This window comes from Vibrio sp. Y10_XG_PY6 (genome assembly GCF_024181795.1).
GTDB classification, from domain to species: domain Bacteria; phylum Pseudomonadota; class Gammaproteobacteria; order Enterobacterales; family Vibrionaceae; genus Vibrio; species Vibrio diabolicus.
Genome location: NZ_JAMZAQ010000002.1, coordinates 1036780 through 1094450 on the forward strand (window position 1 = coordinate 1036780; position 57671 = coordinate 1094450).

Genomic DNA, 57671 nt, shown 5'->3' on the forward strand with positions numbered 1-57671 from the left:
AATCGGCTTGTTTTACGGCTGATAGACGGTGCGCAACGATTAATGTTGTTCTACCACGTAAGAATTCAGTCAATGCTTTGTGCAATGCCGCTTCAGTAGCGGTATCAAGCGCAGACGTGGCTTCATCTAAAATAACAAATTGAGGATCACTCAGCACCATTCTTGCGATGGCAAGGCGTTGTCGTTGACCACCTGACAAACGAATGCCGTTACGGCCGACTTGAGTATCCAAACCGTGATTCAGTTGAGAAATAACATCTTGCAGCTGAGCTACTTCAAGAGCTCGCCAAAGTGACATTTCGTCAAAATTCCCACCGAGTGTTAGATTATGCCTCAAGGTGTCGTTAAATAGTATAGGTTGCTGTAATACCACGGCAATTTTGTCACGAATTACTTCAAAACCAATATCTTCTGTTAATTCATCATTAAAGCGAATGCTACCGGAGTTTTGACGATAAACCCCAATAAGTAGTTGTATTAAGGTCGACTTACCGCCTCCGCTCGCACCAACTAGCGCCACTTTCTTTCCTGCCGGTATATGTAAAGAAAGGTTATCTAGGACTTTGTTTTCATTATTATAAGAGAAGTCTACGTTTTCTACTTTAACATCGACTTCTCTATCTTCTTTGAAAGGATTTACCTTAGGTACTGGTCTTTGTTCTTCTTCTAATACTAATAAGTCGTTGATGCGTTTTAACGCAGCTTTCGCGCTGTACCAAGAAAACTGAATGCCGAGCAGCTCTTGAACAGGAGACAACATAAACCATAGGTAACCAAAAACAGCAAAGATTTGACCAATAGTGAGGTCACTAAACATGACCATCAGCATGGCGACGGCTCTGAATAACTCAAAACCGATTAAGAAGAGTAGGAAAGAGACGCGACCTGCCGCCTCTGATTGCCACGCATACTTGTCTGCATCCACACGAACTTGGTTCGCACTGTCTTTGAGTTGTTGGAGAAATTCTCGCTCTTTATTGGCTGCGCGCAGCTGGTAAATGCCATCTAATGTTTCAACTAAACGGTTTTGGAAAATTTCAAAAGAATGATTTTCCTTCCGTTTCAGATGTTTAACCATACTTCCTAGTTTACGTGAGAAGTAAATGACAATAGGGTTAACTAGCAGAATAAATAGACCAAGTCGCCAGTCGAGCCAAAGCAGAACGATGGCAGTACCAATGACCGTTAAAAAACTGATAACGAATTTTGCTAACGTAGAACCAATAAATTTATCGATGGTTTCAATGTCAGTGATAAGGTGGGCGTTGATGCCTCCGCTGCCTTTGGTTTCGTATTGGCGGATGCTGATACGACCAAGCTTGTCGATCATTTTACTGCGCATCTCAAACGTGATCGTTTTAGAAACAAGTGTAAATTGTCGGCTTTGAAGGATATTTAACCCCTGACTTGCAGCTCGCATCAGGACGACCAAGAAAAGGGTGAAAAATATATAACCCGTCGGAGTGTGCCACGCTTCAGGGAGAATGGCATTCATAGCAGCTAAGCCTTTTGCTGGTTGGTCCAATAAAACCTCATCAACCATCAACGGCATGAGAAGGGGGATTGGAACACTAATCAAGGTTGCAAGCACCGCTATCAAGTTCGCTATGATAAGCTTGGACTTGTGCTTTTTTACTTGTGTTATCAACCAAGAACGGCTAATAGTGTCATTTTTCAGAAGCATTGTAATTGAGAATAAGTCCTATTATAAAGTAGGGCTGCATTTTAGCGCCATACAGTGAGAATGGAAGCTTTTATAGTAAGTAGGAAGTTAATATGAACATAGAACAATACCATAGACTAACCAAACAAGCCGTTGCTCTAATTGAGTCTGAGCCAGACTTTATTGCTAACCTAGCAAACTTGAGCTCACTGCTTTTCATGGAATTGGACGATCTTAACTGGGCTGGCTTTTACCTAGCAAAAGGTGAAGAGCTCGTTCTTGGTCCGTTCCAAGGAAAACCAGCTTGTGTCCGCATTCCTATGGGGCGCGGTGTCTGTGGTACTGCAGCAAAAACTAACACCATACAAAGAGTATACGACGTTCATGAATTTGAGGGACATATAGCGTGCGATGCAGCGAGCAATTCAGAAATTGTGATTCCATTTTCTATTAATGGAAAGGTGGTTGGTGTCCTTGATATTGACAGCCCAAGTATTGGTCGATTCAATGAAACAGACGAAGAAGGTCTCACTCATTTCATGGCTGAAGTAGAAAAGCTGCTTAATTCACACGCGAACGACGCATAAATTAGCCTTCGAGTGTGGTTTTTCCTTGGCATGTCACTATAATACGAGAATATTTTTTCTTAATGCTCGCGGAAATCCGCTCAAATCAGGACCCCTCATGACTGAAAAGTTAAAAAACAGCAAAGAAGTTATTGCATATATTGCTGAATGTTTCCCTAAGTGCTTTACTTTAGAAGGTGAAGCAAAACCTCTGAAAATTGGTATTTTTCAAGATCTTGCGGAACGTCTAAGTGAAGACGAAAAAGTAAGCAAAACACAGCTTCGTGCAGCGTTAAGACAGTACACTTCATCATGGCGTTACCTACATGGTGTAAAACCAGGTGCAGTACGTGTAGACCTAGACGGCAACCCTTGTGGTGAGCTAGAAGAAGAGCACGTTGAACACGCGAAAGCGACACTTGCAGAAAGCAAGGCAAAAGTTCAAGCTCGTCGTAAAGAACAAGCACAAAAAGCTCGTGAAGAGGGTAAGGCGAAAGCAAAACCAGCGGCTAAAAAGCCTCAACAGCCTCGTCGTACTAACAAACCAAAAGTACAAAAAACAACTAAGCCTGTAGAAACGCGCGCTCTAAATGCTGACGAAATCACAGTAGGTAACGCAGTTAACGTGAACATGGGCAAAGGAAACATGGCAGCGACCATTGTTGAGATCAATAAGGATGATGTACGTGTTCAACTTGCTAACGGCCTACAAATGGTTGTGAAAGCGGAGCACTTGCGCGCATAAAGGAGATACTCCTACGCATGAATTGCCGTTCAAAAGTGACACTGATTGCTGCTAGCTTATGGCTAGCAGCATCAGCTCAGGCTCTCGAAGCCAAACTACATAAAGATGACTTGCCGGTTCTCGCTCCTGAAGTTCAGCACGAAACAGCTAGCAAACGAGTCACCTCTCGATTTACCCGCTCTCATTATAAGCATTTCAGCCTCAATGATGATTTCTCCAAAGCGATCTTTGAACGCTATGTAGAATTGCTTGATTATAATAGAAATATTTTTACTCAAGCGGACATCGACTCTTTTAAAGACTGGTCAATTGAGCTTGATGATCAGCTAAAAGCTGGTAACAACCAAATTGCTTTTGATGTTTATAACCTCTCAATGCAAAAGCGTTTCGAGCGCTTTGCTTATGCGTTAACGCTACTCGACGAAGAGATCAAGTTTGATACTGATGACGAGATAGAGTTAGACCGTTCTGAAGCTGCATGGCCAAAAGACGAAGTGGAGCTCAACGAGTTATGGCGTAAGCGCGTGAAATATGACGCGTTAAATCTGAAACTGACTGGCAAAGAATGGCCAGAGATTAAAGAAGTTTTAGAGAAGCGTTATAACAACGCGATGAAGCGGATCACACAGACTAATAACGAAGATGCATTCCAGTTATATATGAATGCCTTCGCCCGACAAGTCGACCCTCATACTAGCTACCTTTCTCCACGTAATGCTGAGCAATTCCAATCGGAAATGAACCTATCTCTGGAAGGCATTGGTGCTGTTTTACAAATGACTGACGATTACACAGTAATTCGTTCACTTGTTGTTGGTGGCCCTGCGTCGAAGAGCAAGCAGCTTGGCGAAGGGGATCGAATCATCGGTGTTGGACAAGACGGCGAAGAGATTGTCGACGTGATCGGTTGGCGTCTGGATGATGTAGTTCAATTAATCAAAGGCCCCAAAGGCACAAAGGTTAATCTACAGATCTTGCCAGAAGGTAACGATGCGAAGAGTTACATTGTCACAATTGTTCGTGACAAAGTTCGCCTAGAAGATCGCGCAGTGAAGTCGGAGATCATCGAAAAAGATGGTAAGAAGATTGGTATTTTAGAAGTGCCAAGTTTCTACGTCGGTTTGTCGAAAGATACCGATAAACTGCTTGCTGAGTTAAAAACCAAAAACGTTGACGGCGTAATCGTTGATCTACGTAACAACGGTGGTGGTGCATTAACGGAAGCGACAGCATTAACAGGGTTATTCATTAAAGAAGGTCCTGTTGTTCAAGTTCGTGACAGCTATGGTCGTATTAAGGTGAACGCCGATACTGACGGAAAAGTGAGCTACGATGGTCCGCTGACGGTGTTGATTAACCGCTACAGTGCTTCGGCGTCTGAAATTTTTGCAGCAGCGATGCAAGATTATAATCGTGCAATTATTTTAGGTGAAAACTCTTTCGGTAAAGGTACGGTTCAACAGCATCGCTCACTGAATCATATCTACGATCTTTTCGATAAAGAGCTAGGCTACGTTCAGTACACGATTCAGAAGTTCTACCGTATTGACGGTGGAAGTACGCAAAATCGTGGTGTTGCTCCCGATATTTCGTACCCAACACCAATTGAAGCTTCTGAAACGGGTGAAAGTGTAGAAGACAATGCACTACCTTGGGATCAGATTGATAAAGCAAAATATCAAACCTTCCCAAGCAACGAAGCATTAGTTGAAAAACTCACCGCTCTTCATAACAAGCGTATTTCTGATGAGATGGAATTCCGTTTCATCAATGAAGACATAGAGAAGTATCGTAAAGAAAAAGACGATAATATGTTGTCTTTGAACGAGAAAGTTCGTAAGGCTGAATCGGATAAAGCGGAAGCCCTTCGATTGCAACGCATCAATGAGCGTCAAGCTGCTTTAGGTAAGGAAGCGTTCAAAACATTGGATGATATACCTAAAGATTATGAAGCGCCTGATGTTTATTTAGATGAGTCTGTCGCGATTATGGTTGATCTACTCAAGCAGAAAAATCAGTCATAATAACTGGCAATTCAAAGTAAAAAGAGTGAGTCTTTCAGGCTCACTCTTTTTTTATGTCTTTTCATCTTTGTTTGTATTGAGTATCAAGTAAGATATTCGCTTATTTTTTCCCAATAATTTACGTGATCTACATCTAAAATTTCGCGAAAGTGAGGACTACTGCCTAAGCTAAAAGAAAACGATAAGGATGCCGATATGAAATGGTTCTTTATTTTACTTAGCTTTTGCTGCTTTAGTGTGTTTAGCGGAGAAAACACCAGAGAAGATGAATTAAGTCACTTTGACACGCCGTTTCTCATCGGAGACTGGTATTTAATGAACCCAAACCCCGAAGAGTCGGCTGAAAATTTTCGTGCGATAAAACTGTCATTGGGTTCCGACTACAGCTTTTCTATTGATATTCAAAAGAAAGATTATTCTGTCGATCATTGGGAAGGATTGTATAACGCCAATGAAGACACCATCGTTCTTGGCTTAAACACAGATGAGCCTCAAATTTATGCCTATCGCAATAATCACAATACGCTTGATCTTAATGGTGTGACTTTTACTAAAGGGTTGTCTAACTCGTTAGCAGGCATATGGTCTAGCTCTTATGTATCCGGAGATGGCCTTGTGGCAAACAACATCAACCATATGGATCTGATACTTCAACCTGACTTCGTGTTTATGTTTCGGGTATCCAACGAAGAAGGGGATGAGTCAATCAAGCAAGGTGTTTTCTACACAGAAGATGAATATTTAGTCTTGCTCTATGAAAATGGCGAGCACGGGACCACCTATAAGCTCAACAAAAATGAATTAACGATTGAAGATTCAAATGGCGATATGTACGCGGTACTTAATCGGGTAACGCCTTGATAGCTTATCTTGCTACGACAAATTACGCGAGCATACGGTAAATTGTCAATGTTGTTTAAATGTTAATCAAAAAACGGAGCTAGAGCACTAAAAGCTCCGTTTTTTGATAGAAAGACTTGTATTCTGATACCACAACCCCTACAAATAGCTTATATAGTGATACCAGAACTGCATTTTTGATCATGCAGTCTGGTATTTTTGTTATTCGACATACAAGGATTTATGCTCATGTCCCAAGCTCCCCAGGCCAAATATCGTAAAGATTATCAAGAGCCATCTCACGCGATTACCGATATCGATCTTACGTTTGATCTTTATGACAATGACACCATCGTTACGGCGATATCAAAGGTTGTTCAAAAAGGCAATACAACAACGCTAGAACTCGATGGCGAGGGGCTTGAGCTGCGCGCTGTAAAAGTAAACGGTGAGGATTGGGCTCATCACGAAGTGAAAGAATCATCGCTTGTACTGACCGATCTTCCATCCGAGTTTGAACTTGAAATCGTCACCAAAATTGATCCTGAAGCGAATACAGCACTCGAAGGTTTGTACAAATCAGGCGGCGCATTTTGTACTCAGTGTGAAGCTGAGGGCTTCCGTCGTATTACTTATTACTTAGATCGTCCTGATGTTCTGGCAAAATACACGACAAAAGTGATCGCAGATAAATCCGCTTATCCATATTTGCTGAGCAATGGTAACCGAATTGCAGAAGGCGATGCAGAGAACGGTCGTCATTGGGTTCAATGGCAGGACCCGCATCCAAAGCCAGCTTACTTGTTTGCTCTTGTCGCAGGGGACTTTGACGTACTGCGTGACAAATACATAACGATGTCAGGTCGCAGTGTTGATTTAGAAATCTTTGTTGATAAAGGTAACTTAGATCGTGCAGGCCATGCGATGACATCGCTGATCAACTCGATGAAGTGGGATGAAGAACGCTTTGGCCTTGAATACGATCTGGATATTTACATGATCGTTGCCGTTGATTTCTTCAATATGGGCGCAATGGAAAACAAAGGCCTAAACATCTTTAACTCAAAGTATGTTTTGGCGAATGACCAAACGGCGACGGATCGTGACTACTTAGGTATCGAAGCTGTAATCGGTCATGAGTACTTCCACAACTGGACTGGCAACCGTGTCACTTGTCGTGACTGGTTCCAACTAAGTCTAAAAGAAGGCTTAACCGTATTCCGTGACCAAGAATTCTCTTCTGACTTAGGCTCTCGTGCAGATAACCGCATCGATAACGTACGTATCATCCGTGGCCCTCAGTTTGCAGAAGATGCAAGCCCAATGTCTCACCCGATTCGTCCTGACAAAGTCATTGAGATGAATAACTTCTACACGCTAACAGTGTATGAAAAGGGCAGCGAAGTTATTCGCATGTACCATACACTCCTTGGCGAAGAGGGCTTCCAAAAAGGGATGAAACTTTACTTTGAACGTCACGATGGTACTGCTGCGACATGCGAAGACTTTGTTTCTGCAATGGAAGATGCCACCGGTGTCGATTTAAAACAATTCCGTCTATGGTACAGCCAGTCTGGTACACCGACGCTGCGCGTAAATAGCGAATACAATGCCAATGCAAAAACTTACGCACTAACGGTAGAGCAATTTACGGAGCCAACGCAAGACCAGGCTGAAAAGCAAGCGTTGCACATTCCGTTTGATATCGAGCTGTACGATTCGAAAGGTCAAATTATCCCATTGCTGATTAACGGTGAATCGGTTCATAACGTATTAGATATTAAACAAGATAAGCAAACGTTCGTATTCGAGAATGTCGAAGAACAACCAGTGCCATCTTTGTTGCGTGAATTTTCGGCACCAGTAAAACTAGAATACGACTACAGTGATGATGAATTAGTCTTCTTGATGAAACACGCGACGAATGACTTCGCTCGTTGGGATGCAAGCCAAATGCTATTGGCTAAGTACATTCGTCAGAACGTGAAAAACGTTCAAGCCGGACAAGAAGTATCGCTTTCTGAAGGCGTGATAGATGCGTTCCGTGGTGTGCTATTGGATGAGACGCTTGAGCCAGCTTTCATTGCTCAAGTTTTCTCTTTGCCTTCAATTAATGAGATTACTGGCTGGTACCAGCAAATTGACATCGATGCCGTAGACAAAGTGCTAAACAGCATTACAGTGTCACTTTCTCAAGAGTTAGAAGATGAGCTAAGTGCAACTTATCATACACTGAAGCAAACAGAGTACACGATCGATCATGCTGCGATTGGCAAGCGTGCATTACGTAACCGTTGTCTGCAATACCTAGCACATACGGAAAAAGGTAATGATTTAGTGAAAGCACAATACGCATCTGCAAATAACATGACAGATACGATTGCAGCGATGAGTGCGGCAAATAGTGCACAGCTTGAGTGTCGTGAAGTTCTAATGGCAGATTATAGCGATAAATGGAAGCACGATGGTTTGGTTATGGACAAGTGGTTTACACTTCAAGGTAGCAATCCTGCAGAGGATGCACTTGAAAAAGTGAAAGCTACTATGAACCACGAAGCATTTAGTTTGAAGAACCCGAACCGTACGCGCAGTTTGATTGGTTCGTTCTTAAGTGCCAACCCTGTGCGTTTTCATGATAAATCCGGTGCAGGTTACCAATTTGCAGGAGAAATCCTTCGCCAACTTAATGATTCGAACCCACAAGTTGCATCTAGAATGATTGATCCTTTGCTTAAGTTCCGTAAATACGATGAAGGTCGCCAAGCTTTGATCAAAGCAGAACTTGAAAAGCTCAAAGCAATGGATAATCTTGCTAAAGACTTATTCGAAAAAGTGACTAAAGCACTAGACGAATAGTAAACAACACAATAGGGTGGTCATTAAGGCCACCTTATTGTTTATGTCACTTAGTTTTTACTTCATGAACTATTACTACTTCAACCTCAACATTTCATATCAAACGTTTTTATCCCATTATTCTGGCGCGGCAAGTGTTGTTCAAGTCGTCACACATAACGGTTTACGTTTGCAGTTACCCGCCGCACGATTCAGACCATTTCTTAGTCAATTAGGCATTAAAGGCCAGTTTAGACTAACAACTGACCAAAATAATAAGTTTCTTAAGTTAGAAACTCTGTGATGTATTGTATTTGCAGAGAGTTAAATAGGAATCTTAGTCACAGAATCGGACATTTCACCTCTTACCACCACGATTAGTTGTTAAACATTTGTAATTATGCTTTTACAATGGGCACATGCATTACCTATGCTTAGTTTCTAAGGTAACAACCTAGCTACTAAGTCCCCCTACAAAACAACAATTCTAATGTGGAGTGTGAATATGACCGCGCGTGAAAATGTAGTGCCGGTTCTGCTTGAAAAAGTTTACCAACTGATTCAAGACAAACTCGAGCTTTCTCACCAAACGCTTGTAACTAAACTTGCTCAACACTTATTCAGTAACATTGCTGATGATGACCTGATTCAGCGAAACGAATCCGATCTTTATGGTGCTGTCGTCAGCCTTTGGCACCATATCAATGAAAAAAAACCAGAAGAGATTTCGGTACGAGTATTTAACCCGACCGTAAGTCGTCAAGGCTGGCAATCCACACACACAATCGTAGAAATTGTTGTTCCAGATAGTCCATTCTTAGTGGACTCAGTCAAAATGGCTTTAGCGCGTTTGGATCTTGTTTGCCACTTAATGTTAAACAACCCAACACAGATACAGCGTGATAAAAAAGGCCAAGTTACCGACGTAAACGGTGAGGGTGGTGTTCTTCAATCACTGTTCCATATCGAGGTAGACCGCCTTACTAGTAAAGAAGAGATGCAAGCGCTTAAAGAAGAGCTGTTAAAAATTCTATCTGACACTCGTTTAGTCGTTGATGACTGGAAGCAAATGGTTGATAAGCTTAAGCTTGTGACTGATGAACTTGAGAAAAATAAAGATCGTGTTTCTATCCAAACGGATCGTATGGACGAAACGATCGCATTTCTTCGTTGGCTAGAAGATCATAACTTTACCTTTATGGGTTACAAAGATTATGACTTAGAAGAAGTCAATGGTGATACCGAGCTTGTTCCTGCTAAAGAAAAAGGACTTGGTCTATTTGCTGATGACAAGCGTGTGCGTAGCGTCAAGCTATCTGAGCTTTCAGATTCAGCGCGGTTAGAAGCGAAAAAGCCATACGCTCTGATCATCACAAAAGGTAACAAAGCATCTCGTATTCACCGTCCAGCTTATACTGATTACATCGGTATTAAGAAGTTTGATGAAAACGGTAAAGTAATAGGTGAGCATCGCTTTACTGGTCTATATACCTCTGCCGTGTATAACCAAGCGGTACAAAGCATCCCTCTGATCCGTGAAAAAGTGGACCGTATCCTTGAAGCGAGCGGATATCGTCACGGATCGTATTCATACAAAGCATTGCACAATATCTTAGAAAACTACCCACGCGATGAACTACTTCAAGCAAATGAAGAAGAGCTGCTTGAGGTGGGTATGGGTGTTGTACAAATGCAAGATCGTGACCTACTGCGTTTATTTGTTCGTAAGGACCCATTTGGTCGTTTCTTTAGCTGCATGGTTTATGTCACTAAAGATCGTTACAACACAGAGTTACGTCGTCAAACTCAACGCATTCTTAAGCAGTACTTTGGTTGCGAGCAAGAGGTTGAATTTACAACGTTCTTCTCAGAAAGCCCACTAGCGAGAACACATTACATTGTTCGTGTAGACAATAACAACATTGACGTAGACGTGAAAAAGATCGAGCAAAACCTAATGGAAGTTTCTACCTCTTGGGATGACAGACTAAAAGAATCCATCATTGCTAACTTTGGTGAAAGCAAAGGCCTTCCTCTTTCAAAAGAATACATGAGTGCGTTCCCTCGCTCATACAAAGAGGACATGATGCCAGGTTCTGCGGTTGCAGATATTGAACGCTTAGAAGCGTTAAGTGATGATAATAAACTTGGCATGTTGTTCTACCGACCTCAAGAAGAGGGGGCGGATTCAAAAGCTGTTCGCTTGAAGTTATACCACCGCGATGAGCCAATCCATCTTTCTGACGTAATGCCAATGCTTGAAAACCTTGGCTTACGAGTGATCGGTGAATCACCGTATGAGATCGAGAAAAATAACGGACAGACATTCTGGATCCTTGATTTCTCTATGCTGCATAAGAGCGAGAAAACGGTTGATCTTCGTGAGGCTCGTGATCGTTTCCAACAAGCATTTGCCGCAATTTGGGCGGGCAACCTTGAAAGTGATGGTTTTAACCGATTGGTACTAGGTGCGTCGCTATCTGGGCGTGAGATTTCCATTCTTCGTGCTTATGCTCGATACATGCGCCAAGTCGGTTTCCCATTCAGTCAACAATACATCGAAGACACGCTAAGCCACTATCCAGACTTAGCAACAGGTCTAGTCAAGCTGTTCACCAAGCGATTCGATCCGAAACACAAAGGCAGTGAAAAAGGCCAAAACGATCTGATTAAAAAGCTAACAGAGCAGTTGGATCGTGTAGAGAGCTTGGATGATGATCGTATTATTCGTCGTTACATCGACATGATTATGGCGACACTTCGTACTAACTACTATCAATTAGACGAAAGCAAGCAACCTAAGCCTTGGTTATCTTTGAAAATGAAACCGAGCGATATTCCAGAGATTCCGCAGCCTGTACCCGCGTTCGAGATCTTTGTGTACGCACCAGATATTGAGGGTGTTCACCTTCGTGGAGGAAAAGTGGCTCGTGGTGGTTTACGTTGGTCAGACCGTCAAGAAGATTTCCGTACAGAGATTCTTGGTCTCGTAAAAGCTCAGCAAGTTAAGAACACCGTTATCGTACCTGTGGGTGCAAAAGGCGGCTTTGTTTGTAAACGCCAGCCATCTCTCACAACCCGTGATGAGATCTTTGCTGAAGGCCAACGTTGTTACAAACGATTTATTCGTGCGCTACTTGATGTATCAGATAACATCATTGAAGGTGAAGTCGTGCCACCACAAAACGTTGTGCGCCATGACGAAGATGACCCATACCTAGTAGTGGCTGCAGATAAAGGCACAGCAACATTCTCAGATCTAGCGAACTCTGTTTCTGCAGAGTACAACTTCTGGTTAGGTGACGCATTTGCTTCAGGTGGTTCAAATGGTTACGACCACAAAGCGATGGGTATCACTGCAAAAGGTGGTTGGGAATCTGTTAAGCGTCACTTCCGTGAAATGGGCATCAACTGCCAGACCACTGACTTTACCGCAATCGGTGTAGGTGATATGGCAGGTGACGTGTTCGGTAACGGTATGCTGTTATCGAAGCACATTCGATTGCAAGCTGCCTTTAACCACATGCACATCTTTATTGATCCAAATCCAGATTCAGCCACCAGCTGGGAAGAGCGCAACCGCTTGTTTAATCTGCCAAGATCAAGCTGGGAAGATTACAATAAAGATTTGATCTCTCAAGGTGGTGGCATCTTCTCTCGTCGATCAAAATCGATCCAGTTAACGCCAGAAATTCAGAAAATGTTAGGGACTAAGAAAGCATCTTTAGCGCCTAATGATCTGATTAAGATGATCTTGAAAATGAAAGTCGATCTGCTTTGGAATGGTGGTATCGGCACTTACGTTAAAGCCTCGACAGAAACTCATACGGATGTTGGTGACCGCGCTAACGACATGCTGCGCATTGACGGCCGTGACTTAAGAGCAAAAGTAGTTGGCGAAGGCGGTAACTTGGGTATGACTCAGCTTGGTCGTATTGAATACGCACTGACTGGCGGCCGAGTGAACACAGACTTCGTTGATAACGTGGGTGGCGTTGACTGTTCGGATAATGAAGTCAACATCAAGATCTTCCTTAATGGACTGGTTTCAAATGGCGATCTTACGGTTAAGCAACGTAACCAAATTCTAGAGTCTATGGAAGACGAAGTGGGTGAAATTGTATTAGATGATGCTTACCGTCAGTCGGAGTCGATCTCCGTGACTGAACAGCAAGGTGTTGGCATTGTTAAGGAACAAATTCGATTCATCCATACCATGGAAAAAGCAGGGTACTTGGATCGTGCTCTCGAATACATCCCTGATGATGAAACGCTAATCGAGCGTGAAAAACAGGGACTAGGTCTGACTCGCCCTGAGCTATCAGTGTTAGTTGCCTACGGTAAAATGGTACTTAAACAGCAACTTGTTACGGATGAAATCGCGAATGATGAATTCCACGCGAAACAGCTTGTTGAATATTTCCCAAGTGCGTTACGACGTAACTATAAAGATCAAATGGTTAATCACCCACTGCGAGCTGAAATTATCGCTACAGCATTGGCTAACCAGATGGTTAATGAAATGGGCTGTAATTTCGTCACTCGTTTGCAAGAAGAAACCGGTGCAAGTGTTGTCGATGTTGCTAACGCATACAGTGCGGCTCGTGAAATTTTCGATCTAGAAGCAATTCTTAAGCAGACTCGTGAACTCGATAATATCGCCACAGCTCAAGCTCAGTACGAAATCATGTTTTATGTTCGTCGAGCACTACGTCGAATTGCACGTTGGTTGCTTCGCAACCGCAGTGGTAAATGCACAGTTGGTGAGCTGATTGCTATCTACAAGCAAGATGTCAATGTTATCACTGAAACCTTAGACACGATGCTGGTTGAGTCTGAAGTAGAAGAACACAATGAACTTGCTCTAGGGTGGATTGAGAAAGGGGTAGAAGAGAAACTTGCACATCAAGTCGCTCGTTTATCCAGCTTACAATCTGCACTGGATATCTCATCAGTGGCGAGTGAAACAGGTAAAACGGTTGAGCAAGCATCGAAGCTCTACTTTAACTTAGGTGACCGTTTGTCGTTACACTGGTTCTTGAAGCAAATTAACAGCCAAGCCGTTGATAATAACTGGCAGGCACTGGCAAGAGCTGCATTCCGAGAAGATCTGGACTGGCAACAACGTCAACTTACGGCTCAGGTATTAAATTGCGGCTGTGCAACGGAAGAGCTAGACGTGATGAAAGCGTTAGAAGATTGGATGGAAACTAACGAGCAATCACTGCACCGTTGGGAAAGCATCTTGAATGAGTTCAAAGTTGGCTCTGTCCACGAATTTGCTAAGTTTTCTGTAGCACTTCGAGAATTAGTACTCTTGAATCTCAACTGTTCGTCGAAAGAGTAGATGAGTTAGTCAAATTGTAAGTAAAAGCCTCGTTATTTAGCGAGGCTTTTTTGTTGCTCATCTTTTCTATTATAGCGCCGAGTGAGTTACAGCGTAACGGCGCGGGGAAGTTAAAATAGGCTGAAATCGATTGCTTTAGGGTGGTTAGTTATAAATTTTATTGTTGAAATCTTACTCTAATTGTTTGTTTTATATTTGAAAATATTAGAAAGATATAGGTTTTTACTTAATACATTCATTTTCATTGAATTACGATGAAAAACAGTAAATAATATTGTCCCGTTTATACGGGGCTTTTTTCTTTCGGAGGCACAATGCTTTACCGTCTAGCCAGAACTGGCTTTTTCCAACTCGATGCCGAGAAGGCACACGATCTTGCAATCAAGAACTTCCAACGCTTTAACGGCACACCACTTGATCTCTTCTACCGCCAACAATTACCAACTCGTCCAGTTGAGTGTATGGGACTAACATTCCGTAACCCAGTAGGTCTTGCGGCTGGCTTAGATAAAAACGGTGAATGCATTGAAGCATTTGATGCCATGGGCTTTGGCTTTGTCGAAGTTGGCACAGTAACACCTCGTCCGCAACCAGGGAATGATAAACCACGCTTATTTCGCTTAGTCGAAGCTGAAGGTATCATCAATCGCATGGGCTTTAACAACCTAGGCGTTGATAATTTGGTCGAGAATGTAAAGCAAGCAAAGTTCAACTGTGTTCTCGGAATTAATATTGGTAAAAACAAAGACACACCAATTGAGAAAGGGGCAGAGGACTACCTGATTTGTATGGAGAAAGTGTATGAGTACGCAGGCTACATTGCGGTTAATATCTCATCACCAAACACTCCGGGTCTTCGTTCACTTCAATATGGTGAAGCGCTTGATGAACTACTTTCTGAATTAAAAGCGAAACAAGCGGAACTTTCAGAGAAATACAACAAATACGTCCCGCTAGCATTAAAAATTGCGCCTGATTTGAGTGACGAAGAAATCTGCCAAATCTGCGATTCTTTATTGAAAAACAATATAGATGGTGTGATCGCGACTAACACAACTCTGGATCGCACGATCGTAGAAGGAATGAAACACGCCAATGAGGCAGGTGGTTTAAGTGGTCGCCCTGTGCAATCACGCTCTACGGAAGTCGTACGTAAGCTTCATGAAGAGCTAGGAGACAAACTTCCAATTATCGGTGTTGGTGGTGTGGATTCCTATGTTGCAGCCAAAGAAAAGCTGATGGCAGGCGCTAAACTTGTTCAAGTCTACACCGGCTTTATTTACCACGGTCCAGGCCTAGTACGTGATATTGTTAAGAATCTTTAACATACACATCAAAAACCACTGAAAAATCAGTAGCTATTACATAAAAAAGAGGACTTTGTTTCCTCTTTTTTTTTATCCGTTCGTTTGTAAAATTTAAAAATCACGAGTAGGTAATTAAGCGTCTTACCTCTTTACCACTGATTTAACTAGTCAAGAGAGAACGGAATAATGCTTAAACCCAGCGACAAATGGAATTGGTATTTTGACGAGCAAAAAGCTTGCTTAATGCTGGATCTGGGGGAGGAAATGATTTTCCAAACCAATTTATCCCGAAAATTGTTGGTTAACTGTGCCTTCTCAAACAATGAATTTACCGTTGATGACGCCAGTGCATTCCAAACGTTTAATGAACGTATTCGATGCCTCGACATCAGTGAATACCGCCAAGCTGAGTTAACACTGTATTGTGTTGCGGCAAAGCGCTTTCATAAACCTGTACAGCCTAAAAGCTGGTTCTTTGACGCACAGTCCTCAGGTTACGAGCCTGAAGAAGGGGACATGGTCTTTCTAACAAACCAATATTCTGATGGCATGTTCATCGTGTTAGAACCAGGCGAGACGTCGAGCTTATGTGCTTATGTTAACCAAGAAGCGTTTGTGCTTGATGGCAATAAGGCGCTTCAGTTTGGGCAGCCGATTAAAGTAATGCATGACCGCATGGCTTGTGCAAATCACCTCTTTGCAATAACCCCTATGGCAATGGTGGGGTAAACCTGTTTAATTTTTTCTTTATTTCGTTCCTTTGTTTGCATTAGTCGACCTCGTTAGGTCGATTTTTTTTGTCCTTTCCTTTGATACTAGATCCCCATCAGCCATGAAACTGTATGTTTTCTATGCATGCAAACATGAAGCTGGTCACTTTTATTTTACTTATTTCAATCTGATGACTCCCTTAACTAGGCAACCTAGCGCTTAAAATGACCCCATTTATTCCCCTATAAGGCAAAAATGTAAGTAACTTACATCAATAACCATGCCATGGTATATACCAAAATCAATGTAAATAAGTATTCACTTCTTTCCAAGGGAACAAAATTTCGTTCGTGAATAAAAAACACTCAAATTGAAGATGTTGAAAGTTTCAGATCATTTTGTTGGTGATGATTTGAACTAACAGGTGGGGAAATTCCTTTAAAAACGAGGCATTGATCGTAAAGTCAGGTATAATTGAAGCCATTTTTTTATCAGCGAAAGAACACTATGAATCAATATCTCGCGGTAACTTCAAATGGCATGGAAAATTTGCTTGTTGAAGAACTGACTAAACTAGGCATTGAAAATGCGAAACCAGTACAGGCAGGCGTAAAATTTAAAGCGACAAACGAACAGGTTTATCGCTGTTGTTTGTGGAGCCGTTTAGCGTCTCGATTTGTACGTGTTTTATCTGAGTTCACGTGTAACAACGACATGGACTTGTATTTATCTACATCTGCTATTAACTGGGTTAACCAATTTCATAGCTCTAAACGTTTTGTTGTGGACTTTAACGGCACAAACCGTGAGATCAGAAATAGCCAATACGGTGCGATGAAAGTCAAAGATGGCATCGTAGATTGCTTTGAAAATAAAGGTTTGCCGCGTCCCAACATCAGTAAAGAACGCCCAGATGTTCGTATTCACGTTCGTTTGCATAAAGATAAAGCGTTGCTTGGGATCGATATGGTAGGCAGTGGTTTGCATCAGCGTGGCTACCGACCAGAATCGGGTCGTGCCCCGTTACGTGAAACGCTTGCTTCTGCGATTATCATGCGTTGTGGCTGGGATGGGCATCAACCATTACTCGATCCAATGTGCGGTTCTGGTACTTTGCTTATTGAAGCTGCGATGATGGCTGCCAACATGGCTCCTGGCGTTAAGCGAAAGCAATGGGGTTTCGAAGTGTTGGAAGACTTTGAACCAGAGACTTGGGCAGAGATTAAATCAGAGGCTAATGTTCAAGCTAGACGAGGTGTCAAGAAAGTTGACGCTAAGTTTTTTGGCTTCGATAACGACCCTAAAGTATTAAAAGTTGCTCAAGAAAACGCGCGCAGAGCAGGCGTTGAAGAATTGATTGAGTTCGCACAAGGTGATGCTGCAACCATTACTCGTCCTACAGGATTCGAACACGGTGTTATCGTTTCAAACCCACCTTACGGTGAACGTCTAGGAACTGAGCCGGGGCTAATTGCGCTCTACACCGCATTTGGTGGACAGCTAAAATCTGAGTTTGGTGGATGTAAAGCCTCTATCTTCTCGAGTTCAGACGAGCTGCTGAGCTGTCTTCGTATGCGTGCTGATAAACAATTTAAATTGAATAATGGTGCGTTACCTTGTCACCAAAAGAACTACAGTATTGCAGAGCGCAGTGCTGATGAGGTGAAGGGTGCTGATACTAATGTTCAAATCGCACCAGACTTTTCAAATCGTTTAAAGAAAAACATTGGCAAGATTGGCAAGTGGGCTCGTAAAGAGAAGCTTGATTGCTACCGAATCTATGACGCTGATCTTCCTGAATACAATGTGGCGATAGACGTATACGGCGATCAAATCGTAATTCAAGAGTATGCTGCGCCAAAAAACATTCCAGAAGAAAAAGCAAAACGTCGCCTAACGGATATCATTCGTGCAACGATTCAGGTGACAGGTGTAGAGGCGAACAAAGTAGTACTTAAAGTTCGTGAAAAGCAGAAGGGTCGCAGCCAATACCAAAAATTAGGTCAGGTATCAGAGACGCTTGAAGTAAACGAGTACGGTGTGAAGCTGATCGTAAACCTTCATGACTATCTAGACACTGGCTTGTTCTTGGATCATAAGATCACTCGTCGTCGCTTAGGTGAAATGGCGCAAGGTAAAGATTTCTTAAACTTGTTTGCATATACTGGGAGTGCGACGGTTCACGCAGCGGTTGGTGGCGCTCGTTCCACAACGACTATTGATATGTCAAATACCTACTTGAACTGGGCGAAAGACAATATGCAGCTTAACGGCTGTGTAGGACGTCAGCATCGCTATGAACAAGCAGACTGTTTGCAATGGCTAGAAAACGCGAAAGGTGAGTACGACTTGATCTTTATTGATCCACCTACGTTCTCTAACTCTAAGCGTATGGAAACATCATTCGACGTACAACGTGACCACATTAAACTGATGAAGAATCTTAAACGTTTACTAAGAAGTGAAGGCACTATCGTATTCTCGAATAACAAGCGCCACTTCAAGATGGATGAAGAGTCGCTGGCCGAACTTGGTTTGAAGGCTCAGAATATTTCTTCTCAAACGTTACCATTAGATTTTGCGCGTAATAAACAGATTCATAACTGTTGGTTAGTAACGCACGCGTAGTATAAACAAAAGGATTAATACGTGCTGATATTGTATAGCACGGAGGGATGCCATCTTTGTGAGATGGCATTTGCTCTAGTAGACCAAATTGGTTTGGCCGAGCAAACAGATATCATTGATATTGCGTTCGATGATGCACTGTTTTCTCGTTACGGCGTCACAATACCCGTATTAAAGTATCAAGATTCTGAGTTGAACTGGCCGTTTGACTTAGAACAACTCACACATTGGTTGGATAATAATGGCATTACTTACCATTCATAACGCACAACTTGCATTTGGTGACCACCCATTACTGGACAAAGCGGAGTTCGCTCTTCAAGAAAACGAACGCGTTTGTTTAGTGGGTCGCAACGGAGCAGGTAAGTCCACGTTAATGAAAGTGCTTGCCGGCGACATTTTGTTGGACGACGGCAAGATTCAAATCACTCAAGACGTCGTTGTTTCTCGACTTGAACAAGATCCACCGCGTAATCAAGAGGGTACGGTTTACGAATACGTATCTGGCGGTTTGGCTGAAATCGGCGAACAACTGAAGATCTATCACGATCTTCTCGATCTTGTTGCTCAAGACCCGAGTGAGAAAAACATCAACCGTTTAGCCAAGGTTCAAGAGCAGCTTGACCATTCTAATGCTTGGCGTTTTGATGACCGTGTTAAGAACGTACTTGGTGCTTTAAAACTAAGTCCAGAAACTAAACTGACCGATTTATCCGGTGGTTGGCAACGTAAAGCCGCTTTAGCTCGCGCGCTGGTTTGTGACCCTGATGTATTACTTCTTGATGAGCCAACAAACCATCTTGATGTAACAACTATCGAATGGTTAGAGAACTTCTTAAAAGACTTCAAAGGCTCGATCATCTTTATTTCTCACGACCGTGCGTTCATCAAATCAATGGCAACACGCATTGTTGATTTAGATCGCGGGCAATTAGCTTCTTTCCCAGGTGATTACGATAACTACCTAGAAGAAAAAGAAGAGATGCTCCGCGTTGAAGAAATGCAGAATGCTGAATTCGACAAAAAGCTTGCTCAAGAGGAAGTTTGGATTCGGCAGGGCATTAAAGCACGCCGAACTCGAAATGAAGGTCGTGTACGCGCATTGAAGAAACTTCGTGAAGAGCGTCGCGATCGCCGGGATGTCCAAGGCAAAGTTAACCTTAATATCGATGATGCTTCACGTTCAGGGAAAATTGTATTTGAAGCAGAAAACATATCTTTTGCTTACGAAGGCAAGACAATCGTCGACAACTTTAGCTTTAACATTATGCGCGGTGACCGTATTGCACTTATCGGACCAAATGGCTGCGGTAAGAGTACGGTACTTAAATTGCTATTAGGGCAATTGGAAGCGCAGTCTGGTCGTTTACACTGCGGAACAAAATTAGAAGTCGCGTACTTTGATCAGTACCGAGAGATTTTGGATCCAGAAAAGACAGTGATCGATAACTTAGCGGATGGGAAACAAGAAGTAATGGTTGGGGGACGTCAGCGTCATGCGCTGAGTTATCTTCAAGACTTCTTATTTGCACCTAAGCGCGCAAGGACTCCGGTTAAGGCACTCTCTGGTGGTGAGAAAAACCGATTACTGCTAGCTCGTATCTTGTTGAAACCAAACAACTTACTTATTCTTGATGAACCAACCAACGATTTGGATATCGAAACGTTGGAACTTTTAGAAGAAATGCTTGCCAACTATCAGGGCACGTTGCTTTTAGTTAGCCACGACCGAGAGTTTGTTGATAATACCGTTACCACAAGCTGGATCTTTGAAGGAAACGGAGTGATTGAAGAGTTTGTTGGTGGTTATCACGATGCAAGACAGCAGCGTGAGCAGGTATTGGCGGTTCGTCAAGCGGTTGAAAAGCCAGCGAAAAAAGAAAAAGTGGTTGAGGAAACTCCCAAAACAACTCAACCTAAGAACAACTCGAAGAAGTTATCGTATAAGCTGCAAAGAGAATTAGAAGCTCTACCAGCTAAACTAGAACAATTAGAGTCGGATATCGAGAGCCTTCAGGAGCAAGTGAACGATCCAGAGTTCTTTGCTAAACCTGTAGAGCAAACTCAGCCGGTATTGGAACAGCTTGCTGCACTAGAGCAGGAGTTGGAAATCGCATTCGAGAGATGGGAAGAACTCGAAGCAATGCAACAGGATAGTTAAGAATTCAATGAATTGTAGTAATAAATTCAAATTGACCGCCATTGCGATGATGGTTGGTACCGCAATGAACGCACAGGCGGCATTGTATCAAGTGGTTGAGGTTTCACCTCAGGATCATGGTTCAAACGGTGACTACCAAACGGCTTACGGCGTTGCAATTCAGCAAGGTGATGCGGGTACAGATCCTTCAACAGGTTCCCCTTTCGCTTTGGGCTGTTTTGATGCAGCAGCAAACTGTACACCAGACCAATTTAAGCTTGCGATGGAAACTCGCACAACACCGATTTCAGCGACACAAGCCGTGGATGGGAACAGCTATCGTGAGGAAATTCCATTTGGATTGGACGCGGGCTTTTATTACATCCAAGAACTCAAAGATTTTGAACGTTACTGTTATAACCAGCTTCGCTATTCTACTTGTGACTCTTGGGCTTCTGTAAACTGGACCCCATGGAACAAAGAGCGTAGTAAAGACTTTACTTCTAATGCGTTAGCATTTGTAGAAGGCGATTCTGCTGCTTATAAAAATGAATATAACAATGTTATCAATCAGCTTACCGAAGATGGTGCAGCTGTCGGTAATCAAAGTAAAGTCAGCAGTGAAAACCAGTCGACACTGGAAACAAGAAATACAGTCGTAGCACCTATTGAACCAAATTTTGTTACAGGTGATAACGACGCAAGCGTTGTGCAAAGCCACGCTTGGAAAACCGATGGCACTTTTACCGTTGGTAGTGTATCTCGAACGGCAAGCAATACCAATGGCGCTCACCACACATCGAAAGCAGCTATTTGGGATCAAAGTGGAACCGTCAGTGAGTTGGCTTGGCCAAGTGGCACATCTAAAGATGGAGAAAGACTGGCTCAAGGAAGCATGCGTGACCTTGTCACAGATGGAACAACGGTTTACGGCGTGGGTTACAACACATACAGTGATGATAACTATCTGAATGCTACTGTTTTTGTCGGAACCCTAGAGGCAGAAGGTAGCGTTGAAAACGCAACTTGGAAAAACAAAGTTGTTGTAGGAGCGAGACAGCGTGAGGGCGATGATACGGTTCATACAAACTCACGATTAACCGATGTTAACTCAAATTTTGTTGCTATTGGTGAAGCAAAACGTTCAGGCGGATACTTAATGCCAACGGGCTCTGCTCCAAATCGTCTCTTTATCGTAAATGATGTTCGTAAGGATTCTATTAACGCTTTTTACCCAAGTACCGGAATTTTCTTCAGCGGTGCGGGCGGTAAGATGGGCGGGATCAACTCTTACAATGAAATTGTCGGACAACTTGATGCGGAAACGACTCGTGAAGACGATGGTAAGCCACGTCGTAAGCGCGGTTTTATCTACCCATATAGCCTAGGTGGCGAGACTAGTGAACGTGCTTCAACACTATTTAATGGAAAAGCTTGGTTCCTAGATAGTTTGACTAATGGCGGTGACTACTCTGAACAAAACAACCAGTTCCGTATCATTGACGCAACCGATATCAACGATGCAGGTGTGATTTCTGGTACCGCGATGAAATGTGCTGGCGGTTACAGTACAACAGCAAACAATGCGACATGTAGTTCTGATGAGCAAATCGTAGCAATAAAATTGGTGCCTATTGCAGGTGCGACTGAGAAGGACATTGTGTCTCGAAGCGTTGACTCAACGACAACAGAGCGTCAAGGTGCAGGCCTTGGTTGGTTAGCTTTGACCATGCTTGGATTGTTTGGGTTCCGTAGAAAATAGTCAAAAATCGTCAGTAATTTTTAAATCAAGCAGAGGCTCACACATTTGAGCCTCTGCTTTTTTTATGCCTTGAGAAATCACTCAACTTGATCGATTCTTATAAGTGGAGTCATAAAAACTCCATCAAAGTTTCACAATAACAGCTGTACGTTAGTAAATGGACCTGTATGAGGAATTAACTATGAAGAGACAAAAGCGTGATCGCCTAGAACGAGCTCAATCTCAAGGCTATAAAGCTGGGTTGAATGGAAGGTCTCAAGAGGCTTGCCCATATCAACAAGTTGATGCTCGGTCGTATTGGTTAGGTGGTTGGCGTGATGCCAGAGATGAAAGACAATCTGGTCTCTACAAATAAACTCTCCACATACAAAAAGAAGGATTCGAAAGGGCTCTACGGAGCCTTTTCTACATTTATAGACTAGGCAAACAAAAAGGCCCCTAAATAGGAGCCTTTATAAATCGATTAAAGTCGTGATTAGAAGTTTGAAGTGTCTTGGAACAAACCAACTTTCAAATCTTTCGCAACGTAGATTTCTTTGCCATCTACGCATACACGACCGTCAGCCAAACCCATTACCAGTTTACGGTTTACGACGCGTTTCATGTGGATTTCGTAGGTTACTTTTTTCGCTGTCGGTAGGATTTGGCCTGTAAACTTCACTTCACCAACACCTAGAGCGCGACCTTTACCTTTACCGCCAACCCAGCCAAGGAAGAAGCCAACAAGTTGCCACATCGCGTCGAGGCCAAGACAGCCAGGCATTACCGGGTCACCAGGGAAGTGGCAATCAAAGAACCACAAATCTGGAGTAATATCCAATTCCGCCAAGATCAAACCTTTACCAAAATCGCCCTCTGTCTCAGACATTTTAGTAATACGATCCATCATTAGCATGTTTGGCGCAGGAAGCTGAGGGTAACCAGGCCCAAACAGTTCCCCTTGGCTAGAAGCAAGTAGATCGTCACGGTTATAAGAATCACGTTTGTTTTGCATTATCAATTACTCCAATTTTTGATAGCTGCATCTTAGTGAACACGTGTACGCTAAACAACTCCGATCAGTACTAGACAAACCAGTTTTTGATGCGCTGCACAATTCCTTCTGGATGCTCATGTCTTTCAAAGTTTTCAATACGTTCCGCTATTTTGCCAATAATGCTCTCGTCTTCGCCTCTAAAAGGTTTATTCATAACAATCGGAATAGCTTCATCTACCGTAGAAACGGACCAAATATGGAATTCACCATTTTTAATGCTTTCTATTACATCTTTATGTAATGCAAGGTGTTTAAGGTTTGATTTCGGCATGACAACGCCTTGATTTCCCGTAAAACCCTGATGTTTACAAACCTGATAAAAACCTTCAATTTTCTCGTTCAAGCCACCGACTGCTTGCACTCGACCAAACTGATCGACGGCTCCTGTAACCGCAACTTGTTGGTTAATTGGAGATTCAGATAACGCACTCACCAAACAACAAAGTTCTGCGAGAGATGCGCTGTCACCGTCAACTTCACTATAAGATTGTTCAAATACAATCGAGGCAGAGTAAGGCAGAGGTTCATCCAGTTTTAGAGCAGAGCTTAAGAAAGCTTGCATAATCATCATGCCTTTCGCATGTAGATTGCCGCCAAGTTCAGCTTTGCGCTCAACATCGGAAACATCGCCATCACCAAAGTGAATTACACACGATATTCTGGCAGGCTCACCATAGCTGACAGGGTGTCCAGCCATATCGATGACGGTTAGGCCATTGATTTGACCAACTTGCTTCCCAGTTGTCTCAATAATGACTTGGCCATCTAAAATATCGTACACGGCACGCTGAGGAAGATAGGACTCGCGGTAATACTTGTCGTCAATCGCTTTATCTAATGACTCGTAATCTAATGTTTGGCCATCACTGAACTGGCTGGCAAGTGTTAGAAGTTGAGAATGCCACATTACACCTAACGGCAAATAATGTTGATCTTCAGTAAATCTCATACCAGCTAGCAATAGTCTTCTAAAGCCACATTCCGTTAAGTGAGGCAGCTGATATTGAGAACATATCCAGTTCACCAAACCAAAGTAATCTGTCAAATTCTGCTCTGACAAATGAATATCTTCTTCAACTTCGGTATACATGGTAAAGCCTGAACAAAAGTCCTCGTCGATATATTCTAGCTCTGCTAACTGACTTCTTTCCCCAGTTACAATCAGTTTTACATCATAAGCTTTAGATGGCGGTACTGAAGTAGGTAAGCGAGTAGGGCTTAGGTTCAGTGGCTCGATAAGGTTTTGTTGAATTGCAGACTTTATATTCGGCCAAAGTCCCGGGTTAGCCAGAATGAGATTAGCAGGTACAATCAAATAACCGTCGTCAGCTTGTGAAATCAAGCCTGGTTGGAAGGCAATATCACCACTTACATCAACACTGTAACGGTCAAATAAACGTTTGGCATCAAGTGATTCCGACAAAACAATCGCAGCGTTAGAATGACTCTGAAGAGCTTTACTGATGAAATCTCTATAGACAGAATTATCGACGCAGTTAATGAGTAGCACGCGTGTCAATCCCGACATTTTGGAAAAGCGAGATATCGTTGCCGACATCCTCGGTTGAAGATCAGTAAAAGACTTCTTTGGTAACGAAGGTGCAGACTTTAAAAGTGCTTCGTACTGCTCAAGTGAAGGTGTTAGGTCTTGCCAATTAAGTTGGTTCATTAAAATTCATCGTAATTCAATCTTGCCGACATTATAACGAAATGGACTATAACACCCTAGCACCAATTTGGTTCGCTCACGGCATTCAACACTCAATGAACAATACTTAGACAAATGAGTGATCAACATCGATACTTCTAAGAGTTTTATTTGCCCAAGTAAATTATCTGGGTTACGCTGTCACTAGGTTATGTTTATGGGTCGGAATAAATGAAATATCAGCAGCTTGAGAATCTAGAGTGTGGGTGGAAATGGAAGTATCTCATCAAGAAATGGAAAGATGGTGAAGCGATTACCCGACATATTGATACAAGTGAAGCAGATGCCGCGGTTGCAGAGCTAAAACGCCTTGAACACGAACCTACGCTTGTATTAGCTTGGATAGAAAACCACATGTCAGAAGAGTTGGACAACAAACTCAAGCAGGCTATCCGAGCGAAAAGGAAGCGTCATTTCAATGCAGAGCAAGTCCATACAAAGAAAAAGTCCATTGACTTAGATTATCGAGTTTGGGAAAAGCTTTCTAGCAGAGCAAACGAGCTCGGTTGTACGTTATCTGACGCAATTGAATATCTACTTTCTGAAGCATCGAGAAGTGAAAAAGCGAGTCAAAAAGTTACCTCAATCAAAGAGGATTTGAGTAAATTGCTATCTAGCTAGGATAGGGAGTGCCAAATGTTATATGTAATCTTAATTGCTGCCATCGTGATCTTTTGGTTGATCGCAGTTGATAGACCAGTTCTAAAAGTAAAGTTTGATAACGGCCATATCAGTAACGTAAAAGGGCATCTACCACCTTCTTTCAAACATAACTTACAAGATATTAGTGAACACAATCCGTTTAGTGGTGAAATGAAGGTATATAGCCAACGAACCGGCATGCGTTTGAGCTTCTCCAAGGACGTTCCCAAAAAAATCCAACAGCGGATTCGCAACGTTTTTCCGCATCAAGGTTTCAAAGCGAGCAAAGGCAAGAAGCGAGCTTAATTACATATCAGTTACTTAATCGTGTTAAATGGGACGCAATATAGCGTCCCATTTTCGTATCTATAGAAAAATTATTTATCATTGATTAATCAATAAGATAAACGGACTTAAACTATGCGATACGTTGTAACTTTAATGATCTTTCTCTTTGTAAGTGCTTCAGCTTTGTCTGACGACTCGGAAACGAATCCATTGGCTAAAAAGATTAAAACTAAGATTCAAAGGAAAGCAGACAATAAATTTGATGACTACCAAGGTTATTGTGATGTCATGATAGAGATGGAACACAAAGGTAAAAAAGCAGTAATAAAAAGAGTAACCAGTAGTGGTGACAAAAAAGTTTGTCGGTATGTGAAATCCAACTTGAGGAAAGGAAAACGCTATCGTTATAAATATCCAGAAAAGTATATTCGGCTTCATATAGCCACAGGTTCGTGATTGCAATGTTGATTAGAAGCATCGGGCAGCAAGAGCGCAAAGCTTTCAGACTTGATGAACTAGATGAAAATGAAGTGGCTCTCGTGTAATTGGTTGGGAATGCAGGCTACAGGTGAACCATAAACCAATCATCTCGCAATAATAATCCGCAGATAAAAGCAGTATGGGAAGGAATAGCAAAAAAGTTTAATGGGCTTGGATTGTCAGGAATATCAATGGCTTGCACTGGATTAGCCTTAGTGATTGCAAGTCCACAGGAATCACTATTGCAGTGCGCATTATATGTGTTATGTTAAATGAGATGTGCTCGTACGCCAAATGTTGCCAATGAGCACTCCTATTCCCCTGTGGATTTGAAATTTAAGGTCTCCATCATAACCATTAAACATAATGGCTATTTACCATAAAATACTTAATATAGATCTTAATAATCTATCGATTGTTAAGATCTATATTAATGCTTTTTCTACTTACAGAAATGGCTGTATGGCTTCAAAGATATCTTGTCTTCGAACTGGTTTGGAAATGAATCCATCCATACCTGCGTCAAGGCATTTATCTCTATCACTTTCTAGCGCATGAGCGGTTAATGCGATGATTGGAGTCTTGAAGCCTTTATCTCGGATAAGCCTTGTTGCAGTAATCCCATCCATTACTGGCATCGAGACATCCATAAGAATCAGGTCGATTAAATCCTCATTTTCCTCTAAGAACGTTAATGCTTCTGCTCCATGACTTGCGATATGAACATTATGACCAAGCTTATTTAAAATGAGCTTTATTACAAACTGATTCGATTCGGTATCTTCTACTACGAGAAGATCCATCGCTTTTGTTGGTTGGTTGTTTTCTATTTTAACTGGACGATTTTGATTGCAACGAGTTAAAACGGGAATCTTAATAGTAAATGTTGAGCCGACATGCTCGTCACTTTTAACGATAATCTTGCCGCGCATCATTTCAACTAAATGCTTGGTTATTGCAAGCCCTAGTCCTGTGCCACCAAAGCGTCTCGTGATGGAACGGTCACCTTGATGAAATGCCGTAAATAGATGTTCTTGCTTGGCTTTAGATATACCAATTCCGGTGTCTGATATTGAAATTACAAGCTCGGTGTCTTGCTCAGATACTGAAACTTTTACTTCTCCTTCATCAGTAAACTTTATTGCATTCCCAATAAGATTAAACAGGATTTGAGATAATCGCGTAGAGTCAATCCAAAACTGTTTGTCGTTAGTTACCATGCAATTGAGTTTAAATTGAAGGCTCTTCTTCTTAGCTATTTGTTTTTGTTGAGAAATAACAAAAGTGACAGTGTCTCTTAAATTAACCCACTGCTCATTGAGTTGAAAGCGACCTGATTCAATTTTTGAGAGGTCAAGGATGTCGCTGATAATCGCGAGAAGCAACTCCGCTGAGCATTCCATTTGGCTCAGGGCATCGATTTGCTCTTCTGATAAGGTGGATTGTTTCAGAATATCGAGCATTCCAAGGACGGAATTTAGAGGGGTTCTAATTTCATGACTCATCATCGCTAAGAATTCTGACTTTGAGCGATTTGCAAGCTCTGCTTCTTCTCTTGCTTTAGCAAGCTGAGTTGTCCGCACTTCAACAATACGTTGTAACTTCTCTTTGGTCTCAATATCGATGACAGCTCTCTCTATTAAAGGCCGAAAGCGTCTTAAGGTTTCCTTATTTTCTATGCTAAAGTGCCCTTTCTTCGCACCAATGAGTAAGATGACCGTTTGTGTTACCTCTGAGCGTATGCCCGTTAGGACGACCGAGTTTACATGGCTTTTTATAAAGCTGTTTAGGTTAATAAATTCAGCAAGCCTATCTGGTTCAAACAGCAGAATACATTCGCCATTCAGCGCCCTCTCAGATGCGTTACCGTGTAACCAAGATATGTTATCAAATACACTATTTGTCGATATCAACGTTTTGAAGGGGTACCTCTCATCATCACGAGTTAGAACGATAAAATCATCAAAGTTGATGTACTTCTTAAGGACATTATTTAATCCCGTAAATATCTCGTGCCGGTTTTTTGCTTCACTCATCGCGGATATCGCTGAAAGAATAGCTTTATTCTCATCGGCGAGCAGTCGTTCTCTTTGCCTAGCCTGTTTTAGTTCGACTAACGCTTCTTGCAGCGCTTCCTGTTGGTATATGTCTAAGTATTTATCTTTCATAAGGTTTATGGAATATCGCTGATGAAATCATCAGGTTTCCATGTCCATTCTCACCACCAATAAATCTACCTTGCTCACCAAAAGTAAAAGGGCAAATAAAAGGTAACTGTTCTAGTTCTTGGTTAATTTGTTCACAAACGCTATTCATGTCTTGCATTAAGTGCAACATAGGACCTGCGCAAAAGATGTTTATCACCCCAATTTTTCGAGATTCTTCTAATTTTTGATTAAAGGCTGCATTTACAACTTTAGCGGCGCGTGCAACGAGGTGTTCTCTGCTTCCTTTCATTAAAGTGAGTTCATCACCCTCTTCTATTCGTGTAAATAGCTCAATTCCTCCATCTCGCGTCTCACGAATTGGATGGGACAATTTGTAATATGGACGCTCATAGAGGTGGCCAGCGACACGCCCTAGTGGATAAGCACTCGAGTTTGTAAATAGCAGGTTGTTTTTACCTACTTGGTTATCTTGATGGTTTGTCCACTTTCTATAAACATTGAGGGCCGGTTCGTCATCAATTTCTAGCAAGCACCTATCGTTAGTTTTGGTTGCAACCCCTTTGATATTGGTTGGAGTGTGCCCAGCACTAAAAGCAATATCAACAGGCTGTGAGGAGTAAAATAATGTCAGACTTAAACCTGCAGTTTGAGATCCTTGGGTGGTAATGACAGACCATTTTCCCGCGATATGATTATCAGCGGCTGAACCACCAATAATTGGGATCAGCGTACCAAACCTTTCATCTATAGATGCAATGATTGATTCCTCTTGCCCTGGAGTTGCATGAAGCAGTATTAAGTTTGGCACTTCTCCTACGCGGTTAGCGTTCTCAAGAGCCATATCTAAGGCTCTAGTTACACTGTCACCTGAATCATAGTTAGAAATACCAGTGCCATAAGCATGAGGGCCTGAGTCATAAATTGCGAGCGCCGCAATCACTGGGCCCGTATGAAACCCCTGGTCTGTCATTACTGCTTGGCATGAACTGGCGCCATGAAAAGGCACACCGGGAAAATGCTCAAGAAACGCTTCTCGAATTAACTCGAAGTCGTACTCTTCCGTGTAGTAGCACATCACGTAAGACAAGTTCTGTTGTGTCAGTTCGGACCTAAGCGTTTCTATCGCTGAGTCTTCATCTTTAATATGAGTAAAAACTGATTGGCAATGCATACGATTTTATAATTGGGTATCACTCTGCTGTTATACCATTCCAACCAATTTTCTCTAGGTAAGAAGGTGAAAATTTCATTAAGAAGTTGCGATTATCTCGTGACAGATCGTATTTATAATTGAACTACAACAATGTTTTCGCCTTTTTTAAAGGTGATTTTTTTTGATTCAGGCATTGTGTCCCATTCTATTTTCTTATGCTCTCGATCGAGATTGATAAATTCGCCAGATTGATTTGGATCAATTTTTAGAGTGCTACTTTTTATCGTTTCGAGCGAAATTCCCGTTGAGTCACGATTAATTGTGATTATTTCACCTTCAATTGTTACATCGCATCGTTCTTTTTGTGAACAGTCAATGCTAGTAACGCTCTCGTGTGTAAAGGTACGCCAGAAAAATGCGCCTATTAACACACTGAGCATGATTAAGATTTGTGCAAGTCGCACCTTTGTTAACTTTTGTGCAGGCATAATTACTAATATCCTTGTTACAAACTTCAAACTTTTTAAATAAAAAATGATTTCCAGGGGGCCAGTAAGGTTACTACCCTGTCATTGAATTGTTAATTCAAGTATAGTGTCACGCTGAAAATGCCACTTTTTATTAAAGTCAGCAATGGAAATAAGGTGATGATAACACTTGAATTCTAGAGTTTACTTGGGTGGTGTTACGACGCAAGTCGTGTTGGAAGTAAAAGTGTAGTTAATTAGAAATTGGAAGCATGCAAATGAGCCAAGTAAAGCAGCTTGAACAAAACTACAACTATACAGTCGTTCGCCAATTTACCCTTGTGACCATTTTATGGGGCATAGTTGGTATGGCTGTTGGTGTTTTGATTGCCGCTCAATTAGTTTGGCCACAGCTAAACTTTGATACGCCGTGGTTGACGTACAGTCGCTTACGTCCACTGCATACTAATGCGGTAATTTTTGCGTTTGGTACCAGTGCTCTGTTCGCAACGTCTTATTATGTTGTACAGCGCACATGTCAAACACGTCTTTTTGGTGGCCCACTCGTTGCCTTCACCTTTTGGGGTTGGCAAGCAATCATCCTGGCAGCAGCCATTACTTTGCCTCTCGGTTTAACATCGGGTAAAGAGTATGCTGAGCTAGAATGGCCTATTGATATCGCAATTGCGCTAGTATGGGTATCATATGCGGTGGTGTTCTTCGGCACACTGGTGAAACGAAACACGTCACACATATATGTGGCAAACTGGTTCTTCGGTGCCTTTATTATCACAGTAGCAGTACTTCACATCGTGAACAGCATGGCTATTCCTGTGTCACTTGGTAAATCTTACTCGATTTACTCAGGCGCAGTGGATGCGATGGTTCAGTGGTGGTATGGACACAATGCGGTAGGTTTCCTACTCACCGCTGGTTTCCTAGGCATGATGTACTACTTCGTTCCTAAACAAGCTGAACGTCCTGTTTATTCTTACCGTCTATCTATCGTTCACTTCTGGGCGCTTATTTCTCTATATATTTGGGCAGGCCCTCACCACCTTCACTATACAGCGCTACCGGACTGGACTCAGTCTCTAGGTATGGTGATGTCGCTGGTTCTATTTGCTCCTTCTTGGGGTGGTATGATCAACGGTATTATGACGTTATCTGGTGCATGGCATAAGCTTCGTTATGACCCTATCCTACGTTTCCTAATCGTTTCTTTGTCATTCTACGGTATGTCTACCTTTGAAGGTCCAATGATGTCGATTAAGACAGTTAACGCACTTTCTCACTACACAGACTGGACCATTGGTCACGTTCACTCTGGTGCGTTAGGTTGGGTTGCGATGGTTTCTATCGGCTCTGTATATCACTTAGTACCTCGCCTATTTGGCCAAGAGCGTATGTACTCTGTTGGTCTCGTGAATGTGCATTTCTGGCTAGCAACAATCGGTACCGTTCTTTACATCGTTGCGATGTGGATCTCTGGTGTAATGCAAGGTCTGATGTGGCGCGCGGTTAACTCTGACGGTACGCTAACTTACAGCTTTGTTGAGTCTGTAGAAGCGTCTTATCCGTTCTACTTTGTACGTTTCTTAGGTGGATTTATCTTCCTATCTGGTATGTTCCTAATGGCATACAACACGTACAAAACGGTAAGTGCACCAAAAGAAAGCCTAAAAGCTATCCCACATCCGGCATAAGGAGATTTAAGAATGAGTAATAATTCTAATAATCGCCACGAAATCTTAGAACGTAATGTCGGTTTGTTGGCTATTTTTATCGTGTTTGCTATCAGCTGGGGTGCTCTTGTAGAGATCACTCCTCTGATTTTCCAAAAGCAAACGACTGAACCTGTAGAGAATCTGCGTGCTTACACTCCTCTGGAGATGGAAGGTCGTGACATCTACATCCGTGAAGGTTGTAACGTTTGTCACAGCCAGATGGTTCGTCCTTTCCGCTCAGAGACTGAACGTTACGGTCACTACTCTGTCGCTGGTGAGAGTGTTTGGGAACACCCATTCCTTTGGGGCTCTAAGCGTACAGGTCCGGATTTAGCTCGTGTTGGTGGTCGTTATTCTGATGAATGGCACCGCGTTCACCTACTAGATCCTCGTGAGCTTGTGCCTGAGTCAAACATGCCAGGTTTCCCGTGGTTAGCTGAAAACGTTTTAGACGGTAAGCTAACTCAGAAGAAACTTGAGCTATTTCGTGATCAGTTCGGTGTTCCATACACTGATGAAGAGATCGCGAATTCGGCTAAAGAAGTAGAAGGTAAAACAGAGATGGATGCAATCATCGCTTACCTTCAGTCTCTTGGTCATGCAATGAAGTAAGGGGATCATATGGATTTCGGTACAATTCATAGTATTTATACCGTTGTACTCTTCGCTAGTTTTATCGGCATCGTATGGTGGGCATTTAGTAAAAAGCGTAAAGCACGCTTTGAAGAAGATGCCAACTTGGTGTTTGCTGACGAAGAACAAACGACCCCAAATAACCAAGGAGTGAAGAAGTAATGACTACATTCTGGAGTCTCTGGATTATCGTGATTACTGTCGGTACGCTGGTAGGCTGTGCGATTCTCCTAACTTGGTGCGCTAAAGATAAAATGGGCGTCGAGGAAGGGGAAGACATGGGCCACGAGTACGATGGTATTCGCGAGCTAAACAACCCTCTACCAAAGTGGTGGACTTATCTGTTTGTAAGTACATTTGTGTTTGCAGCAGTTTATCTAGCCCTATTTCCAGGTCTAGGTAGCTTCAAGGGCTTTTTAAATTGGCAGAGTTCTGCTCAAACAGTGCGTTCACTGGAAGAGTCAAAAGAAGCCATCGCTAAAGCACAAGAGAACAAGCAACTAAACCAATACGCAAAAGAACTGGATGACGCAGATGCATATTTCGGCGAAGCATTCCGTAAACTTGCGCACAATGATAGTGGTTTGCGCCCAATACCTGAAATTGCGCAAGATCCTGAAGCATTGAAAGTTGGCCAACGTTTGTTTTTGCAAAACTGTTCTCAATGTCACGGCTCTGATGCTCGTGGTCAGAAAGGTTTTCCTAACCTAACTGATGATGCATGGCTATACGGCGGTGAACCAGCTGCAATCGTAACAACCATCATGCATGGCCGTATTGGTCAAATGCCAGCATGGAAAGATGCGCTTGGTGAGCAAGGTGTGCAAGAAGTTGTAAGCTACACACTTAGCCTATCTGGTCGTAAAGTGAATGCTCGTGAAGCAGCGGCAGGTAAAGCACGTTTCGTCGTATGTGCAGCTTGTCACGGTACTGATGGTAAGGGTAACCCTGCAGTCGGTGCACCTGATCTTACAGACCAAGATTGGCTATTTGGCGACTCTCGTGCAGCTGTAACCGAAACCGTAATGAACGGCCGCTCAGGTGTAATGCCCGCGTGGAAAGACATTTTGGGTGAAGATAAAGTTCAGCTCGTTGCCTCTTATGTCTGGAGCTTAAGTAACTCAGAGAGTAAGTAACTGAGATATTAAGTAACATAGCAATAACAGCCCCTTTCATAGGGGCTGTCTTTCCTTTAAATTTAACGCCTTACATTTTTTCATTTAGCTGTTGAGAACTTTTTTATGGTAAAGCCTTGGTATAAACAATTTTGGCCGTGGTTCCTAATCATCCTTCCTCTTACTGTCGTAGTTTGGACTGTGATTACTGTGGTCGTTTTCTCGAACAACTCTGTTTCTTTAGTCGCTGAGGATTACTATAAAAAAGGCAAAGGCATTAACATAGACATTAGTAAAATGAATGTCGCTCGTGACCTAGGTCTTAACGCTGAGATTTCCTCTAAAAATAACAATGTTGTGATTGTTTTCGCTAAAGGGAAGCTATCTCATTACCCTGCTCTAACGGCCACTTTCACTCATCGTACTCTTCCTGATCGTGACTTTACAAAGCTCGTTACGGCGGATGCATCTGGTAATTACCGCCTAACGGCAGAAGAATCTATTCAAGGCCCTTGGTTTGTCGAACTACAACCACATGACCAACAATGGATGATCCAAGGTAAAGTTGAATTTCCAGCCTCGTCAACACCGTTAATGAAGTAAGCATATGTGTGAATCCTGTTATCACTGTGGTGAAGATGTACCAGCCAACACGGATTTTAAAGTTGATATACTCGGTGAATCCCGCAAGATGTGTTGTCCTGGCTGCGAGACGGTTGCTCAAACCATCGTAGACAGCGGCTTAGTATCCTACTATCAATATAGAACTGCGCCTGCGGAAAAAGCAGATTTAGTACCAGAGCAACTCCAAGCTTTAATTCATTATGATAATGAAGATGTACAATCAGAATTTGTGCGAAATCGTGAAAATGTCTCTGAAGTAACTCTTTCTTTAGAAGGCGTGTCATGTGCAGCTTGTGCGTGGTTAATCGAAAAGCAAGTCTCTAATACGGCTGGGTTAGTGTCTATCCGCGTGAATACAACCACTAACCGCGCGTTACTGGCCTGGGATAAAACTCAGGTGCGATTAAGTGAACTCCTATCTGTCATTCATAAACTGGGTTATAAAGCCGCACCATTTGAAGCTGATAAGCAAGAGGCCTCTTATCATCGAATGATGAAGCAATACTTATACAGATTAGGTATTGCTGGTTTAGCTACCATGCAAGTTATGATGCTAGCCGTCGCATTGTATCTAGAAGTTTTTGGTGACCTAGAGCCGGAGTTTAAAAATTACTTTCGTTGGGTAAGTTTGATCTTTGCTACGCCAGTCCTACTCTACTCTGCTCTTCCGTTTTACTTAAATGCGTGGCGAAGCATCAAAGGCCGAACCCTCGGTATGGATGTGCCTGTCTCGATTGCACTTATTTTTGCCTATGTGGCCAGCTTAATAGCAACCGTTACAGAACAGGGCGAAGTCTTCTTCGAATCGATTTCAATGTTCACTTTCTTCCTATTAGTTGGACGGTTTTTAGAGATGCGAGCGCGTCGCAAAGCCGCTGCGGCGAGTGGTAACCTATTAAAGTTAATTCCAGCGATCGCCACAACGCTGGATGGCGAGCAAATACCAGTGAAAACTCTTAAAGTTGGAGATCGTATTCGCGTCCTTCCTGGTGAACATATCCCAGCTGACGGCAAAGTTATTTCGGGTCGTATTCATATTGATGAATCCATGCTAACCGGTGAATCCGTACATGTTGTGAAACGAGAAGGCGATGCGGTTTATGCAGGAACACTAAATGGTGATGAGTCGTTTGAGCTAGAGGTCATGTGTTCCAAAGCCGACTCAATGATTTCCAATATCGTGCGTTTACAAGATGAAGCTCAACACTCCAAACCTAAAATCGCAGAAATTGCAGACATTGTTGCTCGTTACTTTGTTGGAGCGATTCTTATTATTTCTGCTGGTACTTGGTTGTACTGGCATCAAACAAAACCAGATGATGCGTTTTGGATCATGCTATCCGTGTTGGTAGCCACCTGTCCATGTGCCCTATCTCTTGCGACTCCAACTGCTCTCACCTGTGCTACCTCTCGTATGGGAAACTTTGGCATTTTGCTTCGTAAAGGTCATGTGTTCGAGACGCTATGTAAGATCAACCACTTAGTTGTAGATAAAACAGGTACTCTAACGAAAGGCGATATTGAGATCTGTGATACAAAAGTGTTGAGTGATCTTCCAAAAGAAGATTGTCTCTCTCTAGCCGCGGCATTAGAAGCTCATGCAAACCATCCTATCGCTCGCTCTTTTGCAAGTTACGCCAATGATGACTTTGTTGTGTATGAAGTGCAAAACGTGATTGGTTCAGGGATTGAGGGGATCTGGAATGGCAAAGTCGTTAAGATAGGCAGTGCGGCTTTTGTTCAAGGCAAGGAAAGCGAAGAAAGCCACGCGGTCTATCTTTCAGTTGATGGCGAGCATGTCGCTAGTTTTTACTACCGCGACCCTATCCGAAAAGAAAGCAAAGCCTTTGTTCAACGTTTTGCCGACGCTGGAATTAAGACAACGCTGCTAACAGGTGACTCTCTCTCAAACGCTCGACCTGTAGCGAATGAAATTGGTATCGATCACGTCGTTGCGTCAGCAAAACCAGAAGACAAACTCGCGTACCTTAAGAGTCTTGATGAAGACAGTATCACAATGATGGTTGGCGATGGCATCAATGACGCACCTACTCTCGCCGGAGCTCATCTTTCTGTTGCAATGGGCGGTGGTACGGATGTCGCTAAAGCATCTGCAGATATGACGTTACTTGGGGATAATCTCGAAAAGCTACTAGAGGCACGTTTGCTTGCACTGCGTACAAGAAAGATTATTCGAGAAAACTTGGCTTGGTCTTTGGGTTACAACCTGTTAATTTTGCCTTTAGCTGTCGCTGGTTTAGTGGCTCCCTACATTGCAGTAGTTGGCATGTCTGCAAGCTCAATTATCGTTGTATCTAACTCTTTGCGCCTGCTCAAAGAGAAATAAGTAGAGAAAGCAAACATGGAAAGTCTTTATATATTGATTCCCATCGCTATCGTTCTCGTTTGTGTTGCTGTTGCCGTTTTTCTTTGGGCAGTAAGAAGTGATCAGTTTGAAGATCTAGAACGACAAGGACATAACATTCTTCTTGATGAAGAAGACAAATCTAATAGTGATAAAAAATAGCAACCTTTATGACTCCTGACTTTATTGGTGCTTTGATGATCGGCCTCGTCGGGGCCGGTCATTGCATGGGAATGTGTGGTGGTATCGCGTCTCTGCTTACCATGGGCTCTTCTACAAGTAAAAGCTCCCCCCTTATTCCACTCTTCTACAACCTAGGGCGATTGAGCAGCTATGCCGTAATCGGTGCATTAGTAGGCGGAGCAATATCAGGTTTATCTGAGCTAAGTGGATTAACGCATTCTCTTGCTTGGTTAAGGCTGATTGCCGCACTGTTCATGATTCTGGTTGCGCTTTATATTGCTAGATGGTGGCAAGGTTTACTGTTAATAGAAAAGTTAGGACAGCACATTTGGCGCTTTATCTCACCTGCTGGTAAGCGTTTGTTGCCATTAAAGCACCCTCTTCATGCTTTACCATTTGGCTTCATTTGGGGCTGGTTACCATGCGGCTTGGTTTATTCTGCGCTAACTTGGTCGGCGGTTTCAGGCAGCGCAATAAACGGTGGTCTTATTATGCTCGCGTTTGGCCTCGGAACACTTCCGGCAATGCTGATTATTGGATATGGTGCCAACCATTTTCAGAAATTACAAAAATCGTTAATATTTAGAAATATTTCAGCATTAATCCTTATTGGGTATGGTTCGTACACTGCTGTAGGAGCCATGGAGTTACTCGGTTTCATATAACGTTAAACTCTATTGAGGTGACATTTTTGCTACCCTTTAGGATTAAGCGATGCTAAAATATTGATGTATATCAAATAGTGAAAGGTTGTTATGATTTCTGAAAAACCTGCAACAAAGCGTATCCAATCAGGCGGTTGCGCCATTCATTGCCAAGATTGTAGCATTAGTCAGCTGTGTATCCCGTTCACTCTGAATGAGGCAGAACTTGATCAGCTTGACCAAATCATCGAACGTAAGAAGCCTATCCAAAAAGGACAAGAGCTTTTTAAGGCTGGTGACGAGCTAAAATCTCTGTACGCTATCCGCTCTGGTACCATCAAGAGCTATACGATCACAGAGCAAGGTGATGAGCAAATCACAGCGTTTCACTTGGCCGGAGACCTAGTTGGTTTCGATGCCATTACAGGTGACTCCCACCCTAGCTTTGCTCAAGCGCTTGAAACGTCGATGGTATGTGAAATCCCATACGAAATTTTAGACGACCTATCAGGTAAAATGCCTAAGCTTCGCCAGCAAATTATGCGTTTAATGAGTAACGAAATTAAAGGTGATCAGGAAATGATTTTGCTTCTTTCTAAAAAGAATGCAGAAGAACGTCTAGCGGCTTTCCTATACAACCTATCAACTCGTTTTTCTCAACGTGGCTTCAGCCCTAGAGAGTTTCGTTTAACGATGACTCGTGGTGATATTGGTAACTATCTTGGTCTTACAGTGGAAACAATCAGTCGCTTGTTGGGTCGTTTCCAGAAATCCGAGATCCTAAGTGTAAAAGGTAAATATATCACTATCTTAGACCACGATGCATTGATGGAACTTGCTGGTGTAACTAAAGAATAATACACCCCAATTATTGATGTAGCTCGAAAATGAGCTACATCATATTTCTCATAAATTCCTTTCGAAAGTCCTCAAAAAATTACCCAAACTAAGCTACAGTAAAAATGTACGGTGAGTACTCCAAAATACTGATTTAATTTATATTCAGTATCTGGTTTTGCAATAGAAGTGGGCTTAGTTATGAGTATATACAGTAAGATCCTTGTTGTAGCTGACATCAATAATGATGAGCAGCCCGCACTTGCAAGAGCTGTTCAATTAGCTCAAAAAAGTGTATCTAGAAGCCGAATCACTTTCTTTTTATCCATTTACGATTTCTCTTATGACATGACGTCAATGCTATCAGTGGATGAAAGAGATGCTATGCGTCGAGGTGTTATCCATCAACGTGAGCAGTGGATGCGTAAAATTGCTCAACCTTATCTAAACGATGGCTTCGACTTTGATGTATGTGTCGTCTGGCACAACCGTCCTTACGAAGCAATTATCGCTGAGGTCTATGCAGGCAGCCATGACCTAGTCATTAAAGGCACACGTAAGCACGACGTGTTAGAATCTGTAATTTTCACTCCGACCGATTGGCACTTGCTACGTAAATGCCCTATCCCAGTACTTCTGATTAAAAATGCAGATTGGCCAGAACAAGCAAGCATTCTTGCCTCGGTGCACGTAGGCTCTGAAAATCCAACTCATATTGATCTCAACGATGCTATGGTCGAGCGACTAAAAGAAGTCACCACTCGACTGGATGCCAAACCATACCTTGTCAATGCGTATCCTGTTACACCGGCGAACATTACCATTGAACTGCCTGAGTTTGATCCAACGACTTATACCGATGCCGTTCGAGGTCATCACTTAACTGCGATGAAAGCATTACGCCAAAAACACGGCCTTGATGAAGAGCAAACGATTGTTGAGCAAGGCTTACCTGAAGATGTCATTCCAGCAGCAGCAGAGCGCTTGAATGCTGCAATGGTTATTTTAGGCACCACAGGGCGAACCGGGCTTTCTGCTGTCTTTATTGGTAATACAGCTGAGCACGTGATCGATAAAATAAATTGCGATGTATTGGCTCTAAAACCAAAAGGCTACATTAGCCCTCTCGATCCAAATACAGCAACCTAATCTCTCTTTAGCATTGCTATATTGAGCGCTTTCAAACAGACGCTAATAAATCCCCCTAATAAAGGGGGATTTTTGTTTGGGGACAGTTAAAGCGTTGAATACAAAAAAGGAGGTCTAATTGACCTCCTTTTTACGAGTTAGATGTTCGTAACATCGATGAACATTGATTCATCAATATTCGTCGAAGAAACGACAGCCTCATTAAATTCATACTCTTCGCGGTTACCTTCACGGTCTAGCGGTAAGTTAACAAAGTCGAACAATTCGCGGTCTGCTAGTTGGCTTGGGCTTACGTTTTGAATTGATTTAAAAATCGCTTCCACACGCCCTGGCGTCTTCTTATCCCATTCAATCAACATTGCTTTTATAGATTGACGCTGAAGGTTCTCTTGAGAACCACAAAGGTTACACGGAATAATTGGGAAATCCTTGTGTTCAGCGTATTTGATCAGATCTTTTTCACGACAGTAAGTCAATGGACGAATGACCACGTTACGACCATCATCAGAGCGCAGCTTTGGTGGCATCGCTTTAAGGCGAGAGCCGTGGAACATATTCAAGAACATTGTTTCGACGATGTCATCCATGTGATGACCTAGCGCAAGCTTAGTTGCACCAATCTTCTCTGCAAATGAATACAACGTACCACGTCGTAGGCGTGAACACAGACCACAAGTGGTTTTGCCTTCTGGCACCTTCTCTTTTACGACTGAATACGTGTCCTTATCTACGATGTAGTAAGGGATATTCAGTGTTTCGAAATACTCAGGCAGAATATGCTCAGGGAAGCCCGGTTGTTTTTGGTCTAAGTTTACCGCAACCACTTCAAATTTGATTGGCGCAGCTTTCTGAAGATTCAACAGGATATCAAGCATCGCGAATGAATCTTTACCACCGCTAATACATGCCATCACAACATCGCCTTCTTCAATCATGTTGTAATCAGTAATGGCATTTCCAACATGTCTTCTCAGGCGTTTCTGAAGCTTGTTGAATTCTAGGGTTTCTTTTCTTGTATCTATTTGGTTCATTGCGGGCTCTCACATCGCCGATAAATCGACTAGGACTTCCTAACATGGGTTTCTTTGGGGCGTGGATTATACGAGCTTTTTACGCAGGATTAAATGCTTGTCTTATTGAGTCTTTAAGAAAAGAGTGTGAAAGATACTTTAGTTACGGTCACAAATGAAAAAAGAGCCGCAATTGCAGCTCTTTCTAAACTCTCAGTGTTCACTTCTTTGCGTTAGGCAGATAAGGTAGCACTCGCATCGTCGGTTCTGGTAGTGTCATTGTGCCACCTTGCCCTATTTCACTTAGTGCGACTTGTATCTTGCCATTGACAATTGGCTTTTCGGTTCCGTTTGAGAAAATCACTTTATCATTCAGTTGATTTGCAAACTCCATCGTCACACCTTGAACTTCAGGTGTAAACCAACCCGCAAACATACCGCCTAAATCTTCCAGCATCGTCTGCATTTGAGGTAGAAGAGGCTTAAGTTGCTCGTAAGAAACGTTACCCTGTAATGGTTCTTTGGTCATCACGACAAGTGAGTAATCGCAGCGAGTATCTTTTGGAGTATCGACAAAAACCAACGGATTCGCTGACTTTAAGTTTTTATCGACTGGCAGAGGCAACTCTTGTGAAGCAGGGATAACAAACTCTTCATAGTGCTCTTCTTTTTCCATCCAAGCTTTTTCTATTGTACAAATTTGCTTAGTTTTTGCGTCCACAAAGAAGACGCCAACTTTCACGTTGTCATGCCCTTCTTTATTGTTGTTTTTGAGTTGGGTGTATAACTTTGAGTACGTGAACATGTACTCTTGAGCTTGGGTTATTGGCGATACAAGAATTAGCGCCGCACTTCCCAATAGACTTAGGCTTAACTTTTTCATTTTATCCGTTATTTTATTGTGTCCAGTAGGCGTTATTATGACGAATCATAGCGCGAAGATCGTGTACATAAGCAATGCCACGTTCAGAATATGCTAGCAATCCATGAGTTAACTCTGACGCCGTTGCGACCGATAACAGGTCTTTGTTCTTTTCGGCTAGAGAAGCTCTGATTTCACGCAGTTCAGCATACGCTGGGTTTCGATTAACATTCATAAAGTAGCCATGAACCGACTGCTGTACAGAATCGAATTTTTCAACTTCATGAGCTTTGCCTGCGCCACGTTGCGCAGGAACAATTCCACAACCCTTTTTATAACACCATTGGCCGAACAAGTTGTTCGCTTGAGTGGCAAAACGAGAAGTGCCCCACGCAGATTCATTTGCTGCTTGAGTTAGAACCAGCGCTTCTGGTAAGACATTCACTCGCACAAGCATTTCACCCAACCACGCGTGATCGACTTTGTTGTCGCTCAAAGGCAAAGAATACAGAGCCGCTAGTCGCTGAGCGTACTCTTCTTGCTCTTGAGTGATTTGTCCCACCTTTAAAGAAGTAAGAAACGCTCGTTCATGACGAATTCGTTGATTCTCAAGTGCTATTTTAGGCCTTAAAAAATCAAAAAACGCCGCTTTTTTCTCTTTGGTGTCTTTTATTGCGTTGAAGTCAGGGATATCACCAATGTGTGGCAAATGAGACAAATCGACATGCTTAATTGTCCCGGACAGCACATCAGGATTCTCAACATATTTAAACTGTTGCTCGTAGTGTAAATACGGTCCAATAGAAATGAAAGTGGCGGCTATACAGGTAGCCGCCACTCGTAAACTTATTGATTTTAAAGAATTAGGCATCAAACACCTGTGAGTTACCATCGTGATCATTGTCGTTTTTCTGTGTTGCAACGATCTTGAGCTTAATTCCAAACATTTCGCGGTAGAGTATGCCTTTCAAATGAAAGAAGAATGGCAACACAAAAATCAAGCCAATACCGTAGAACATCGCAGCGATAATAAACATCAACATCACGCCTAAGTAAAGCCCTGCGACGACAAAAATCTTCTTGTTAATAGCGCGAAGTGATAACAATAGCGCCTGCATTGGTGGCACTCTTTTTTCACAAATCAACAAGATAGAGTGACTAAACGCTAAAGAAAGATACAGGGACAGTAGAGGGAAGATCATACCAACTACGCCTTGCAGCATTAGGCTCATCAGCGTTGCTAGGATCACGGGAATAGTAAACTGCAGCCCTTTGCCTACATGGCGCAACTTAGTCTTTAGGCCCGCGATATGGCTCATCGCCATCAAGCTGATCCCTGCATAAATTGGGGCGCTGATCACCTCATAACTAAAGTTCGCGACATAAATAGAAGACACAATATCGTTAGTGAATGATTCTGGATTCTCAAATGCATCAAGAATAACGGTCAGATCACCCAACTGTAGTTGTAACGCGATATAGAAAATACCTAACTGGACAAAAAGCAATACAATAATAGCGGGAGAAAAGGATAAAAAGTGCTGGATGGTTGCTCGCCAAGCTTCATTGAAAACAGCCCCAGCTTTAAGCTCGTAGTTGCCAGACAAAGCTCGCTCTACACTCCCCCCAAGATTGAAATCTTTCTCAAAATCGTCGTTCATAGTTTATCCAAGATTAACTTGTAAAATTTTCACTGGAATTCCAGTCAATTAATGTGGCCGTTATTATAAAGAAATCTTTCCACATCTAACATCACAACTCACGTACTATCCTTGCAATCTCAACTGTATGGTTGATAATTAACCACTCACAAGATTATGAAATTGAAAACAATTATTGAACAGAGCTTAGTGCTATCAAACTGTGTTTAAATGCCAATTAATCTTATAAAAACAGTATGGTAAGGAATGATGACTTTTGCCTGCAAAATTTTTTCTGTTTCAAGATAAGAAAATGCTTTAATTTCACAATTTTGGTGATTATGATGCGCGCCTCAAAAGTGAATGGCTAGTGTCACATCAGCTGGGATTATCCCAGCTTGAACGTGGGGGAAATACAGACGTTGAACGCAAAACCGCAAGCAGGAAAGCCAGTTATTCGTTTATCTGGTATTAGTAAAAGTTTCGATGGTAAGGAAATCATCGGTAATTTAAATCTGGATGTTAATCATGGCGAGTTTCTGACGATTCTTGGGCCTTCTGGTTGTGGTAAAACGACTGTTTTACGAATGATCGCTGGTTTTGAAGCGGCGGATAACGGTCAAATCATTTTGGATGACCAAGATGTAACACAGGTTCCTGCTGAGCAGAGACACGTCAACACGGTATTTCAAAGCTACGCACTGTTTCCACACATGACCGTTTTTGACAATGTCGCTTTTGGTCTTCGTATGCAAAAAACGCCTGCAGCAGAGATTGAACCAAGAGTAATGGAAGCATTACGTATGGTTCGTCTAGAAAAAATGGCACAGCGTAAACCGCACCAACTTTCTGGTGGCCAGCAACAGCGTATCGCAATTGCTCGTGCAGTTGTTAATAAACCAAAAGTACTTCTGCTCGATGAATCGCTATCGGCGCTGGACTACAAGTTGCGTAAACAAATGCAGATCGAGTTGAAGCAGCTTCAGCGTCAACTTGGTATTACCTTTATCTTTGTAACACACGACCAGGAAGAAGCCCTATCGATGTCAGACCGCATTATCGTGATGCGTGATGGCGTTATCGAACAAGATGGCTCTCCGCGTGAGATTTACGAAGAGCCTAAGAACCTGTTTGTTGCTCGCTTTATTGGTGAGATCAACGTATTCAATGCAACCATGCTAGAGCGCATCGATGACAAACGCATCCGCGCAGAAATTGAAGGTGTTGAATCCGTCGTTTACTACGATAAGGAAGCACAGAAAGGCGACAAACTACAAGTACTACTTCGCCCTGAAGACTTACGTATCGAAGAAATCAAAGAGTCTGAAGAAAAAGGCATTGTTGGTCACGTAACTGAGCGTACTTATAAAGGTATGACGTTAGATTCTGTTATCCAATTGGATTCAGGTATGCGTGTAATGGTAAGCGAATTCTTTAACGAAGATGATCCTGATGTGGACCACTCACTTGGCCAGAAAGTCGCTATCACTTGGGTTGAGAGCTGGGAGGTAGTACTCAATGATAAGCAAGAAGATTAATCTTCAGAACGTGATCATTGCCTTAATCGTAGGCTGGCTAACACTGTTTGTGTTGGTACCAAACGTGATGATTATTGGTACCAGTTTCTTAACGCGTGATGAAGCAAACTTAATCGAAATGACATTCACTTTCGACAACTACTTGCGTCTGCTGGACCCACTGTATGCGAAAGTGCTGATGCACTCGTTCTACATGGCAATTGTGGCAACGTTGTTGTGTTTAGTCATTGGATACCCGTTTGCTTATATCGTAGCGAAAATGCCTGAAAAATGGCGTCCGTTTATGCTGTTTTTGGTGATCGTACCGTTTTGGACGAACTCTTTGATTCGAACTTACGGACTGAAGATTGTTCTCGGTACACAGGGCATTTTGAACAAGTCGCTGATGGCAATGGAAATCATCGACAAGCCGTTGCGTATTATGTATACCGAAACGGCTGTAATGATTGGTCTTGTATACATCCTACTTCCTTTCATGATTCTGCCGCTTTACTCGGCAATCGAGAAGTTGGACAACACTTACATCGAGGCAGCAAAAGACCTCGGTGCGAACAAGCTCCAAACCATTACTAAAGTAATTCTACCTCTGACAATGCCTGGCATTATCGGTGGCTGTTTGTTGGTTCTACTGCCTGCCCTGGGTATGTTCTACATCTCAGATCTTCTAGGCGGTGCGAAGAATCTACTGATTGGTAACGTAATTAAGAGCCAAGTATTGAACGCTCGTGATTGGCCATTTGGTGCTGCGACCAGTATCGCCCTCACCTTCGCAATGGCGGTCATGCTTTACGCTTACTACCGAGCAGGAAAATTATTGAATAAGAAAGTGGAGCTAGACTAATGGGACGCACAGTTAGATTTAGCTTTATGGCGTTGGTTTATGCATTTTTGTATCTGCCAATCGTTGTACTAATCGTAAATTCATTTAACGCCAATAAATTTGGTATGAAATGGGGTGGTTTCACCACGAAATGGTATGAAACCCTAGTCAACAACGACAGCCTAATGCAGGCTGCATGGCACTCATTGAACGTGGCGGTATTTTCTGCAACAGCGGCTACTATTATTGGTAGCTTAACAGCGGTTGCCCTATTCCGTTACTCGTTCAAAGGCAAAGGTGCTGTAAACGGCATGCTGTTTGTCGTAATGATGTCTCCAGATATTGTCATGGCGATTTCATTACTTGCTCTGTTCCTAGTATTAGGCGCACAGCTGGGCTTCTTTACTCTATTGATTGCCCACATCACCTTCTGTTTGCCATTTGTGGTGGTAACCGTATACAGCCGCTTAAATGGCTTCGATGTGAAGATGTTGGAAGCAGCAAAAGATCTTGGCGCAAGTGAATGGGTTATCTTAAAGCAGATCATCCTTCCTCTTGCAAAACCAGCAGTTGCGGCAGGCTGGCTGCTTAGCTTTACCCTGTCTCTGGACGACGTAATTATTAGTTCGTTCGTAACAGGTCCAACGTATGAAATCCTACCATTGAAAATTTACTCGATGGTTAAGGTGGGTATTTCACCGGAAGTGAATGCTCTTGCAACGGTCATGTTGGTGGTTTCTTTAATTCTTGTCGTAATTTCTCAGTTGCTCGCAAGAGAAAAAGTAAAGTAAAATCCACAGCCGTTAACATCACGAAACAGAATGGTTACATGCCATTCTGTTTTTCTATCTACCGTCCAAAATGATTTGGACAACGTTTGGTTTGGAGCTAACGTCAATGAAAAAATGGGCTACTCTATTAGCTGGTAGTGCATGTGCGCTTTCTCTGTTCTCAGGTTCAGCGGCAGCGGACGATAAAGAATTGGTATTTATGAACTGGGGGCCTTACATCAACAGTAATATCCTAGAGCAATTTACCAAAGAAACTGGTATCAAAGTGATCTACTCGACTTACGAGTCGAACGAAACTTTGTACGCAAAGCTAAAAACTCATAATCAAGGTTATGATCTAGTAGTACCTTCAACGTACTTTGTAGCAAAAATGCGCGATGAAGGTATGCTACAAAAGATCGATAAGACTAAGCTGAAAAACTTCGGCAACCTAGATAAGAACTATCTAGACAAGCCTTACGATCCAAATAACGACTACTCTATTCCACACGTTGTTGCGATTACAGGTCTAGCGGTTAACGCAGACATGTACGATCCAAAAGACTTCCAAAGCTGGGCAGAGCTATGGAAGCCTGATCTTGAAGGTCAAGTAATGCTGATGGACGACACTCGTGAAGTCTTCCACATCGCACTTCGTAAACTCGGCTATTCAGGTAACTCAAAAGACCCTAAACAAATCGATGAAGCGTACGCTGAGCTACAAAAGTTGATGCCAAACGTTCTAGTTTTCAACTCTGACAACCCAGGCGCACCTTACATGTCTGGTGAAGTGGGCGTTGGTATGCTTTGGAACGGCAGCGCTGCAGCTGCTCAAAATGAAGGCCTAAACCTTAAACTCGTATTTCCTAAAGAAGGCGGTATCGGTTGGGTTGATAACTTCGCTATCTCTTCCGGTGCGAAGAACGTAGAAGCAGCTCACAAGATGATCGACTTCCTACTACGTCCAGAAATCGCAGAGCAAATCTCTCGTGATACTGGTTACTTAACAGCGGTAGAGGAATCGAACGCTAAGTTTAAAGATGTTGCACCGCTATTTCCTTCTCAAGAAGATCTTGATCGAGTGGAATGGCAAGATGCGGTTGGTGATCTAACCGTTAAGTACGAAGATTACTTCCTAAAGCTGAAAGCGGGACAGTAATCGAGCTTGTGTAACAAGTCATCGACTAAAAGAAAATAGGCAGCAATACGCTGCCTATTTTTGTAATTGACTGATATAATTATGCGCTGCTAGGTTTATCTGGCTCGATGTCTAGTTTTACTTCTCACAAAGCGGAGATACAGCCCTCGAGCTAAATAAACAGATTTGTGCTTACTGCGATTTGGCTCAACTTGATAACTCCAGCTAGTATTGACTTGTCCAATCGCGAAACAAAACGGAAAACAAATGAAAAGTAAATTCTACGCAAGCGCTCTATGTGCAGCGACGCTCATCGCTACCCCTGCAATGGCTGCTGATCAAGAACTGTATTTCTACAACTGGTCGGAATACATTCCAAACGAAGTTCTTGAAGACTTTACAAAAGAAACTGGAATCAAAGTTATTTACTCTACATATGAATCTAACGAGAGTATGTACGCAAAACTTAAAACCCAAGGTTCTGGTTACGACTTGGTAGTACCGTCTACCTATTTCGTCTCTAAAATGCGTAAAGAAAGCATGCTGCAACAGATCGACAAAGAGAAATTGTCTCATTTTGCCGATCTTGATACTAACTTCCTTAACAAGCCGTTCGATCCGAACAACAACTACTCTATCCCTTACATTTGGGGTGCGACAGGTATTGGTATCAATGCTGACATGCTAGACAAATCATCTGTTACTAAGTGGGATGATTTTTGGGATAGCAAGTGGGAAGGTCAACTAATGTTGATGGATGATTCTCGCGAAGTATTCCACATTGCATTGACTAAGCTTGGTTACTCACCAAACACGACTAACCCAGAAGAAATCAAAGCCGCTTACGAAGAACTGAAAAAGCTAATGCCAAACGTATTAGTATTTAACTCAGACTTTCCTGCAAACCCTTACCTAGCGGGTGAAGTTTCACTTGGTATGCTTTGGAATGGTTCTGCTTACATGGCTCGTCAAGAAGGCGCGAACATCGACATCATCTGGCCAGAAAAAGGAACGATCTTCTGGATGGACAGCCTGGCAATTCCAGCTGGCGCGAAGAACGTTGATGCGGCTCATAAGATGATTGACTTCTTACTGCGCCCAGAAAACGCAGCTAAGATCGCACTAGAGATTGGTTACCCTACTCCAGTGAAAACGGCACACGAACTGCTACCGAAAGAATTTGCTAACGATCCAAGCATCTTCCCACCACAAGAAGTGATGGACAGCGGTACTTGGCAAGATGAAGTTGGCGAAGCGAGCGTAATGTACGATGAGTACTTCCAAAAGCTAAAAGTGAACAACTAATTCGTTAGTTTTAAAGATATGAAAAAGCGGCTCATGAGCCGCTTTTTTTGTTCTTAATGACAAGACAAAAGCTCTCCTCTGTGAGAATTATTACGCTCTTTCTTTTCCTTCTAGAGCCAGTATCTCGTCAACTAATTTTGGAACCTCAACGCTTGCTTTTCCGTAGCGTTTTTCCTCAAATTCACTTTCTACGGCACTAGGTTCAAGGTTAATTTCGATGGTGTGCGCGCCATGCATTTTTGCATCATGAACAAAACCTGCTGCGGGATATACAACGCCAGAAGTCCCGATAGAAATAAATAAATCTGCTTCTTCTAATGCTGCGTAGATATCCCCCATTCGTAGTGGCATTTCACCAAACCAAACAATATGTGGTCGCATTTGTGAAGGGATCTGACAGCAGTGACAAAGCTCACCAGTCTTAATGTCCTCACTATGTTCTATAACTTGGTTTGATTCACTGCATCTCGCTTTTAAAAGCTCACCGTGCATATGAATGACGTTATGGCTGCCGCCTCTTTCGTGAAGGTTGTCTATATTTTGAGTGATGACCGTCACTTTACCTTCTAACTCGGTTTCTAGGCGGCCCAGTGCCTTATGCGCGGCATTCGGCTGTATCGCATTGTCTTGAAGTTTCTTGCGGCGTTGGTTGTAAAAGTCTTGAACAAGGTCCGGATCGCGAGCAAACCCTTCAGGTGTTGCTACATCTTCAATACGGTGATTCTCCCAAAGGCCATCTTGCGCACGAAATGTTTGAATACCAGATTCGGCCGAGATACCTGCACCAGTAAGTACTACAATATTTCTATAAGGGAAATTCATAACTCATCCTTGCTGTTTTTTCATTAGCTTAACACTGAAAGAATAGCAACAGTAGTAATATGGATTAGACCATGGTCGTAATGGTCACTATTAGAATTACAATTTAAGAGGAACAGCAATGAGACAAGTATCTCTAGCGCTTATATTACTTACGACTTTAGCAGGTTGCCAACTAACCAATGTTGAAGGCGAAGTGGACGACGTAAAAGTAAGAGTCAGCACCAATGACGATAACCATCGTGGTAATGGAGATTTCTGTCCCCCTGGCCAAGCAAAAAAAGGCAATTGCTAAAAGAGCGGCTTTACGCCGCTCCCATATTGGCCTCAATCCTCGTTGGTCGAAGATATTTTATGAATGGCTAGGTCAGCGCCATTGAATTCGTCTTCTTCTGAAAGCCTTAGTCCCATACTGGTATTAATCGCGCCGTAGACTGCAAGTGCCCCAAGTACAGCGATGGAAATGCCCAAAAGCGTTCCTAGAAGCTGAACAATAATGCTCACGCCACCTAGCCCACCCAACGCGCTTTGACCAAAGATCCCCGCAGCAATACCACCCCAAGCGCCACATAAACCGTGTAAAGGCCAAACCCCTAGCACATCATCAATCTTGGTTTTGTTTTGTAGGTAGGTAAAAAGATAAACAAATAGCACGCCAGCAATCGCACCTGTCACTAAAGCACCGATAGGATGCATTAAGTCTGAACCCGCACATACAGCAACCAAGCCAGCCAGTGGGCCATTATGAATAAAGCCGGGGTCATTCTTACCAGCCAACAATGACGCGACAATGCCTCCGACCATTGCCATCAATGAGTTCATAGCCACCAAGCCACTTATGCCTGACACGGTTTGAGCTGACATGACGTTGAAGCCAAACCACCCCACACATAAGATCCAAGCTCCCAAAGCCAAAAACGGAATATTCGAAGGTGCAAAGTTGGTATGCTTTCCTGCTCGAACTCTGCCTTTTCTCATGCCCAAAAACACAACGGCAACCAACGCTATCCAGCCGCCAACACCATGTACAACGACTGAACCTGCAAAGTCGTGAAAGCCATAACCAAAGGTACTTTCAAACCAAGCTTGAACACCAAAGTTTCCGTTCCAGATCATTCCCTCAAATAACGGGTATACGATGCCGACAGTAAAAAATGTTGCGATTAGAATCGGATAAAAACGAGCTCGTTCTGCGATACCACCTGAAACAATAGCGGGAATCGCTGCAGCGAAGGTCAGCAAGAAAAAGAACTTCACTAACTCGTAACCATTGCCTTGAGATAATGTCTCTGCATCAGCAAAGAAGGTGCCGCCATAAGCGACCCAGTATCCAATGAAAAAATACGCAATGGCGGAAATACCGAAATCGGCTAAGATTTTAACTAAAGCATTAACTTGGTTCTTTTGGCGCACGGTTCCTACTTCAAGAAAAGCAAAACCAGCATGCATCAAAAAAACCATGATTGCACCAAGTAGTAAGAAAAGTGTGTCGGAACTTTGCGTGAGAGTTTGTACAGCGCCGTGTACCTGATTGGCAGTTACACTCATTATGATTGTCTCCGTTGATCTGTAGCGCACTTATCCTGTGCATCAAAGTTAGGCTCATCACCAATTTGGTGAACTTAATTTATAGAGCGTCTAACAGAGCAATTCTCATTCCATAATTTACATTTCTAACACTTACGCTTTAATTTATTGTTTTGTATGAACTTTAATAAAATTAGGCATTCTTGAAATGGTGCTTAACACGCTAATAAATGCACCAATATGGTTTTAGTGCACCAACATAATGCGCACCATATAGCTCAACAAAACGTAAAAGCCACCTCATGAGAAGTGGCTTTTATACTGAATGGCTAACTAAAGGAGTTTATCGAGTGATCTTCCCTGCTTTTACTTCTTCTAGCCAACGCCCCTCGACGAGATAAGGAGGAAGCCAACCAGTTTCAACAGATAAACAGTTACCTTTGTCGTACCACATACAAGCCATACCAAGAAGAGGGAAAGAGATGAAAGTTTCTATAGAAATCAAGTCCTCTGGCTTATCGAGCCTCATTTGGTATTTCTCTTGGAACTGTAAGTTCTTAATGAGTACTTCTTCAAAGTCATAACCGATGTCAGTTGTCAGGGCAGCAAAAGTTTCCAAAATACCCATGGCGATTTCTAACGCCCAATCATCACCCTGAGCAACTGCCGCGTCCATCGCGGCCACCAGTTTATCAGGGTAGTCTGCTGTACGGTGATGGAACGACTGAATGACGTCTACTAACATATAAGACAGCTCACCCGCTTTGGTAGAGCTCTGCCTCATCAAAGAAATTGGAAAGTTCGCCAACACATCCATGCTAGCTTTGTCACGGACGATGACAGAGGTAAAATAGGCATCTAGCCACATTGAAGGACAAATGAAGCCTGTTTTTAAAATACCTTCGCCTTTCCAGGTCACTTCTGGGTATCTAGGTAATTGAATACTTTGAGGTTCGTCAGGCCTCATCGCTAACTGATGATAAAACGCGCGCATTAATGACGCTTCATACAGGCAAAGTGTTCCGATTTGTTCATTTTCTATGGAGTGTGGGAACCACGAGTACCATCTTACTAGATAAAACGATTCATCACTTAAAGCAACTAAGTTTTCTCTACGAATACTGATTACCTCTTTGCGCGTATCAAGGTCTTCATCAATATCAGAACTATAGCCTTTGATTAACTCCGAGGTCAGCTTTGGATCAGCATTTCTTTCTATTTTAATTTTGTCAGACATTTTAAAACTTCCCTAAATCTACATTAAATTCTTTTACTTTAACCTTTGAAACTCTCCCTGATTCAGAGATTGGGGTTTTAGTATGTATATATCTAATTGGGCGTCCACTCCTCGAAGCGTTTCTTATTGATTTAGCTGCTTCCCACTCTGTTGTATTTCGCCCATTCCTAGACATCTTACCAACTATTGCCGCTGCATATTTAGCCGTTCCTTGCTGACATGCTTCGTTTCCTATTTTTCTACTACCCAAAGGACTGCTCCCCCCTTTGGCCTCAACAATTATAATTTCACCTGGTGGTGGCTCTTCCACCTCATAAACCATATCAAAGTCGCCCGGCTTCGAAATTGAGGTTCCAATATCTTTGGGATGAAGCAGCTTAGCATTAGGACGTTTACTCCGGACAAAGTCATCCGCGGCCAACTCACCTATTTTTGCAGACTGTTGGTTAATATTACCAATTTGAGCGTTATATCCCTCTTCGCCAGATCGAGCGTCCATTGCCTCTTGACGCTCTTTCAAGCATTCATCAATTTTTGCTTTGTTTCTTTCTGTTAGCTCATAATCACTCGTATTGAGTTCAGAGTTTTCTTTATACTCTGCTTTATTTAGCACAAGATCTTCAGTAAAGATCGTGCAACCTTCTTCCCCGCCAACTTTCTCTGAGTCAAAAACATGCGCATTGACAAACTCCTCAATCCCAACAACATACTGCACTTCGTGTCGGCTGCCATCTGAATGATTGATATGACGATAAAAAGTAATCTCGTTTCTTTCGCAATCAATATGGTCTAAATCGTATTCATATCGAATATGATTTTTACCTTTGGGTTTTCGGATTTTGACTTGCGAGCGAACGCCATCTTCTCCGACGGATGATTCTTTTGCTGCCTCTAAAATCTGATCGCAAACCTCTTGGGGAACATCGCTTTGCGCCTGATACTCAGCCAGCATTTGCTGCAAGCGTTTTAGCCCTTCTTCACATAGGAAACCTGTTGGGTCAATCCATTGAATTGGGTTGACTGCATATTGGTAATGATTAATACCACCAGCAATAGATATCGGATCTTGTTGGATGAAACGTCCTAGCTCAGGGTCGTAATACCGAGCGAGGTTGTAGTGTAAGTTGGTTTCTTGATCGAAATACTGTCCTTGAAAACGCAATGGATTTACTACATTTTCAATATGTACATGAGCAAAACCGTGAGCATCGTAACTTGCACTCCATACAACATTCCCTTCGCAATCGATTAGTCGCTCTGGTTTACCAACTTGATCGCACTGGTACCAATAAATAACGTCATTTTCTAGCAGTGCCACTGGCGTGTAGGTTTCAGGTTGATATAGGTACCAGCGGAAAGCACCTGAAGAGCGTTCACCAATTAAACGTTCACCTTCCCACAGGAACTCCGTAACGCCTTGTTGTGTAATTTTCTTCGTTCTGCGCCCTAATGCATCATATTCATATTGACTGATGCCATCGTCGGTGTGAACTTCAATGAGCTGATTTAACGCATCAAATACGCGAGTCTGAACGTGTCCTTGCCCCTCACGTTTTGTCTGGTTTCCTTGCGCGTCATATTTGAACCGGACACCATCGTGTACTTCAATACGATCAGCGAATACCTCTGAAGTTGGCAAAGTAGGATTGCCAAAACTATCGTATTCAAACTTAGTCACTTCTCCGGAAGCATTGACTCGTTTCAGTTGCCCTAAGGCATCGTACTGATAATGCGTTGCTCCTGCCGTATTATCAATGATTGATGAAATGCGGTTTTGTGCGTTGTAAACGTACTTTTTCTCTCTATCTGGCCAATGTTGTTCAACCAAACGACCAACACCATCATAAATGATGCGCTCATTAAAATGTGCCGTTTTAATTTGGGAAACTCGTCCCATTTCATCGTAATGAAATTTGATTTGAGGTAAATCTAGGTTTCCAAATCGAATCGCTGAAAAACGCCCATATCGATCATAAGAGAAGTTCAGCTCCGTATTATCTGGCAGTACCTGAGATACGCGTTGGCCAACTCTGTTAAACTCCTGCGCTATCTCAAACTGACCTTGAATGCGCTTTGTTAAATGCCCGAATGAAGAGTATTGGTATTGCAATGTTTGATGGCGATTGGATGCGAAAGTAAGTCGCCCACCAAGCGTATAATTGAAGTGGTTCTCTACAATACTGCGACCATTTCCTGCTTTGACGTGCTTGAGATAACCCGCAGCGTCATAGCGGTACAGCACAGTCCTATTGGCGGCTTGCTTACGATGGATCCGCCCCATATCGTCATAATCAAATTGGCTTTGTAGATTATCAAACCCAACTGTTCCTGATAGCTGGCCTTCATCGTCATACAGAAATTCGAACTCTAAGCCGTCACTCCGAACTAATTTAGTCAGGTTACGTTGTTGATCGTATTCGTAAGAAATATGGCTGCCATCGGGAAAGATGACTGCTTCTTGTTGCGCGAGTGCTCCCCATTGATACGAGGTAATGCCTGCCGGCGTTCGAATCTGAGCAACACGGCTGTGCTCATCGTAAGAATATTCTTCGCTATAACCGACTTTGTCTTCGTCGTTAAAATAACGAACTGATGTACGCCTGCCAAATTGATCATAAGCGAGTTGAGCAATACACCCATCGGGATAAGCGACGCCATTCACCAGATCTTCTTCGTTGTAGCTGTAACGAAGTAATGTACCGTCTATTTCATTCGCGATAAGTCTTTGTTGTTCATCCCACCACCACTGACTTTTCTTACCATCTTCAGACTCTTTTTTGACGACTTGACCGTGTTTATCGTAATCATATTCCGTGACACAGCCGAACTTATCGGTATCCCAAACTCTTTGACCGAGGCTATTGTAGTAAGCCTTCTCGATATCCCCGTCAGGTGAAACCGTTTTAACTAACTTACCTAAGCCGTCATAACCATATTGAACTTCTTTGCCAGAGGAATGAAACTTAGAAACTAATTGACCATGCTGATTATATTGATAATTGACCGTTGACTGATCAGGATAGATAGCTTGTGCTTTTCGTCCTAATTCATCATATTGCCATCGCCAAGTTTTACCTGTGGGGCTTATTTTCTCGAGTAAGTTACCCTGCTCGTCATGCAAGAAAGACCATTGATGATCTAACGAGTCAGAATAAGAAGAATGATTTCCCTGATAATGGAAGCGATAGTCATAAATTCCTGCGTCCCCAACGTTCCTGATGCATTTCGCGTTAGCACATTCGCCATCCCATTCAAAATAATGAGTAAAGCCAGTTGGTCGTACACGTTTAACAATTAAATGGCCGCGGTATTGATACTGTTCCTTCAAGCCCAAATGATTAGTTGCACTGACCAAATCATCGTGCTCATCATAGGTATAAGTTGTCAGAACTTTTTGGGACTTTGCATTAAGCAGTTCTACAAGGCGTCCTTGCTTATCATATTGACATTCAAGAACCGGACGCTTGTTGTATGCAATCTCGATCAATCGATGGTTTCGAGAATACTGCAGTTGAAACGTTGAAAACGTACCATTTCTGACTTGTTTAACAAGCCAACGATCATCTTTCTGTTCAAATCGATATTGATGCCCATTAGCGAGCGTCACGATCCGAGTTGCTGAATTTAGGAAATAACAGCTCGCACCAGCGTATATCTGGTAACTTGTTGCTCCAGTATCTACTGGCTCAAATTCTGTGATATCTGCCTTATCGTCAACAAACTCCCAAGCGATAACGTTGTCTTTCTCGTCCGTCTTCTCGTGCAATTCAAACTGAAATGCATGTCTCCAACCAAAGCCCATTCCATGATTTACATCCGACTGCGAAGAGCGATAAGTACGCTGCCAAGTAGTACCTTGTTGTAGCGCGATATCATAGAGTTCGAGAATTTCTTCACCCGTCACAAGTGATACAGGATCACCGGCTTTCTCATGTTTTTCGCTACTTTGTTGTTGAGGCTTAGCAGATGCGGCACTTCTTCCACTCTTTTTATTCGACTTCCCCTTTCCCTTCGATGGTTTTGCATTGACGGTATTTTGAGTCGGTGGAGACGTAACCTCAGAGGAGAGTGCGTAGTTTTCTCCAGCCGGCAAAATTCGAGCGACATGCAAGTCACCGTTCACTAAAGCGTTGGCAAACGTTGAATTATAGTGTTGGGAAGTAAGCTCACCGTCAGGTATGTTTGGCTTGAATTGACCAATCAAATAGAACAAGTCCTCGACAGAGCGAAGGTCAAGCTCACCAAAGCTCTCAAGAAACTCTATTGCCTCTTGTTTGGTCACGAATGTTTTAGGTTCGCCGCTAGTAAGTGACTGACCTGAGAAGTGATAGCTTTCGCCAAAGCGATTCGTGATAGGAATGACGAATTGAGGGATCATAGCCGTAACGTGTTTGTCCTTTTCTTACCTTGCCGCATCATTTAATGCTCGTTTCGCTCTTTTTATTTGTGAGAGCAAGATGCCTTAATCAAACACCCTCCGATAGAGATTCATCTGTATGCGTAGACTGAATGTATTGATGGCAATTTTCACGTATGCAACTCTTTGAGTTTCTGAGCGCAGCGTACTTTAACGGGACGATGAATCCTGAGTAAATGAACAATAGCGTGAGTGAGACTAATGTCTCATCGCGACGCGATTTTTTTACATGTTTCTTACTTAACTATGATTTTCTGCCCAGTTACGTAAATTCACTCAATAAGTTGCATCAAGTATCACCTGTGGGACTCAGCGCTTCATATTTGAGACATGACAGCAACAAAAAAACCGCCTATTACGGCGGTTTTGCTTAAAGAATACTGATTAAAGGTTTGGACCTGTCGATGGTCTGTGTGGTTGGTTATTGCGCAGTTGCTGCATCCCTTGAAACATTCGCATAAACCACACCAAGATGGCTAATGCAGCAAACACCATCCCTACCCAAGGAATAAAGTAAGCGATGGTTTCAAGCAAAGTACTATGCAACCAATAATCACTCACGCCAACGAGTACACCATTAGAAGTCGCGACGGTGACGATCAACACAACAAAAAACGTCAGGTAGAGGAAGAAGGTGCGAATTAAACCGTAGTAATGAGAAATCACTACGTCGCCGTCTTCTCCCTTATCTAATCGATAACCCGCATAGATAATTGCGATAACGCCTGAGATCAGAAACGTAAACGGGGTCAGACAGCTCAGGATGTACGCAACCCAAATCCCGTTATGAGGTTTGTTCAT

Annotated in this window: 49 protein-coding genes and 1 pseudogene (2 of these 50 only partly in view); 34 read left to right on the top strand and 16 right to left on the bottom strand. The window is 42.7% G+C overall.

Annotated elements, in window-relative coordinates:
- A protein-coding gene (locus NL644_RS13215) for an ABC transporter ATP-binding protein (protein WP_053807440.1) crosses the window boundary here: on the bottom strand, positions 1-1684 show its 5' portion. It extends 113 nt beyond the left edge of the window; the window shows 1684 of its 1797 coding nt (coding positions 1-1684); its start codon is at positions 1682-1684; its stop codon lies beyond the left edge, outside the window.
- Between the two features lie 92 nt (positions 1685-1776).
- Here NL644_RS13215 and NL644_RS13220 point away from each other — a divergent pair, with 92 nt between their 5' ends.
- The 14 genes from NL644_RS13220 to rmf all read left to right on the top strand — a co-directional run bounded on the left by NL644_RS13220 (position 1777) and on the right by rmf (position 22923).
- The gene (locus NL644_RS13220; RefSeq protein ID WP_046876215.1) at positions 1777-2250 is read left to right on the top strand and encodes a GAF domain-containing protein; all 474 of its coding nucleotides are present in this window, start codon (positions 1777-1779) and stop codon (positions 2248-2250) included.
- 97 nt (positions 2251-2347) lie between these two features.
- On the top strand, positions 2348-2974 hold the full coding sequence (gene proQ / locus NL644_RS13225) for an RNA chaperone ProQ (protein ID WP_046876216.1): 627 nt from the start codon (positions 2348-2350) through the stop codon (positions 2972-2974).
- A gap of 17 nt (positions 2975-2991) precedes the next feature.
- Positions 2992-4998, top strand: a complete 2007-nt coding sequence (gene prc, locus NL644_RS13230) for a carboxy terminal-processing peptidase (RefSeq protein ID WP_225461688.1) — start codon at positions 2992-2994, stop codon at positions 4996-4998.
- Between the two features lie 195 nt (positions 4999-5193).
- On the top strand, positions 5194-5859 hold the full coding sequence (locus tag NL644_RS13235; protein ID WP_005396553.1) for a hypothetical protein: 666 nt from the start codon (positions 5194-5196) through the stop codon (positions 5857-5859).
- Positions 5860-6087: 228 nt separating this feature from the next.
- Complete coding sequence (gene pepN, locus NL644_RS13240) at positions 6088-8694, top strand: aminopeptidase N (protein ID WP_253658473.1); 2607 nt, start codon at positions 6088-6090, stop codon at positions 8692-8694.
- A gap of 64 nt (positions 8695-8758) precedes the next feature.
- Complete coding sequence (locus NL644_RS13245) at positions 8759-8977, top strand: DUF2835 domain-containing protein (protein ID WP_046876238.1); 219 nt, start codon at positions 8759-8761, stop codon at positions 8975-8977.
- 201 nt (positions 8978-9178) lie between these two features.
- Positions 9179-14020 carry an NAD-glutamate dehydrogenase gene (locus tag NL644_RS13250; protein WP_253658474.1) on the top strand — a complete coding sequence of 1614 codons (4842 nt, stop codon included), beginning with the start codon at positions 9179-9181 and terminating at the stop codon, positions 14018-14020.
- A 314-nt stretch (positions 14021-14334) separates the two neighbouring features.
- On the top strand, positions 14335-15345 hold the full coding sequence (gene pyrD, locus NL644_RS13255; protein ID WP_006743218.1) for a quinone-dependent dihydroorotate dehydrogenase: 1011 nt from the start codon (positions 14335-14337) through the stop codon (positions 15343-15345).
- A 168-nt stretch (positions 15346-15513) separates the two neighbouring features.
- Positions 15514-16056 (top strand): cell division protein ZapC, encoded by a 543-nt coding sequence (locus tag NL644_RS13260; RefSeq protein WP_005396505.1) that lies wholly within the window; start codon positions 15514-15516, stop codon positions 16054-16056.
- A gap of 489 nt (positions 16057-16545) precedes the next feature.
- Positions 16546-18666, top strand: coding sequence for a bifunctional 23S rRNA (guanine(2069)-N(7))-methyltransferase RlmK/23S rRNA (guanine(2445)-N(2))-methyltransferase RlmL (gene rlmKL, locus NL644_RS13265; protein WP_046876219.1), 2121 nt, complete (start codon positions 16546-16548; stop codon positions 18664-18666).
- A gap of 21 nt (positions 18667-18687) precedes the next feature.
- Positions 18688-18930 carry a glutaredoxin family protein gene (locus tag NL644_RS13270; RefSeq protein ID WP_074190119.1) on the top strand — a complete coding sequence of 81 codons (243 nt, stop codon included), beginning with the start codon at positions 18688-18690 and terminating at the stop codon, positions 18928-18930.
- Complete coding sequence (locus tag NL644_RS13275; protein WP_145474017.1) at positions 18908-20827, top strand: ABC transporter ATP-binding protein; 1920 nt, start codon at positions 18908-18910, stop codon at positions 20825-20827. The genes NL644_RS13270 and NL644_RS13275 overlap by 23 nt, the downstream gene beginning before the upstream one ends.
- 7 nt (positions 20828-20834) lie before the next feature.
- Positions 20835-22568, top strand: coding sequence for a DUF3466 family protein (locus tag NL644_RS13280; protein WP_253658475.1), 1734 nt, complete (start codon positions 20835-20837; stop codon positions 22566-22568).
- Between the two features lie 181 nt (positions 22569-22749).
- On the top strand, positions 22750-22923 hold the full coding sequence (gene rmf, locus NL644_RS13285) for a ribosome modulation factor (protein ID WP_005377453.1): 174 nt from the start codon (positions 22750-22752) through the stop codon (positions 22921-22923).
- Between the two features lie 120 nt (positions 22924-23043).
- Here the strand turns inward: rmf and fabA are convergent, their stop codons facing one another.
- Both fabA and NL644_RS13295 read right to left on the bottom strand, forming a co-directional pair.
- Positions 23044-23562, bottom strand: a complete 519-nt coding sequence (gene fabA, locus NL644_RS13290; RefSeq protein WP_005396499.1) for a bifunctional 3-hydroxydecanoyl-ACP dehydratase/trans-2-decenoyl-ACP isomerase — start codon at positions 23560-23562, stop codon at positions 23044-23046.
- 70 nt (positions 23563-23632) lie between these two features.
- Entirely contained in the window at positions 23633-25273 is a 1641-nt protein-coding gene (locus tag NL644_RS13295) for a Lon protease family protein (protein ID WP_253658476.1), read from the bottom strand.
- A 210-nt stretch (positions 25274-25483) separates the two neighbouring features.
- On the opposite strand from NL644_RS13295, the gene matP reads away from it, so the two are divergent.
- The 4 genes and pseudogenes from matP to NL644_RS13315 form a co-directional block, all read left to right on the top strand.
- Positions 25484-25933 (top strand): macrodomain Ter protein MatP, encoded by a 450-nt coding sequence (gene matP, locus NL644_RS13300; RefSeq protein ID WP_005396497.1) that lies wholly within the window; start codon positions 25484-25486, stop codon positions 25931-25933.
- A 15-nt stretch (positions 25934-25948) separates the two neighbouring features.
- Positions 25949-26260, top strand: coding sequence for a DUF3634 family protein (locus NL644_RS13305; RefSeq protein WP_005396496.1), 312 nt, complete (start codon positions 25949-25951; stop codon positions 26258-26260).
- Between the two features lie 114 nt (positions 26261-26374).
- Positions 26375-26698, top strand: coding sequence for a hypothetical protein (locus tag NL644_RS13310; RefSeq protein WP_104971713.1), 324 nt, complete (start codon positions 26375-26377; stop codon positions 26696-26698).
- Between the two features lie 128 nt (positions 26699-26826).
- Positions 26827-26994, top strand: a pseudogene (locus NL644_RS13315) (DUF3693 domain-containing protein); the annotation flags it as partial.
- 174 nt (positions 26995-27168) lie between these two features.
- Here the strand turns inward: NL644_RS13315 and NL644_RS13320 are convergent.
- From NL644_RS13320 to NL644_RS13330, 3 genes are all read right to left on the bottom strand, one after another.
- On the bottom strand, positions 27169-28890 hold the full coding sequence (locus NL644_RS13320) for an ATP-binding protein (RefSeq protein ID WP_176319456.1): 1722 nt from the start codon (positions 28888-28890) through the stop codon (positions 27169-27171).
- On the bottom strand, positions 28880-30061 hold the full coding sequence (locus NL644_RS13325) for an FIST signal transduction protein (RefSeq protein WP_053807426.1): 1182 nt from the start codon (positions 30059-30061) through the stop codon (positions 28880-28882). Before NL644_RS13325 ends, NL644_RS13320 begins: the two co-directional genes overlap by 11 nt.
- Before the next feature lie 113 nt (positions 30062-30174).
- Entirely contained in the window at positions 30175-30531 is a 357-nt protein-coding gene (locus tag NL644_RS13330; RefSeq protein ID WP_253658477.1) for a hypothetical protein, read from the bottom strand.
- Between the two features lie 257 nt (positions 30532-30788).
- Between NL644_RS13330 and ccoN the strand changes: the two genes are divergently transcribed.
- The 10 genes from ccoN (at position 30789) to uspE (ending at position 39787) form a co-directional block, all read left to right on the top strand.
- Entirely contained in the window at positions 30789-32216 is a 1428-nt protein-coding gene (gene ccoN, locus NL644_RS13335) for a cytochrome-c oxidase, cbb3-type subunit I (RefSeq protein ID WP_005396488.1), read from the top strand.
- Between the two features lie 12 nt (positions 32217-32228).
- On the top strand, positions 32229-32849 hold the full coding sequence (gene ccoO / locus NL644_RS13340) for a cytochrome-c oxidase, cbb3-type subunit II (protein ID WP_005377475.1): 621 nt from the start codon (positions 32229-32231) through the stop codon (positions 32847-32849).
- 9 nt (positions 32850-32858) lie between these two features.
- Complete coding sequence (locus tag NL644_RS13345; protein ID WP_005396487.1) at positions 32859-33032, top strand: CcoQ/FixQ family Cbb3-type cytochrome c oxidase assembly chaperone; 174 nt, start codon at positions 32859-32861, stop codon at positions 33030-33032.
- The gene (gene ccoP, locus NL644_RS13350; RefSeq protein ID WP_005396485.1) at positions 33032-34006 is read left to right on the top strand and encodes a cytochrome-c oxidase, cbb3-type subunit III; all 975 of its coding nucleotides are present in this window, start codon (positions 33032-33034) and stop codon (positions 34004-34006) included. Before NL644_RS13345 ends, ccoP begins: the two co-directional genes overlap by 1 nt.
- Before the next feature lie 105 nt (positions 34007-34111).
- Complete coding sequence (locus NL644_RS13355) at positions 34112-34588, top strand: FixH family protein (protein ID WP_048626394.1); 477 nt, start codon at positions 34112-34114, stop codon at positions 34586-34588.
- Positions 34589-34592: 4 nt separating this feature from the next.
- Positions 34593-36956: a heavy metal translocating P-type ATPase metal-binding domain-containing protein gene (locus NL644_RS13360; protein ID WP_253658478.1), complete on the top strand. Its 2364-nt coding sequence runs from the start codon at positions 34593-34595 to the stop codon at positions 36954-36956.
- A 15-nt stretch (positions 36957-36971) separates the two neighbouring features.
- Positions 36972-37136, top strand: a complete 165-nt coding sequence (ccoS, locus tag NL644_RS13365) for a cbb3-type cytochrome oxidase assembly protein CcoS (RefSeq protein WP_012841826.1) — start codon at positions 36972-36974, stop codon at positions 37134-37136.
- A gap of 8 nt (positions 37137-37144) precedes the next feature.
- Entirely contained in the window at positions 37145-37822 is a 678-nt protein-coding gene (locus NL644_RS13370) for a sulfite exporter TauE/SafE family protein (protein WP_006742590.1), read from the top strand.
- Between the two features lie 90 nt (positions 37823-37912).
- The gene (locus NL644_RS13375; RefSeq protein ID WP_005377497.1) at positions 37913-38659 is read left to right on the top strand and encodes an FNR family transcription factor; all 747 of its coding nucleotides are present in this window, start codon (positions 37913-37915) and stop codon (positions 38657-38659) included.
- 180 nt (positions 38660-38839) lie between these two features.
- Positions 38840-39787 (top strand): universal stress protein UspE, encoded by a 948-nt coding sequence (uspE, locus tag NL644_RS13380; protein ID WP_053807422.1) that lies wholly within the window; start codon positions 38840-38842, stop codon positions 39785-39787.
- Positions 39788-39924: 137 nt separating this feature from the next.
- Here the strand turns inward: uspE and ttcA are convergent, their stop codons facing one another.
- The 4 genes from ttcA to NL644_RS13400 form a co-directional block, all read right to left on the bottom strand.
- Entirely contained in the window at positions 39925-40818 is an 894-nt protein-coding gene (gene ttcA / locus NL644_RS13385) for a tRNA 2-thiocytidine(32) synthetase TtcA (RefSeq protein ID WP_005377502.1), read from the bottom strand.
- Between the two features lie 199 nt (positions 40819-41017).
- The gene (locus NL644_RS13390; RefSeq protein ID WP_053807421.1) at positions 41018-41680 is read right to left on the bottom strand and encodes a DUF2987 domain-containing protein; all 663 of its coding nucleotides are present in this window, start codon (positions 41678-41680) and stop codon (positions 41018-41020) included.
- 13 nt (positions 41681-41693) lie between these two features.
- Positions 41694-42530: a glucosaminidase domain-containing protein gene (locus NL644_RS13395; RefSeq protein WP_031780554.1), complete on the bottom strand. Its 837-nt coding sequence runs from the start codon at positions 42528-42530 to the stop codon at positions 41694-41696.
- Positions 42523-43320, bottom strand: a complete 798-nt coding sequence (locus NL644_RS13400; protein ID WP_005396476.1) for a hypothetical protein — start codon at positions 43318-43320, stop codon at positions 42523-42525. The genes NL644_RS13395 and NL644_RS13400 overlap by 8 nt, the downstream gene beginning before the upstream one ends.
- Before the next feature lie 401 nt (positions 43321-43721).
- Between NL644_RS13400 and potA the strand changes: the two genes are divergently transcribed.
- The 5 genes from potA to NL644_RS13425 all read left to right on the top strand — a co-directional run bounded on the left by potA (position 43722) and on the right by NL644_RS13425 (position 48870).
- On the top strand, positions 43722-44837 hold the full coding sequence (gene potA / locus NL644_RS13405; protein ID WP_005396475.1) for a spermidine/putrescine ABC transporter ATP-binding protein PotA: 1116 nt from the start codon (positions 43722-43724) through the stop codon (positions 44835-44837).
- Complete coding sequence (gene potB, locus NL644_RS13410) at positions 44818-45678, top strand: spermidine/putrescine ABC transporter permease PotB (protein ID WP_253658479.1); 861 nt, start codon at positions 44818-44820, stop codon at positions 45676-45678. The genes potA and potB overlap by 20 nt, the downstream gene beginning before the upstream one ends.
- Positions 45678-46448 carry a spermidine/putrescine ABC transporter permease PotC gene (gene potC, locus NL644_RS13415; protein WP_005396472.1) on the top strand — a complete coding sequence of 257 codons (771 nt, stop codon included), beginning with the start codon at positions 45678-45680 and terminating at the stop codon, positions 46446-46448. Before potB ends, potC begins: the two co-directional genes overlap by 1 nt.
- A gap of 106 nt (positions 46449-46554) precedes the next feature.
- On the top strand, positions 46555-47586 hold the full coding sequence (locus NL644_RS13420; protein ID WP_253658480.1) for an extracellular solute-binding protein: 1032 nt from the start codon (positions 46555-46557) through the stop codon (positions 47584-47586).
- A 246-nt stretch (positions 47587-47832) separates the two neighbouring features.
- Positions 47833-48870 carry an extracellular solute-binding protein gene (locus tag NL644_RS13425; RefSeq protein ID WP_005396470.1) on the top strand — a complete coding sequence of 346 codons (1038 nt, stop codon included), beginning with the start codon at positions 47833-47835 and terminating at the stop codon, positions 48868-48870.
- A 90-nt stretch (positions 48871-48960) separates the two neighbouring features.
- Here NL644_RS13425 and cobB read toward each other — a convergent pair whose 3' ends face one another.
- Complete coding sequence (gene cobB, locus NL644_RS13430) at positions 48961-49692, bottom strand: Sir2 family NAD+-dependent deacetylase (RefSeq protein ID WP_005396469.1); 732 nt, start codon at positions 49690-49692, stop codon at positions 48961-48963.
- Between the two features lie 118 nt (positions 49693-49810).
- Here cobB and NL644_RS13435 point away from each other — a divergent pair, with 118 nt between their 5' ends.
- Positions 49811-49984, top strand: coding sequence for a hypothetical protein (locus NL644_RS13435; RefSeq protein WP_012841833.1), 174 nt, complete (start codon positions 49811-49813; stop codon positions 49982-49984).
- Between the two features lie 32 nt (positions 49985-50016).
- Here the strand turns inward: NL644_RS13435 and NL644_RS13440 are convergent, their stop codons facing one another.
- Positions 50017-51237 (bottom strand): ammonium transporter, encoded by a 1221-nt coding sequence (locus NL644_RS13440; protein ID WP_085344525.1) that lies wholly within the window; start codon positions 51235-51237, stop codon positions 50017-50019.
- A gap of 322 nt (positions 51238-51559) precedes the next feature.
- Positions 51560-52453: an immunity 49 family protein gene (locus NL644_RS13445; RefSeq protein WP_253658481.1), complete on the bottom strand. Its 894-nt coding sequence runs from the start codon at positions 52451-52453 to the stop codon at positions 51560-51562.
- Between the two features lies 1 nt (position 52454).
- Positions 52455-56831 (bottom strand): RHS repeat-associated core domain-containing protein, encoded by a 4377-nt coding sequence (locus NL644_RS13450; RefSeq protein WP_253658482.1) that lies wholly within the window; start codon positions 56829-56831, stop codon positions 52455-52457.
- Between the two features lie 423 nt (positions 56832-57254).
- Positions 57255-57671 (bottom strand): hypothetical protein, encoded by a 417-nt coding sequence (locus tag NL644_RS13455; protein WP_104969459.1) that lies wholly within the window; start codon positions 57669-57671, stop codon positions 57255-57257.
- Positions 57655-57671 carry the end of a formate dehydrogenase subunit gamma gene (locus NL644_RS13460; RefSeq protein ID WP_005396168.1) on the bottom strand. The gene runs 1036 nt beyond the window's last position, so the window shows 17 of its 1053 coding nt (coding positions 1037-1053); its start codon lies beyond the right edge, outside the window; it ends in the stop codon at positions 57655-57657. Before NL644_RS13460 ends, NL644_RS13455 begins: the two co-directional genes overlap by 17 nt.

Bases quoted from the DNA above. Each gene is read 5' to 3' on its own strand.
- potC (WP_005396472.1), top strand. From the start codon at position 45,678: ATGGGACGCACAGTTAGATTTAGCTTTATGGCGTTGGTTTATGCATTT.
- uspE (WP_053807422.1), top strand. From the start codon at position 38,840: ATGAGTATATACAGTAAGATCCTTGTTGTAGCTGACATCAATAATGAT.
- NL644_RS13305 (WP_005396496.1), top strand. From the start codon at position 25,949: ATGTTATATGTAATCTTAATTGCTGCCATCGTGATCTTTTGGTTGATC.
- NL644_RS13330 (WP_253658477.1), bottom strand. From the start codon at position 30,531: ATGCCTGCACAAAAGTTAACAAAGGTGCGACTTGCACAAATCTTAATC.
- NL644_RS13400 (WP_005396476.1), bottom strand. From the start codon at position 43,320: ATGAACGACGATTTTGAGAAAGATTTCAATCTTGGGGGGAGTGTAGAG.
- ccoP (WP_005396485.1), top strand. From the start codon at position 33,032: ATGACTACATTCTGGAGTCTCTGGATTATCGTGATTACTGTCGGTACG.
- rlmKL (WP_046876219.1), top strand. From the start codon at position 16,546: ATGAATCAATATCTCGCGGTAACTTCAAATGGCATGGAAAATTTGCTT.
- pepN (WP_253658473.1), top strand. From the start codon at position 6,088: ATGTCCCAAGCTCCCCAGGCCAAATATCGTAAAGATTATCAAGAGCCA.
- prc (WP_225461688.1), top strand. From the start codon at position 2,992: ATGAATTGCCGTTCAAAAGTGACACTGATTGCTGCTAGCTTATGGCTA.
- ccoS (WP_012841826.1), top strand. From the start codon at position 36,972: ATGGAAAGTCTTTATATATTGATTCCCATCGCTATCGTTCTCGTTTGT.
- NL644_RS13435 (WP_012841833.1), top strand. From the start codon at position 49,811: ATGAGACAAGTATCTCTAGCGCTTATATTACTTACGACTTTAGCAGGT.
- ccoO (WP_005377475.1), top strand. From the start codon at position 32,229: ATGAGTAATAATTCTAATAATCGCCACGAAATCTTAGAACGTAATGTC.
- NL644_RS13280 (WP_253658475.1), top strand. From the start codon at position 20,835: ATGAATTGTAGTAATAAATTCAAATTGACCGCCATTGCGATGATGGTT.
- potB (WP_253658479.1), top strand. From the start codon at position 44,818: ATGATAAGCAAGAAGATTAATCTTCAGAACGTGATCATTGCCTTAATC.
- NL644_RS13325 (WP_053807426.1), bottom strand. From the start codon at position 30,061: ATGCATTGCCAATCAGTTTTTACTCATATTAAAGATGAAGACTCAGCG.
- NL644_RS13450 (WP_253658482.1), bottom strand. From the start codon at position 56,831: ATGATCCCTCAATTCGTCATTCCTATCACGAATCGCTTTGGCGAAAGC.
- NL644_RS13260 (WP_005396505.1), top strand. From the start codon at position 15,514: ATGCTTAAACCCAGCGACAAATGGAATTGGTATTTTGACGAGCAAAAA.
- rmf (WP_005377453.1), top strand. From the start codon at position 22,750: ATGAAGAGACAAAAGCGTGATCGCCTAGAACGAGCTCAATCTCAAGGC.
- NL644_RS13360 (WP_253658478.1), top strand. From the start codon at position 34,593: ATGTGTGAATCCTGTTATCACTGTGGTGAAGATGTACCAGCCAACACG.
- proQ (WP_046876216.1), top strand. From the start codon at position 2,348: ATGACTGAAAAGTTAAAAAACAGCAAAGAAGTTATTGCATATATTGCT.
- NL644_RS13420 (WP_253658480.1), top strand. From the start codon at position 46,555: ATGAAAAAATGGGCTACTCTATTAGCTGGTAGTGCATGTGCGCTTTCT.
- NL644_RS13295 (WP_253658476.1), bottom strand. From the start codon at position 25,273: ATGAACCAACTTAATTGGCAAGACCTAACACCTTCACTTGAGCAGTAC.
- NL644_RS13355 (WP_048626394.1), top strand. From the start codon at position 34,112: ATGGTAAAGCCTTGGTATAAACAATTTTGGCCGTGGTTCCTAATCATC.
- NL644_RS13440 (WP_085344525.1), bottom strand. From the start codon at position 51,237: ATGAGTGTAACTGCCAATCAGGTACACGGCGCTGTACAAACTCTCACG.
- NL644_RS13320 (WP_176319456.1), bottom strand. From the start codon at position 28,890: ATGAAAGATAAATACTTAGACATATACCAACAGGAAGCGCTGCAAGAA.
- NL644_RS13445 (WP_253658481.1), bottom strand. From the start codon at position 52,453: ATGTCTGACAAAATTAAAATAGAAAGAAATGCTGATCCAAAGCTGACC.
- NL644_RS13370 (WP_006742590.1), top strand. From the start codon at position 37,145: ATGACTCCTGACTTTATTGGTGCTTTGATGATCGGCCTCGTCGGGGCC.
- NL644_RS13375 (WP_005377497.1), top strand. From the start codon at position 37,913: ATGATTTCTGAAAAACCTGCAACAAAGCGTATCCAATCAGGCGGTTGC.
- matP (WP_005396497.1), top strand. From the start codon at position 25,484: ATGAAATATCAGCAGCTTGAGAATCTAGAGTGTGGGTGGAAATGGAAG.
- NL644_RS13275 (WP_145474017.1), top strand. From the start codon at position 18,908: ATGGCATTACTTACCATTCATAACGCACAACTTGCATTTGGTGACCAC.
- fabA (WP_005396499.1), bottom strand. From the start codon at position 23,562: ATGCAAAACAAACGTGATTCTTATAACCGTGACGATCTACTTGCTTCT.
- cobB (WP_005396469.1), bottom strand. From the start codon at position 49,692: ATGAATTTCCCTTATAGAAATATTGTAGTACTTACTGGTGCAGGTATC.
- NL644_RS13245 (WP_046876238.1), top strand. From the start codon at position 8,759: ATGAACTATTACTACTTCAACCTCAACATTTCATATCAAACGTTTTTA.
- pyrD (WP_006743218.1), top strand. From the start codon at position 14,335: ATGCTTTACCGTCTAGCCAGAACTGGCTTTTTCCAACTCGATGCCGAG.
- NL644_RS13390 (WP_053807421.1), bottom strand. From the start codon at position 41,680: ATGAAAAAGTTAAGCCTAAGTCTATTGGGAAGTGCGGCGCTAATTCTT.
- NL644_RS13235 (WP_005396553.1), top strand. From the start codon at position 5,194: ATGAAATGGTTCTTTATTTTACTTAGCTTTTGCTGCTTTAGTGTGTTT.
- NL644_RS13310 (WP_104971713.1), top strand. From the start codon at position 26,375: ATGCGATACGTTGTAACTTTAATGATCTTTCTCTTTGTAAGTGCTTCA.
- NL644_RS13395 (WP_031780554.1), bottom strand. From the start codon at position 42,530: ATGCCTAATTCTTTAAAATCAATAAGTTTACGAGTGGCGGCTACCTGT.
- NL644_RS13250 (WP_253658474.1), top strand. From the start codon at position 9,179: ATGACCGCGCGTGAAAATGTAGTGCCGGTTCTGCTTGAAAAAGTTTAC.
- ccoN (WP_005396488.1), top strand. From the start codon at position 30,789: ATGAGCCAAGTAAAGCAGCTTGAACAAAACTACAACTATACAGTCGTT.
- NL644_RS13345 (WP_005396487.1), top strand. From the start codon at position 32,859: ATGGATTTCGGTACAATTCATAGTATTTATACCGTTGTACTCTTCGCT.
- NL644_RS13425 (WP_005396470.1), top strand. From the start codon at position 47,833: ATGAAAAGTAAATTCTACGCAAGCGCTCTATGTGCAGCGACGCTCATC.
- NL644_RS13220 (WP_046876215.1), top strand. From the start codon at position 1,777: ATGAACATAGAACAATACCATAGACTAACCAAACAAGCCGTTGCTCTA.
- ttcA (WP_005377502.1), bottom strand. From the start codon at position 40,818: ATGAACCAAATAGATACAAGAAAAGAAACCCTAGAATTCAACAAGCTT.
- NL644_RS13455 (WP_104969459.1), bottom strand. From the start codon at position 57,671: ATGAACAAACCTCATAACGGGATTTGGGTTGCGTACATCCTGAGCTGT.